Raw genomic sequence first — 57,671 nt, 5'->3', positions numbered from 1 at the left:
AATTACACCTGCACCGAATGCGGCGGGGTCAGCAACAAATGGGCCGGCCAGTGTCCGGCCTGCGGGCAGTGGAACACCCTGGTGGAGACCCTGGTGGAGCCGGCCGGCGGCAACCGCTACTCCTCGACACCGCAGAGCCTGGCGCAGACCGCGCCGGTGCTCAGTCTGGCCGATATCGAGGCCATCGACGTGCCGCGTTTCGGCACTGGCATCGAGGAATTCGACCGCGTGCTGGGCGGCGGCCTGGTGCCAGGCGGGGTGGCCCTGATCGGTGGTGATCCCGGCATCGGCAAGTCGACCCTGCTGCTGCAGGCGCTGGCCAATATCTCCAAGCTGAAGAAGGTGCTCTACGTCAGCGGCGAAGAGTCTGGTTCGCAGATCGCCCTGCGCGCCAAGCGGCTCGCGGTGGATGCCCGTGAACTGCAGCTGCAGGCGGAAATCCAGCTGGAAAAGATTCTCGCCACCCTGGCCGAGCACAAGCCGGAAGTGGCGGTCATCGATTCCATCCAGACCGTCTATTCCGATGCCCTGACCTCAGCCCCGGGCTCGGTGGCGCAGGTGCGCGAATGCGCGGCGCAGCTGACCCGGGTGGCCAAGACGTCCGGCATCACCATCATCATGGTCGGCCATGTGACCAAGGAGGGCGCGCTGGCCGGTCCGCGGGTGCTGGAGCACATCGTCGATACGGTACTGTATTTCGAAGGCGATACCCACTCCAGCTTCCGCCTGGTACGCGCTTTCAAGAACCGCTTCGGCGCGGTCAACGAGCTGGGCGTGTTTGCCATGACCGAGAAGGGCTTGAAGGGGGTATCCAATCCCTCGGCGCTGTTCCTCTCGCAGCACGAAAACCAGGTCCCCGGCTCCTGCGTGATGGTGACCCAGGAGGGTACGCGACCGCTGCTGGTGGAGATCCAGGCGCTGGTGGACAGCTCGCACGTGCCCAATGCCCGCCGGCTCTCGGTGGGGCTGGAGCAGAACCGGTTGGCGATGTTGCTGGCGGTGCTGCATCGTCATGCGGGAGTTGCAGCGTTTGACCAAGATGTGTTCATCAATGCCGTGGGCGGTGTGAAGATTACCGAACCAGCGGCCGACCTGGCGGTGCTGCTGGCCATCAATTCGTCGATGCGCAACAAGCCCCTGCCACGCGGTCTGGTGGTCTTCGGGGAGGTCGGCCTGGCCGGCGAAATCCGCCCGGCACCGCGTGGCCAGGAGCGTCTGCGGGAGGCTGCCAAGCTGGGCTTCTCGATTGCTGTCATTCCCAAGGCCAATGCGCCCAAGCAGGCCATCGAGGGCCTCAAGGTGATTGCGGTGGAGCGCATCGACGACGCCTTGCAGAAGGCGCGCGAGATCGACGATTACGCGGCCTGATCGGCGCGCCGGGACAGAGCTCAACCGGGAATGTCGAAGGTCACGATGACCTGGTTGATCTCGCCCTTGACCGGCGGCTCGCCGCTGCGCAGCGCGCCACGGATGCCGTAGTAGAGCTGGAATGGCCGGCTGGCGTCACGGCCATTGAAGAAGTCGGTGCTGCCGCTGCTGGCTTGGCTGACGTCCCAGCACAGGCCGGCATCCTGCCAGCAGAGGCGGGCTTCGAAGCCGGCCGGCTTGCGCGCTACGGTATAGCGCCAGCTGACCTTGTTGATGGTCGACCCCGGCGGGATCCGGCCCACCACCTTGAACTGCGTGAGATAGTCGACCTTGCCGGCGCGGATGTCTGGCCCCGGCTCGTCGGAGGCATAGGCGCCGCTGGGTCCGCGCTTGGGCGCACCCGGCGTCGCTGGCGTTGGCGGGGCCGGGGTCACCGGCGCCACGATGATGATCGGGCGCCGACTCTCGGCGCCTCCCTGGGGCAGGCTCAGGTTGCGGTCGGCGTAGCTCTGCGCCAGCGCCGGGAGGCACAGGATGCCGGCCAGCAGTATCAGCAGGCGGCCAGGCAGTGGGCCTTCACGCATGGCGGCGATGACCCTTGAGCGGCAGGGTGATCTGCACCAGCAGGCCGCCATAGGTCTCCTCATGTCCCTTCAGTACCAGCTTGCCGTTGTGCTTGAGCACGATGCGGTTGACGATGGCCAGCCCCAGGCCGGAGCCGTTGGCCTGGCCGCGCGCCGTATCGAGGCGGGTAAACGGCCGCAGCAGGCGCTCGCATTCGTTTTCCGGCACGCCCGGGCCATGATCGAACACATCCACCACTACGTGATGCCCTTCGATGCGGCTGCGCAGATGGATCTCCGCACACTCGGTGCCCGGCGTCTTGCCGTAGCGGCGGGCATTTTCCACCAGGTTGCTGAAGACCCGCGCCAGCTCGGTGCCATTGCCGGCGACTTCGGTGGCCGGGGTGATCTGGGTGGTGATCTTCACGTCGGACAGCCGGCCGGAGTTGCTGGCAACGTCCTCCAGCAGGCTGGCCAGGTCGATGGTTTCCAGATTGCTGGTGTCGAAAGGTTTGGCGTAGTCGAGGAACTGCCCGATGATGCTATCCATCTGCGCCAGATCCGAATGCATGCCGTCGCGCGATTCATCGGAGAGGTTGGCCATCTCCACTTCCAGCTGCATGCGTGCCAGCGGGGTGCGCAGGTCGTGCGAAATGCCGGCCAGGATCAGGGCGCGGTCGGACTCGATGCGATTGAGGTCGGCCACCATCTGGTTGAAGCTGCGGTTGGCTTCCTCGATCTCGGTCGGTCCGGACTCGGGTAGCGGTTCCGGTTGCCGCCCCTTGGCGATGGCGCGGGCTGCAGCCGTCAGGCGCGCCAGCGGCTGGTTGATCAGGGTCGAGATGAAGACCGCGCCGATCAGCGACAGGAACAGTGCAATCGAGCCCCAGCCCAGCCATTGCAGGCTGGAGGTGCGATCCAGGCGGCCACGGTCGAGCATCAGCCAGTACTGGTCGTCATCGATGTTGAAGCTGATCCAGAACCCTTCGACGTCGTTCACGCTGGAGGCGAACGTGGTGTTCTCATCCAGCGACTGGCGCACGTAGTACTCCAGTTCGGGGACGATGGGCGAGTCTTCCGGCGGGACGATGCGGTCGGTCTTTTCCAGCGGATAGATGCGGATACCTTCATTGCTGGCCAGGTCGAACAGGAGTTCGCGTCGCATCTCCGGCGCCGAGTGGGTCAGCGCGGCGCGGGTGATGGTGACCACCGAGACGATCTGGGCGGCCAGCTGCTCCGCACGCGGGCCGCGTTCGACCATGCGGAAACTGGCCACCCAGGCCACCATGCTGGCGGTGATCAGGAAGGTCAGGAGGAAGAAGGTACGCCAGAACAGGCCGTTGCTGAACCATCCTGATTGGGGTCGGGCTTTCATCGGCAAACGGCCTGCAGGTCAGGGGTGAAGCGGGCGATCAGCGCGGTTTTCCTTCCGGGATGAAGACATAGCCCAAGCCCCAGACGGTCTGGATGTACAAGGGATTGGCCGGATCCGGCTCGATCAGCTTGCGTAGGCGCGAAATCTGCACGTCCAGGCTGCGGTCGAAGACTTCATATTCACGGCCGCGCGCCATTTCCATCAGCTTTTCACGCGAAAGCGGCTGGCGGGCGTTACGGGCAAAGACCTTCAGTACCGAGAATTCGCCGGTGGTGAGGGAAATCGTTTCACCGTTCTTCTTCAGGGTACGGGTCCCCAGATCGAGGATGAAATCGCCGAATTCGAAGGTTTCCGGGGTTTCCGAAGGCGCACCCGGCAATTCATCCGGGCCCTTGCGGCGCAGCACCGCGTTGATGCGGGCCACCAGCTCACGCGGATTGAACGGCTTGGGCAGGTAGTCATCTGCCCCCATTTCCAGGCCGATGATACGGTCCACGTCCTCGCCCTTGGCGGTGAGCATGATGATCGGGGTCTGGTCGCCGGCGCCGCGCAGGCGGCGGCAGATCGCCAGGCCATCTTCGCCCGGCAGCATCAGGTCCAGCACCAGCAGGTCGTAGCGCTCACGGATCCAGAGCTTGTTCATGGCTTGGGCGTTTTCGGCCGTGACCACGTTGAAACCCTGTTCCGTCAGATAGCGGCGCAGCAGGTCGCGCAGACGGATATCGTCATCCACCACCAATACTTTGAATTGATTGGCGGATGTTGTCGTATTACTATTGTTGCCGGTAGTTGTATTCATGTTGCCTATGGTAGCGTCTTGGCGATTTTGAGCAAGTCGGGTCGGATGATCCATTACAAACTGTTACATACCTTACCTTAATCATCTTATACCATCGCGGCCTGCGGCCTAAACTGGAATCACGCGGGAAAGCCATGTCATCCGGGCTTTTCTCATTTGGTTTCTTGTCCCCGGAAAATACGCCTTATGAAGATTGCAGTCGTCAACAAGCTAGGTCTGGCAGTGATGCTGGCGCTCGGTGTGGGAGCGGCCGCGTTGGCCGCCCCGCCACAGGGTAGCCGGCCGATGCCGGGACAGCCGGGCGACTTCCGTCAGCACACGGGAGATTTCAATCCCCAGGATCACCGCAACCAGATCGCCAGCGATCAGGAGCAGCGCCGCAACGGCAAGCTCAGTGCCGATGAACGGCGGGAACTGCGGCGCCAGATCAACGAGGTCGGTCAGGACATCTACCGCGTCAAACGCTAGAGCTGATTACTGATGCATGGATGTTGTCGGCACGGAAAGGCTCCCGCCCCGAACCACAAATGCGAAAAGCCCGGATGCACAACATCCGGGCTTTTTTCACGCTCGCTGGCCGAGAGGTCTCTGCCTGCGCGCCAGACCTATATCTGGTGCGCCTTGCCCAGTTTCTTTTCCAGCCTGTGTTGCAAAGCCTCGAAGCACAGACTCAACACCCAGTAGATGCCGGCGGCAGCCAGATACAGCGGCAGTGGACGGAAGGTCACGGCGATCACTTCCTTGGTGGCCAGCATCAGTTCTGTGACAGTAATGACGGAAACCAGCGAGGTATCCTTGATCAGGCTGATCAGGGTGTTGCTCATCGAGGGGACGGCGATGCGCACCGCCTGCGGCACGATGATGTAGCGCAAGGTCTGGAAATAGGTCAGCCCGACGCTGTAGGAGGCGTTCCACTGGCCTCGGGTAACGCCCAGTATGGCACCGCGCAGGCTTTCCGACAGGTAGGCCCCGGCGTTCAGGCTCAGGGTCAGGACGCCGGCCGTCAGCGGCGAGAATTCGATGCCGATGCCCGGCAGGCCGTAATACACCACGAAGATCTGCACCAGCAAGGGCGTGCCGCGCATCATGCTGACGTACAGCGCAGCGGGCCAATGGATAGGGCGCCAGGGAACGATGCGCGCCACGGCCAGCACGAAACCCAGCACTAGTCCGCCCACCATCGACGCCAGTGCGAAGAGCAGGGTATAGCCCACGCCCTTGGCCAGGGTAGGGGCGGCTTGCTGTAGCAGTTCCAGGATTTCCATAGGCATTCGATATAAAAAATTATCCCCGCAATGCGGGGATAAGTCGGTCCGCCCGGTCAGCGCCGGGCGGCATGGAGCGCCGGTGAGCGCGCCTTATTGTGCTTTCGGCGGCTGGCTGACGTCAATGCCGAACCACTTCTCGGAAGCGGCCTTGAAGCTGCCATCGGCCTTGATGTCGGCCAAGGCCTTGTTCAGCGCGGCCTTGAATTCCGGGTTGCCCTTGCGGAAGGGGATACCGATCTTGTCGACCGTGCCGATGGGGCTGCCGGCCTTCAGCGGCAGGTTGGTCGATTTCAGGATGTAGCCGACCAGCAGGCTGTCATTCAGGGCGGCGTCGATGCGGCCGGCGGCCAGGTCAGCCAGGTATTCCGGCGAACCCGGATAGGTGCGCACGTCGATGCCCGGCACGGCCTTGGCCTTCTGTTCAAAGTTGGTGCCCTGGCCCAGGCCGAGCTTCTTGCCCTTCAGGTCGTCCAGGCTCTTGAATTCGCGCTTTTCATCCTTGCGCACGATCAACTGGGCGCTGGAGAGGGTGTAGGGATCGGAAAAGTCGAAGGCCTTCTGGCGTTCGTCGGTAATGCCCACCTGGTTGATGATGACGTCATACTTGCCGGCGCCCAGGCCCGCCAGGATGCCGCTCCATTCGGTGGTGGTGAAGACTGGTTTCACGCCCAGCTTGGCCGCCAGCAGCTTGGCAACGTCGACTTCGAAACCGGTCAGCTCGCCCGTCTTGGGGTCCTTGAAGTTGAACGGAGGGTAGTTGCCTTCCAGCGCCACTTTCAGGGTGCCGCTGCTCTTGACCGATTGCAGCAGGTCAGCTGCGGAAACGCTCAGGGAAGAGGCCAGCAGTGCAGCGCCAACGCCGGCCAGCAGCCATTGCTTGATGTTCTTGTTCATTTGTCGATTTCCTTTCGAAAACAATCGCCACGAAAACGCAGCCAGGTCGCCATGATGCCTTCGTTTTGCCGAACTGCAAGGGCTGGCTTAAGACTTTGATGTAGAAAGCTTATGCCGGCCTCGATCCAGGCACCATCAGGCCTGCAGTTGCTCCAGCGCTTCCTGTTGCTCCAGCCACTCGTTCTCCAGCTGTTCCAGCTCCTTGCTGCAATAGGCCTGGTCGGTGATGAGCGTCTTCAGTTCTTCCTTGTTGGCCGCATCGTAGATATCGGCACTTCCCAGCCGCGCATCGATGTCAGCCTTGCGCGCATTGAGCTTGGCGATCTGTTCATCCAGCCGCTTGATGCGCGTCTCGATGGGTTTCTTCAGCGCCGATATCTTCTGGCGCTGCTCGGCTTCCAGTCGCTTCTGCTCCTTGCGGTCCACATTGCTGGCCGACGAAGTGGCATCCACCACCTGGCTGGCCGTGGGCAGGGGCGCTGCGGCGGCGGCATCGTTGCGTGCGGCCAGCTTGGTCTTGAAGAGCCAGTCCTTGTAGTCGTCCAGGTCGCCGTCGAAGTCTTGCAGCTTGCCCTCGGCCACGATCAGGAACTGATCGGTGGTGGCACGCAACAGGTGTCGATCGTGGGACACCAGGACCAGCGTACCCTCGAACTGCGCCAAGGCCATGGTCAGGGCTTCGCGGGTTTCCAGGTCGAGGTGGTTGGTCGGTTCGTCCAGCAGTAAAAGGTTGGGGCGCTGCCAGACGATCAGGGCCAGGGCCAACCTGGCCTTTTCGCCACCCGAGAAGGGCGCGATGGAGGACGAGGCCATGGTGCCGTTGAAGTTGAAGCTACCCAGGAAGTTGCGCAACTCCTGCTCGCGCACATCCGGCGCCAGTCGCGTCAGATGCCACAGCGGTGATTCGTCATGGCGCAGCATCTCCACCTGGTGCTGGGCGAAGTAACCGATCACCAGCCCCTTGCCCAGGCGGGCCGTGCCGGACAAGGGATCGATCTCGCCCGCTACCGTCTTGATCAGCGTGGACTTGCCGGCGCCGTTGACGCCCAGCAGGCCGATGCGCTGGCCGTTCTGCAGCGAAAAGTCGATGCCGTGCACGATGATCTTGTCTTCATCCGGCGCGCCGTTCTTGCCCTCGATGTGATAGCCGGCGTTGACCTTTTCCATCACCAGCAAGGGGTTGGGCGCCGACAGCGGTTCGCGGAACTCGAAGGAGAATTCGGCCGCCGCCCGCAGCGGCGCCAGTTCTTCCATCTTGGAGAGCGCCTTCATGCGGCTCTGCGCCTGGCGCGCCTTGGTGGCCTTGGCCTTGAAGCGGTCGATGAAGGATTGCAGGTGGGCGCGCTGGCGCTGCTGCTTCTCGATCATGCCGGCCATCAGTTCCAGCTGGGCCGCGCGCTGGCGCTCGAAGGCGCTGTAGTTGCCGGAATAACGCTTGAGCTTGCGATCATCGATATGAACGATGACATTGACCACGCCATCCAGGAAATCGCGGTCGTGAGAGATGATGAGCAGTGTGCCTTCATAGCGCTTCAACCAGTCTTCCAGCCAGATGATGGCGTCCAGGTCCAGGTGGTTGGTCGGTTCGTCCAGCAGCAGCAGGTCGGACGGGCACATCAGCGCCTGCGCCAGGTTCAGGCGCATGCGCCAGCCACCCGAGAAGCTGGCCACCGGGCGCGCCATCTGTTCCAGCGAAAAGCCCAGGCCCAGCAGCAACTGCTCGGCACGCGAGCGCACCGTATAGGCGTCGGCATCGGCCAGTGCGGTGTGCAGTTCGGCGATGTGGTTGCCGTCGTGCTTGTCATCGGGCTGCGCTTCGGCGCGGGCCAGATCGGCTTCCAGCTGGCGCAGGTGGGCGTCGCCATCGATGGCGTATTCGATGGCCGGACGGTCCAGCGCCGGCGTTTCCTGCGCCACGTAGGCCATGCGCCAGCGTGCCGGGAAATCGATATTGCCCTGGTCGGCGTGCAGTTCGCCACGCAGCATGGCGAACAGGCTGGACTTGCCGGCGCCATTGGCGCCGATCAGGCCGATCTTGTCGCCCGGGTTGAGCGTCAGGTCGACATTCTCCAGCAGCGGCTTGACGCCGCGCTGGAGGGAGACTTGCTGGAAACGGATCATCGGTGATTCACAATCAGTGGAACGCGGTGGAGCAGGACGGGCCTGGCAGTTCAGCCCAGTTGCAGTTGTTCGGCCGTGACCAGGAACACCATGTCGTCACCGGCGCTGGTGGTCAGCCAGGTCAGTTCCAGTTCCGGGAAGGCGGCTTCGGCAAAGGCACGTTCGTTACCGATCTCGACCACCAGCACGCCTTCGGGCGTGAGACGTTCAGCGGCGCCAGCGACGATCTTGCGCACCAGGTCCATGCCATCTTCGCCGCCGGCCAGCGCCAGTTGCGGCTCGCGCAGGTATTCCTGTGGCAGCTTGGCCATGGAACCGGAATTCACATACGGCGGATTGCTGATGATCAGGTCGTACTTGCGGGCCGGCAGTTGGGTGTAGAGGTCCGACTCGACCAGGTTGATACGCTCCTGCAGCTGGTACTCGTCCACGTTCTTGCGCGCCACCGCCAGGGCATCGGCGGAGATGTCGACGGCATCGATCTGCGCATGGGGGAAGGCGTCGGCCAGCAAGACCGGCAGGCAGCCCGAACCGGTGCACAGGTCCAGCGCATTCACGATGGCTTCCGGGTCCTGGATCCACGGCGAGAAATGCTGCGGAATCAGTTCGGCGATGAAGGAACGCGGCACGATCACGCGCTCATCGACGTAGAAGCGATACGCGCCTAGCCAGGCTTCATTGGTGATGTAGGCGGCCGGTACGCGGTCCTTGCTGCGGCGTTCGATCACGCGCATGACGGAGGCAATTTCCTCGGGCAGCAGGCGTGCATCGAGGAAGGGATCGAGCTGGTCCAGCGGCAGCTTCAGCGTATGCAGGATCAGGTAGGCTGCCTCGTCCAGCGCATTGCTGCTGCCGTGGCCGAAGAACAGTTGCTCGGTGTTGAAACGGGTCACGGCGTAGCGCAGCAGGTCGCGCACGGTGGAGAAATTGTTGGGGGTCATGATGTTCTCTTCAATGCCCGGCACTCAGGCCAGCAGGTTTTCCAGTGTCTTGCGGTAGATGTTCTTCAGGGGATCGATGTAGCGCACTTCGATGTGCTCATCGATTTTGTGGATGCTGTCGTTGGGTGGCCCGAATTCGATCACCTGCGGGCAGATCTGGGCGATGAAGCGGCCATCCGAGGTGCCGCCGGTGGTCGACAGTTCGGTCTCCAGACCGGTCTCGTCCTTGATCGCCTTGGCCAGCGCGTCCGACAGGTCGCCGCGCGGGGTCAGGAAGGGCAGGCCGCCGACCGTCCACTTCAGGTCGTATTCCAGGCCATGCTTGTCCAGGATGGTATGCACGCGCTGCTGCAGGCCTTCCACGGTGCTGGCGGTGGAGAAGCGGAAATTGAAGTCGATCACCACTTCGCCCGGGATCACATTGGAGGCACCGGTGCCGCCATGGATGTTGGAGACCTGCCACGACGTCGGCAGGTAGTATTCATTGCCCGCATCCCACTGCTCGCCGACCAGCTCGGCCAGCGCCGGCGCGGCCTGGTGAATGGGGTTGCGCGCCAGTTGCGGATAGGCGATGTGGCCCTGGATGCCCTTGACCGTCAGCTTGCCCGACATGGTGCCGCGACGGCCGTTCTTGATCATGTCGCCCAGGGTCTTGGCCGAGGTCGGTTCGCCTACGATGCAGTAGTCCAGTTGCTCGCCGCGTGCCTTCAGGGCGTTGCAGACCACCACGGTGCCATCGATGGCCGGGCCTTCTTCATCGCTGGTGATGAGGAAACCGATGGAGCCCTTGTGGTCGGGATGGGCTGCCGTGAACTCCTCGCAGGCCACCACCATGGCGGCGATCGAGGTCTTCATGTCGGAGGCGCCACGGCCATACAGGCGGCCATCGCGCAGGGTCGGCTGGAAGGGATGCGACTGCCACTTCTCCAGCGGGCCGGTGGGCACCACGTCGGTGTGGCCGGCGAAGACCACCAGCGGCTGGGCTGTGCCCTTGCGCGCCCACAGGTTGGTGACGTCGCCGGACTGGATGGTCTCGCAGACGAAGCCCAGGGGCGCGAGCAATTCCGCCAGCCGCGCCTGGCAGCCTTTGTCTTCAGGGGTGACGGAAGAAAGGGACATCAATTCCTGGGTCAGGGCCAGCGTCTTGCTCATGATCATTTCTCGAAAATGTGTTGATACTGATCGGCCTTGAAGCCGACGTGATAGTGCTTGCCATCAAAGAGCACCGGGCGCTTCACCACCGAGGGGTTTTCCACCATGAGCGCAACTGCGGCAGCGTCATCGGTGATGGCGGCCTTGCGTTCGTCCGGCAGGGCGCGCCAGGTGGTCCCCTTGCGGTTGACCAGCACGTCGCGCTCCACGTCCTTCAGCCAGGCTTGCACCTGTGCGGCCTCCAGGCCGGCTTTCTTGAAATCGTGGAAGTGGAAGGCGATCCCTTGCTCGTCCAGCCACACGCGGGCCTTCTTGACGGTGTCGCAGTTGGGGATGCCGAAGAGGGTGATCTTGTCGCTCATGCTCGTTCTCGCGCTTTGCAATGAGGGCCACTAGAACACGACGCCGCGCCGGTGTACAAGACGACCGGCGCGGCGCGTGGTGATGCAGGACTTCAATGAAGCCGCAAGGCGGGATTACTCGCCGCGCAGCAGTTCGTTGATGGAAGTCTTGGAGCGGGTCTGGGCATCGACCTTCTTGACGATGATCGCGGCGTACAGGCTGTACTTGCCATCCTTGGAGGGCAGGTTGCCCGGTACCACCACGGAACCGGCCGGCACACGGCCGTAATGCACTTCACCGGTTTCGCGATCGTAGATCTTGGTGGACTGGCCGATGTACACGCCCATGGACAGCACCGAGTTTTCTTCGATGATGACGCCTTCGACCACTTCCGAACGGGCGCCGATGAAGCAGTTGTCTTCGATGATGACCGGGCCGGCCTGCACCGGCTCCAGCACGCCGCCGATGCCCACGCCACCGGACAGGTGAACGTTCTTGCCGATCTGGGCGGCCGAGCCGACGGTGGCCCAGGTGTCGACCATCGTGCCTTCATCGACGTAGGCGCCGATGTTGACGTAGGAGGGCATCAGCACCACGTTGCGGCCGATGAAGGAACCGTGACGGGCCACCGCCGGCGGCACCACGCGGAAGCCACCCTTGGCGAAATCTTCGGCGGTGTAGTTGGCGAACTTGGTGGGCACCTTGTCGTAGAACTGCGGGTAGCCGGTACCGGCCGACATCGGCACGTTGTCTTCCAGGCGGAACGACAGCAGGATGGCCTTCTTCACCCATTGGTTGACTTCCCACTGGCCGACGCCTTGACGGTTGGCGACGCGCAGGGTGCCATCGTTCAGGCCTGCGATCACTTCGGCGACTGCATTGCGGATGTCGGCCGGGGCGCTCTTGGGGGACAGGCTGGCGCGGTCTTCCCACGCCTGATCGATGATTTGCTGAATGGACTGTGTCATGTTGGTATCTATGAACGGTTGGGTGAAAGGGGTATTGGTCTCGCTTGTCGGCGGGCTTTTAGCCCTGGCCGGCGAGTTTCTTGGTAAAGGCGACGATGCGTTGCGCCGCCTCCAGGCATTCCTCGACTTCGGCCACCAGGGCCATGCGGATGCGGCCGGCGCCAGGGTTGACGCCATGCGCCTCGCGCGCCAAGTAGCTGCCGGGCAGCACTGTGACATTATATTCGGCGTACAGGCGACGGGCGAATTCGGTGTCGCTGATGGCAACCAGCTTGTCGACCTTGGCCCAGAGGTAGAAGGCCGCGTCCGGCAGCGCTACGTCCAGCACTTCCTGCAACAGCGGGGTGACCTGCGAGAACTTGGTGACGTACTTGGCGATGTTGTCCTGGACATGGGTCTCGTCCTTCCAGGCCTCTACCGACGCGGCCTGGATCACCGGGCTCATGGCGCCGCCATGGTAGGTGCGATAGAGCAGGAATTTCTTCAGGATCGCCGCATCGCCGGCCACAAAGCCCGAGCGCATGCCCGGCACGTTGGAGCGCTTGGACAGGCTGGAAAATGCGATCAGGTTGCGGTAGTCGCGGCCCAGCTTGCGGGCGGCTTCCAGGCCACCCAGCGGCGGCTCCTGCTTGAAGTAGATTTCCGAATAGCACTCGTCGGAAGCGATCACGAAGCCATAGCGATCCGACAGGGCGAACAGTTCCTTCCAGTCTTCCAGCGTCAGCACCGCGCCCGTGGGGTTGCCGGGCGAGCAGACGAAGAGCAGCTGCACGCGTTCCCACACCTCCTGCGGCACCTGACTGAAGTCCGGTGCAAAGTTGCGCGCCGGGTCGGAATTGACGAAGTACGGCTGAGCCCCGGCCAGATAGGCCGAGCCTTCGTAGATCTGGTAGAACGGGTTGGGGCACATCACCAGTGCACCGGGCCTGGTGGGGTCGATCACGGTTTGCGTCAGCGAGAACAGCGCCTCGCGCGAACCATTGACCGGCAGGATTTCGGTGGCCGGATCAGGGCGCGGGATGCCATAGCGATTCTGCAGCCAGTCCGCGATCGCTCCGCGCAGGGCGTCGCTGCCCAGCGTGGCCGGGTAGGAAGCCAGGCCGGCCAGGTTGTCGGTCAGCGCGCGCTTGATGAATTCCGGTGTCGGATGCTTGGGCTCGCCGATACCCAGGCTGATCGGACGATAGGCCGGATCGGGCGTGATGCCGGCGAACAGCTTCTTGAGCTTTTCGAAGGGATAGGGCTGCAGTTGGTCGAGTAGGGGATTCACGTCGCTGGACTGGAATAAAACTGCCCGGGCCGGCGCCCGGCTGGAGGATCCGGCAGGCGCGACGGTCGCGGCAAAGGGCTGGGAAAGCTTGCGATTATACCGTCATTGCCGCGCCCATGGTCGGCTGCGACTTGTTCCGACGACATGTCGGAGCGGCAAGCTGCCGGACGGCAAACAGGCAGAGCGGGCGGGTGTTCAGTCCGGGCGCGGTGTTGTTGTGAAATGTGCAATCGGGAAAATCGGGCCCGCTCAGGTGCTGTATTCAAGGGATTGTCAGGATGCTTTCGGCGGTATGGTGGACAGTCGCCAAAACGGGCCGGCTCACGAGGTCGGCCACTGAACCCCGGAGAACAAGAATGAAAAGCCTAAGGGCGCAGCTACTGTCTGCGCTGGTCGTGATGTGGGTAGGTCTGTTGCTGCTGGCCGCCTGGTCGGCCTTCAGCGCCCGTGAAAACATGATGGACGAACGCAAGGACGGCCTGCGTCGCGTGGTCGAGGCCGCCAATGGGGTGGTCAACAGCTATGTGGCCGATGTCGCCGCCGGCAAGATGTCCAAGGAAGAGGCCCAGAAGAGCGCCCTGGAGCGCATCGCCGCCATGCGCTATGACGGCGACAACTACCTGTTCATCTTCGATTCCAGGCCGGTGGTGTTGATGTTGCCCTCCAACAAGGCCATGATCGGCAAGAACGTGGCCGATCGCAAGGATTCCGAGGGCAAGGCCTATTACGTCGAGATGATGAAGGTCGGCCAGGAAAAGCAGCACGGCTTCGTCCAGTACATGGGCCGCCTGCCCGGCACCGACGACAGCAACCGCACCCCCAAGATGAGCTATGTCGTGCATAACAAGACCTGGGACTGGTTCATCGTCACCGGCGTGTTCCTCAGCGACGTACAGGCACAGTTCCGCAGCGACCTGATCCGGCTCCTGGGCATCCTGCTGGTGGTGGGCGTGGTGGTGTCGGTGATGATGCTGGCCATCATCCGCCGCATCACCGGCAGCCTGGGCGGCGAGCCCGCCTATGCGGTGGCCATCGCCACCCGTATTGCCAATGGCGACCTGACCGTGAAAGTCGATACCCGGCCCGGCGACAAGCGCAGTCTGCTCTACGAGATGGCGACCATGCGTGAACGCCTGGCCGGGGTGATCAAGGGCATCCGCCAGGGCACCGATGCCATCGACGTCGGTGCGCACGAGATCGCGGCCGGCAACCTGGACCTGTCTTCGCGTACCGAAGAGCAGGCCGGCTCGCTGGCGACCACCGCCTCCAACATGGATTCGCTGACTGCCACCGTGAAGCAGAACGCCGACAACGCCCGCCAGGCCGGGCAACTGGCCAACAACGCCTCGGAAATCGCCAAGCGCGGGGGCGAGGTGGTGGGGCAGGTGGTGCAGACCATGGAAGGGATTACTGAAAGTTCGCGCAAGATTTCGGACATCATCGGCGTCATCGATGGCATTGCCTTCCAGACCAATATCCTGGCCCTGAACGCCGCCGTCGAGGCGGCGCGGGCCGGCGAGCAGGGCCGCGGCTTTGCGGTGGTGGCTTCCGAGGTGCGCTCGCTGGCCCAGCGCAGCGCCCAGGCCGCCAAGGAAATCAAGGCCCTGATCGAGGATTCGGTGCAGCGCGTGGGCAGTGGCTCCGACCAGGTGGCCCGCGCCGGTGAAACCATGGGCGAGGTGGTCTCGGCGGTGCATCGCCTGACCGATATCGTCAGCGAAATCTCGGCCGCCTCAGAAGAGCAGCGCCGCGGCATCGAACAGGTCAACCTGGCCATTGGCGAGATGGATCAGGTGACCCAGCAGAATGCGGCGCTGGTCGAGGAAGCCGCCGCCGCAGCCGGCTCGCTGGAAGAGCAGGCGCGACGCCTGAAGGCGGCCGTGGCCACGTTCCAGGTCGAAGGCGAGGCCTCCGCCGTGGAGGCGGCTGCGCGCCCGGCCCCGGCAATGGCGGCCAAGCCGGCGTCCGCGCCGGCCTTCAAGCCCGCCCCGAAGCTGACGCCGAAGGCGGCCGCTCCGGCCCCCGTCAAGGCAGCTGCGCTGGCAATGCCCGCAGCCAAGCCGGCCGCCGCCGGGAAGAAGCCGGTGCCCACCGGCGATGACGGCGACTGGGAAACCTTCTGATCCTCGCTGCCACCGTAGATAGCGCTTGACGCTGTGCCGATGCAAGTCGGCGCAGCGTTTTTCATTGGGCGGGGAAGGGGCGGCGACAGCGCCGGCCAGGGCTCGGAGGAGGGCCGTTTTTGGCCGTGGCGGGGGCTGGCGATGTTATGATACCGGCCTTCCCGGAAGTAAAATTCCCGCTTTCCCTCAATTGTTCTAATTTGTCGATAACGTGCGTCTAACTTCCATCAAATTATCTGGATTCAAGTCCTTCGTCGAGCCTACGCATTTCCAGGTTCCGGGGCAGCTGGTAGGCGTGGTCGGACCCAACGGCTGCGGCAAATCCAACATCATCGACGCCGTGCGCTGGGTGCTGGGCGAATCCAAGGCCTCCGAGCTGCGCGGCGAGTCGATGCAGGACGTCATCTTCAACGGCTCCACCCACCGCAAGCCGGCCGGGCGCGCCTCGGTCGAACTGGTGTTCGACAATTCCGCCGGCAAGGCTGCCGGCCAGTGGGGGCAATACGCCGAGATCGCCGTCAAGCGCACCCTGACCCGCGACGGCACCTCGTCCTACTACATCAACAACCAGTCGGTGCGTCGCCGCGACATCCAGGACATCTTCCTGGGCACCGGCCTGGGCCCGCGCGCCTACGCCATCATCGGCCAGGGCATGATCTCGCGCATCATCGAAGCGCGTCCCGAAGAGCTGCGCATCTTCCTGGAAGAAGCCGCCGGCGTCTCCAAGTACAAGGAGCGCCGCCGCGAGACCGAGAACCGCCTGCACGACACCACCGAAAACCTGACCCGCCTGGAAGACATCCTGCGCGAGCTCAACGCCAACCTGGAAAAGCTGGAAGCCCAGGCCGCCGTGGCCAAGAAATTCCACGAGCTGCAGAACGACCAGGAAGAAAAGCAGAAGCTGCTCTGGCTGCTGCGCAAGAACGAAGCCAAGGCCGAGCAGGAAAAGTTCTTCAAGGAAATCGAACGCGCCCAGATCGACCTGGAAGAGCAGACCGCCAAGCTGCGCCACGTCGAGACCGAGCTGGAACACATGCGCCAGGCCCACTATGGCGCCGGCGACCGCCTGCACCAGGCGCAGGGCCACCTGTACCAGACCAATTCCGAGATCGGCAGCCTGGAAGCGCAGATCAAGTTCGTCATCGAATCACGCAACCGCCTGCAGGCCCAGTTGAACTCCCTGGGCGCGCAGCGTGACCAGTGGCAGCGCCAGGGCACGCAGCAGCAGGAAGAACTGGCCGAGGCCGAGATCCAGCTGGAAGAATTCGGCATGCGCGTGGAGCAGGCCCAGCACGCCGTGCAGGACACCAGCGACCGCCTGCCCTCGCTGGAAGCCGCCTGGCGCGAGTCGCAGCTGAAGACCACCGAATCGCGCGGCAAGATCATGCAGGTGCAGCAGCAGATCGAACTGCAATCGACGCACCAGCGCAACGCCTCCAACATCCTCTCAGGGCTGGCGGCCCGCCGCGAGCGGCTGATGCAGGAGAAGAACGGCATGGCCCTGCCCGACGAGACGCACCTGTCCAACCTGCGCATGCAGCTGGAAGAGAAGCAGGCCTCGCTGGAAGAGGCCAGCATGTATCTCGAAGAGGCACAGGAGCAGTTGCCGCGCCTGGAAGAAGAGCGCCGCACCGCCCAGGAACTGGTGAGCAAGGAAACCTCGGCCAACGCCCAGCTGGAAGCACGCCTGAGCGCCCTGAAGCAGTTGCAGGAAAGCGTGCAGGCGCAAGGCAAGGTGCAGCCCTGGCTGGAAAAGCACGGCCTGGCCGAACTGCCGCGCCTGTGGCAGAAGCTGCATATCGAATCCGGCTGGGAAACCGCGCTGGAAGCGGTGCTGCGCGAGCGCATGTCGGCCCTGGAAATGTCCAACCTGGACTGGGCCAAGGCCTTCTTCAGCGATGCGCCGCCGGCCAAGCTGGCGCTGTACGCCCCCAATGCCGGGCTGGCCCAGCCGGAAGCGCAGCCGGTCGCCGGCCTGAAGCCCTTTGTGGGCCTGCTGCAGCTGAACGATCCGGGCCTGCGCGCCCTGATGAACGACTGGCTCAACCAGATCTACATCGCCGACGACACTGCCAGCGCCTTTGCTGAGCGTTCTAAGCTGCCGCTGGGCGGCCTCTTCGTGACGCGCCAGGGCCATGTGGTGAGCAATTCCAGCGTACGTTTCTATGCCTCCGATTCGGAGCAGGACGGCATGCTTGCGCGCCAGCAGGAAATCGAGAACATCACCAAGCAGCAGCGCGCCCAGTCCATGCTGGCCGAGGAAGCCAAGGGCCGCGCCGTGCGCGCCGAGGCGGCCTTGTCGGGCGCCTCGCAGCGCCTGCAGGAACTGCGCCAGCGCGTCAATTCGCTGACCCAGTCGGCGCACAGCCTGCAGATCGAGGTAATGAAGCTGGCCGAGGTGCAGGAGCGCTTCAACCAGCGCAGCACCCAGATCGCCACCGACCTGGAAGAAATCGGCATGCAGGAAGCCGAACAGCAGCAGGTCCAGGCCGAATCCGAGGCGCGCTTCGAGGAACTCGATATCGAACTGGCCGAGCTGCAGGAGCAGCACGAAAACGGCCAGACCGATTACCTGAACAAGGAGCAGCAGCTCAACGACGCGCGGACCCGCCTGCGCGAACTGGAGCGTGCGGCCCAGGAGACCGAGTTCGCCGAAAAGTCGCATCGCAACAAGATCGAGGAATTGAAGCGCGGCATCGCCACCGCCCTGGAACAGGCGGCGCAACTGTTTGCCAGCATGCAGCAGGGCTCGCTGGAGCTGGAAAGCCTGGATGACCAGGCCGCCCAGGCCGGCCTGCAGGAGTTGCTGGACCGTCGCAGCGAGCAGGAACGCGCCCTGGCCGATGCCCGTCACGAACTGGACCAGCTGTCCCAGCAATTGCGCTCGCATGAAGAAAGCCGCATGCAGGCCGAACGCAGCCTGCAGCCGCAGCGCGACCGCATCACCGAACTGCAGCTGAAGGAACAGGCCGCGCGCCTGAACCAGGAACAGTTCTCCGAAGCCCTGGCCCAGACCCAGGCCGACGAGGCCGCGTTGTCCGAGAAACTGACCAGCGACATGCGCCCGTCCTACCTGCAAGGCGAAGTGACCCGCCTGACCAATGCCATCGCGGCACTGGGCGCGGTCAACCTGGCCGCGCTGGATGAACTGGCCACGGCTTCCGAGCGCAAGCACTTCCTGGATGCACAGCATGCCGACCTGAACGAAGCCATTACCACCCTGCAGGATGCGATCCACAAGATCGACATGGAAACCCGCGACCTGCTGCAAGACACCTTCGACAAGGTCAACCACCACTTCTCGGAGCTGTTCCCGGTGCTCTTCGGCGGTGGCCAGGCCAAGCTCATCATGACCGGCGACGAGATCCTGGATTCCGGCGTACAGGTCATGGCGCAGCCGCCGGGCAAGAAGAACGCCACCATCCACCTGCTCTCGGGTGGCGAGAAGGCACTGACGGCGACCGCACTGGTGTTTTCCATGTTCCAGCTGAACCCGGCGCCGTTCTGCTTGCTCGACGAAGTCGACGCGCCGCTGGACGATGCCAACACCGAACGCTTCGCCAACATGGTCAAGCGCATGTCCGACCATACCCAGTTCCTGTTCATCTCCCACAACAAGATCGCCATGGAAATGGCGCAGCAGCTGATCGGGGTGACCATGCAGGAGCAGGGGGTGTCGCGCATCGTGGCGGTGGACATGGAGTCGGCCGCCAACTTCTCCAGCGCCGAGCAGGCCGCCTGATGCCGCTGGCGGCCTGTGCCATGGGCTTTGTCGGCTTGACAAGCAGGGGGCGCGACCGTACCCTGAAAACCTTGCCGACCAGCCCGGCGCGGGCGCTTGCCCCGTTGGAGTCAGGTAGCGGCAGCTTGGATTCTCGGCCCGTACGGGCCATGGAAAAATAACAATATCTTGACCGCGATCTTGCCTTGCCCCATCCGTTCGATGCGCCCGCTGTCCGCTTTGCCGGCTGCGGCGAAGTGGTGCTGCCGTGCGGCGGCGGATGGCCCGGTGCCGGCGAGCGCGGTCGGCCTTCTTGGATTGATAGGATTCGGATTTCTTCGATGAGCAGCTTCTCCCAGCCGACCATGCCTTGCGGCGCCCATGAAGGCGCCCCCCAGCCAGACAGCCTGAAAGGTCGTGCAGCATGATGATGGATCTCCAGACCAGCCTGATCATTCTCGGCGGCGTCTTCGTCGTCGGTGTCATTTCCTACAACAAGTGGCAGGAACACAAGGCGCGCAAGACGGTAGAGCGCGCCTTTTCTTCGTCCCACGACGATGTGCTGATGTCCCCGGAGGAGCCTTCGGCGATGGAACCGGTGTTCGCCCCCGCCCCTAGCGAGCGTGGCGCGCCGACGGCCTCGGCATTGTCGGAGGACCAGCTCGAGCGTGCCGAACCTTCGCTCTACGAGGTGCCCGAGCGCAAGCCAGTCTCCGCGCCGGTGAAGGCCTACCTGGACCAGGCCGAGTTCGAGCCGCGTGAACCCTTCCTGGGCGAGCCGCCGGCCGGCGAGCTGCCGCGCGCCGCCGAGGAGGCCGTGCTGGACGAGGCCCTGGCCCAAGCCCCGCAATCGACCGTGGCCCAGGTCATCGCCGGTGCCGAAGACCAGTTCGAAGCCGCGCCCGCCTTCACGCCGCCGCCCGAAATGCAGGCACGCCTGGCGCCGCGCCGCGAACTGCCGGTCGATGAACTCATCGACTGCAACATCCCCATCGCCCTGGACAACCCCCTGCGCGGCGACAAGCTGCTGCCGCTGCTGCAGAATCTGCGCCATGTCGGCAACAAGCCGGTGCACTTCATCGGCCGCACCGCCGAGGGCGACTGGGAAGCCGTGGCCCATGGCGGCATCTACACCGCCTTGCTGGCTGGTGCGCAGCTGGCCAACCGTAGCAATGCCCTCAACGAAATCGAATATTCGGAACTGGTCATGCGCCTGCGCGACCTGACCGATTCGCTCTCGGGCGAACCGGAACTGCCGGACATGCCCGACGTGATCCGTACCGCCCAGGCGCTGCATCAGTTCATCGCCGACCATGATGTCCAGCTGTCGGTGAACGTGCGCTCGCAAGGTGCGCCGTGGAGCCTGGCGACGCTGCTGGCGGCGCTGACCCGTCAGGGCTTCGACCGTCGCACCGAAGGCTTCCTGGTGATGCAGGACGGCGAGGGCGAGGTGCTCTTCGCACTCTCCACCAATGCCACGCCGACCGACGAGACCACTGATCGCCTGACGCTGCTGCTGGATGTGCCGCGGGTGTCGCCGGCACGTGACGGCTATGGCGCCCTGGTGGCCTGCGCCCGTTCGCTGGCCCAGCGCCTGGGTGGCGTGATCGTCGACGACAGCGACCAGCCCCTTTCCGATGAAGCCCTGGCCGATATCGCCGAACAGGTCGCCGCCTTCTATAGCGCCATGGAATCGGCCGAGATCGCAGCCGGCTCCACCCGTGCCTTGCGCCTGTTCAGCTAAGGCCCCGTTCCTACTCCTCCACGATGCAAGCAGATCTGTTTTCCGCCGGCCGGCCCCCGCAAGGGGCGCCGGACTGGCTGGTGCGCGCCTTCACGCTGCGTGCCGACCTGAACCGCCATAACCACAGTTACTACGTGCTGGACCAGCCGAGCATTCCGGATGCCGAATATGACCGGCTGTTCCAGGAACTGCAGGCGCTGGAAACCGCCCACCCCGAACTGCTCACCCCCGATTCCCCCACCCAGCGTGTGGGGGCTGGTCCCTTGCCGCAATTCGAGCCGGTGCGCCATGAAGTGCCGATGCTGTCGCTGGGCAATGGCTTTTCCGATGAGGATATCGAAGCCTTCGATAAGCGGGTGCGCGACGGGCTGGAAAGCCTGCAGGAAGTGCGCTACGCCACCGAGCTGAAGTTCGACGGCCTGGCCATCAGCCTGCGTTACGAAAACGGCGTGCTGGTCCAGGCCGCCACGCGGGGCGACGGCACGACCGGCGAAAACGTCACCGCCAACATCCGCACCGTGCGCGCCATTCCCCTGCGTTTGCATGGTGAACAGGTGCCGCAGGTGATCGACGTACGCGGCGAAGTGCTGATGTACAAGAGCGATTTCGCCCGCCTGAACCAGCGTCAGCGCGATGCCGGGCAGAAGGAATTTGCCAACCCCCGCAATGCCGCTGCCGGCAGCCTGCGCCAGCTGGATTCGCGCATCACCGCCCAGCGCACGCTGCGCTTCTTCGCCTATGGCATCGGCGTGCTGGAAGGCGCCGAGATGCCGGCTTCGCATTCGGCGCTGCTGGACTGGTATCAGGAACTGGGCCTGCCGGTGTGCAAGGAGCGCGCCGTGGTCACGGGCGCGGCCGGGCTGCTGGATTTCTTCCGCGGCATCGGCGCCAAGCGCGACAGCCTGCCCTACGAGATCGACGGCGTGGTCTACAAGGTGGACCGCCTGGACCAGCAAAAATACCTGGGCTTTGTTTCGCGCGCGCCGCGCTTTGCGCTGGCCCATAAATTCCCGGCGCAGGAAGCGCTGACGGTGGTGCAGGACATCGAGGTGCAGGTCGGCCGCACCGGTGCCATCACGCCCGTGGCGCGCCTCAATCCGGTCTTCGTGGGCGGCGTGACCGTCACCAATGCCACCCTGCACAACGAGGACGAGGTGCGCCGCAAGGACATCCAGATTGGCGACACCGTCATCGTGCGACGGGCCGGCGACGTGATCCCGGAAGTGGTCGCCTATGTGCCCGAGAAGCGTCCGGCCGACGCCCGCGCCTTCGTCATGCCCACGGCCTGTCCGGTGTGCGGCTCGCCCATCGTGCGTGCCGAGGATGAAGCGGTGGCGCGTTGCTCCGGCGGCTGGCTCAAGTGCGCCGCCCAGCGCAAGGGCGGCCTGCAACACTTCGCCTCGCGACGTGCCATGGATATCGAAGGCCTGGGCGAGCAACTGGTGGAACAACTGGTTGATCGCAAGGTGGTCAACACCCCGGCCGACCTCTATCGGCTGGGCCTGTCGGCACTGTCCGAACTGGACCGCATGGCCGAGAAATCGGCACAGAACTTGCTGGACGCACTGCAGAAGTCCAAGACCACCACGCTGGCGCGCTTCATCTATGCGCTGGGCATCCGTCACGTGGGCGAGGCCACGGCCAAGGAGCTGGCGCGCCATTTTGGCAGCATCGACAAGCTGCTGGTGGCCAGCGAAGAGCAGTTGCTGGAAGTGGCCGACATCGGCCCGGTGGTGGCCAGTTCGCTGCGCGCCTTCTTCAGTGATCCGCTTAACGTGGAACTGGTCGAGCAATTGCGTGCAGTCGGCGTACACTGGCCCGAAAGTGCGGGCGTGGAGGCCGGCGCCAAGCATCTGGCCGGCAAGACCTTCGTGTTGACCGGCAGCCTGCCCAACCTCTCGCGTGACCAGGCTTCGCAGTTGATCGAGGCGGCCGGCGGCAAGGTGTCGGGCTCGGTGTCCAAGAAGACCAGCTACGTGGTGGCCGGTGCCGATGCCGGCAGCAAGCTGGCCAAGGCCGAGGAGCTGGGGCTGACCATCCTGGACGAGGATGCACTGAAGGCGCTGTGCGCCGGGCAGGGTGCCGATCCAGCGTAATCCCCTTGTCTTTTTATTCATATACAATGCGCCCCCATCAGCTTCCCGTTCGATGGGGGCAGCTCTGCAAGAGCCCACGATAACGACCTAGCAAGACCCATCTATTCCTCGGAGTCATGATGATCAAGAAGATCAAGAAAGCCGTCTTTCCCGTCGCCGGTCTCGGCAGCCGCTTCCTCCCTGCCACCAAGGCGCAGCCCAAGGAAATGCTGCCCATCGTCGACAAGCCGCTGATCCATTACGCTGTCGAAGAGGCAGTGGCCGCCGGCATCACCGAGATGGTGTTCATCACCGGCCGCAACAAGCGCGCCATCGAAGACCACTTCGACAAGGCCTATGAGCTGGAAAGCGAACTGGAAGCGGCCGGCAAGAAGAAGCTGCTGGAAATCGTCCAGAACGTGGTACCCAAGAACGTCAATTGCATCTTCATCCGCCAGTCCGAACCGCTGGGCCTGGGTCACGCCGTGCTGTGCGCCCGTCCGGTGGTGGGCGAGGAGCCGTTCGCGGTGCTGCTTGCCGATGACTTCATGGACACCGACGACGGCGTCAAGCCGGTGCTGGCGCAGATGACCGACATCTATGCCCGCGAAGGCATGAGCATGCTGGCCGTGCAGGAAGTGCCCAAGAGCGATACCCGCCAATACGGCATCGTCAGCGCCACGCCTTACCAGCCCGATCTGGAACGCATCAACGCCATCGTCGAGAAGCCGGCGCCGGAAGAGGCACCGTCCACGCTGGCGGTGGTGGGTCGCTATGTGCTCAACAGCCGCATCTTCCACTACCTGGAAAACATCCCCCGCGGTGCCGGCGGCGAAATCCAGCTGACCGACGGCATCGCCAAGCTGATGCAGGCCGAGTCGGTTCTGGCCTATCGTTACCAGGGGCAGCGTTATGATTGCGGTTCCAAGCTGGGTTACCTGAAGGCCATGGTGGCCATGGGCCTGAAGCACCCGGAAACCGGCCCGGCCTTTTCCGAGTACCTGCAGGAAGTGGCGAACAAGCAGCGCTGAAGATGAGCTCGCATGGCACGACCATGATGATGCCCTGATGTGCTCACACCCTGACGCCCGGCCCGACCGGGCGTCTTTCATGGAGAAAATGAATGGCGATACGCGAGATTCTCAAGATGGGCGACCCGCGCCTGCTGCGCCAGGCGCAGCCAGTGACCGAGTTCGGCACGCCGGAGCTGGCGCGGCTGGTCGATGACATGTTCGAGACCATGCGCGCCGTCAACGGTGCGGGACTGGCGGCGCCCCAGATCGGTATCGATCTGCAGCTGGTGATCTTCGGCTTTGGCCACAACCAGCGCTATCCGGACGCCCCGGCCGTGCCCGAGACGGTACTGATCAACCCCATCCTGACGCCCCTGTCCGACCAGGAAGAGGAGGGCTGGGAGGGCTGCCTGTCGGTGCCCGGCATGCGCGGCGTGGTACCGCGCTGGAGCCGTCTGCGCTACCAGGGCGTGGATCAGAACGGCAACCCGATCGACCGCACCGTGGAGGGTTTCCACGCCCGCGTGGTGCAGCACGAGTGCGACCATCTGCAGGGCATCCTGTACCCGATGCGCATTCGCGACTTCCGCCAGTTCGGCTTTACCGAAGTGCTGTTCCCCGAGCTTGACCCTAATCAGGACGACTGAGTCCCGGCCTTGCGCTTGAGGCAGTCGTAAAAAAAGCATCCCGGCACGGCGCCGGGATGCTTTTTCGCTTTTGCATCACCCGCCAGGCGGGTGTACGGTCGCGGTCAGTGGCTTTCCTTCACGCGGGCGTCAATGTGCGCCAGCGCCTCTTCCACCTGGTCGATCAGGATCAGGCAAAGGTCGCCCGGCTGCAGCGACGCCAGGGCAGTATCGATGGCGATGAATTCGCCGTTGATTTCCTTGACGTCGCTGGTGCGGCTGGCCTTTTCCAGACCCTGGCGCAGCAGGGCGATCACTTCTCCATCTTCACGGCCGCGCTGGCACTGGTCCTGATACAGCACCACCTCGTCGAAGGCATCGCCCAGCAGTTCGGTCTGGCGGGTGATGTCGACATCGCGCCGGTCACCGGCACCGCTGATGACCACCGAGCGGCGCTTGGCGGGCATGCTGTCGACCGCCTTGATCAGGGCCTGGATGGCATCCGGATTGTGGCCATAGTCGGCGATCAGGGTGGCGCCCTTGTAATCGAACAGGTTGAAGCGGCCCGGTGCGGTGCCACTGTCGCTGATGAAGCTGGCCAGGGCGCCGGTGATCTGCTCCCAGTCCAGGTCCAGGGCCCAGGCCGCGCCGACCGAAGCCATCACGTTCTCGACCTGGAAGCCGATGGCGCCGGCACGGGTCAGGGGGATGCCGGAGAGCTTCAGGCGTTTTTCGAAGCTGCCCTGGGCGGCCACGATGGCGTCGCCATCGCGATAGACGATGCGATGGCCCTGGGCGCGATGGGTGGCCATGATGGGGTGGCTGGGATCGAGCGCGAAGAAGGTCACCGAACCGGGACAGGAAGCGGCCATCTTGGCCACCATCGGATCGGCGGCATTGAGCACGGCCGTGCCGGTCGGTGCGACGTTCTCGACGATGACGCGCTTGACCACGGCCAGGTCTTCCACGGTGCTGATATAGGACAGGCCCAGGTGGTCGCCCATGCCGATGTTGGTGACCACGGCGACGGCGCAGCGATCGAAGCCCAGGCCTTCACGCAGCACGCCGCCACGTGCGGTTTCCAGCACGGCCGCATCGACTTCCGGGTGGAACAGGACGTTGCGGGCGCTGCGCGGGCCGCTGCAGTCGCCGGTGTCGGTGCGCAGGCCGTCGATGTAGACGCCATCGGTATTGGTCATGCCCACGCGCAGGCCGGTCTTGGCCAGCAGATGGGTGATCAGGCGTACGGTGGTGGTCTTGCCGTTGGTACCGGCCACCGCCACCACGGGGATGCGGCCGTCGTCGCCGTCGTCGTACATGGTCGAGACGATGGCTTCGCCGACATCGCGAGCCTTGCCGTAGGAGGGTGAGAGGTGCATGCGCAGGCCCGGCGCGGCATTGACTTCGACGATGCCGCCACCTTGCTCTTCCAGCGACATGTGGACCGAATTGCAGACCACGTCCACGCCGCAGATGTCCAGGCCCACCATCTGGGCCGCCGCAATGGCGCGTGCCGCCACGTCGGGATGGACGTCGTCGGTGACATCGGTGGCAGTGCCGCCGGTGGACAGGTTGGCGTTGTTGCGCAGGACCACGCGTACTCCCTGGGCAGGGATGGATTCGGGGTCCAGGTTCTGGCCGGAGAGCACCAGCAGGGCGATGTCGTCCAGGCGGATCTTGGTCAGCGAGGTGGCGTGGCCATCGCCGCGCAGAGGGTCGGCGTTGACCTGGTCGATCAACTGGCGGATGGTGTGCACGCCATCGCCGATGACTTGCGGCGGGTCGCGGCGGGCGGCCGCCACCAGGGTCTTGCCGATCACCAGCAGGCGGAAGTCGTGGCCGGGCAGATAGCGCTCGACGATCACTTCATCGCTGATCAGGGCGGCGTTGTTGAAGGCACGGGTGATCTGTTCCGGGGTGCTGATGTTGACGGCCACACCCTTGCCCTGGTTGCCGTCCAGCGGTTTGATGACCACGGCCGAACCGATTTCCTCGGCCGCCTTGAGCGCGTCTTCGGCCGTGGTGACCACGCGGCCGTTGGGCACCGGCACGCCAGCGGCGTGCAGCAGCATCTTGGTCAGGTCCTTGTCCTGGGCGATGGATTCGGCGATGGCGCTGGTGTTGCTGGTCTCGGCGGCCTGGATGCGCTTCTGACGGCTACCCCAGCCGAACTGCACCATGCTGCCCTGGGTCAGGCGGCGATAGGGAATGCCACGCTTGATGGCGGCATTGACGATGGAGCCGGTGGAGGGCCCCAGGCGGACATCTTCGTCCAGTTCGCGGATGCGGGTGAGCGCGGCGGTCAGGTCGAAGGGCGCATCAGCCTGGGCCGCCTGCACCAGTTGCAGCGCGAGGTCGAAGGCCAGACGGCCGACTTCCTCTTCGCTGTATTCCACCACCACCTGGTAGATGCCGGTCTCGACGGTGGACACCGTGCGGCTGAAGGTCACCGGACAGCCGGCCTGCGATTGCAGCGCCAGGGCCGCGGCCGCCAGCGCGTGGGCCATCGACACCACCTGCTTGCCGCCATCGGGTTCGAGGAAGCCGATCTGCGGGAAGCGGGCGCGCAGGCGCAGTTCGAAGCCGGGCATGTCGTCGATGACGCGCTCGTGTTCCGGGCAGGAAACGATGGCTTCGATGGCAGTGTGTCTGCTCCAGAGATTGGGGCCGCGCAGGGCGCGAATGCGGGATACGTCCATGGACAAGTTTTCCTAGGTGTCTCTTGATCTTGAATCTGTCTGTCTTGCAGTGCGGGTGCAGTCCAAGCCGATGGCTCAGGCCACCTGGCTCTTGAACTTCAGGCCTTGCTCTTCGGCCCGTTCGGTACCGAACAGCTCGATGCCGGCGCGGATCACCTCGGGGCTGATACCCAGCGCCCAGGCAGCGCCCACGGCAGCCAGCACGTTCTCGACCTGATAGGCGACGGCGCCGTTTTCGGTCAGCGGAATGGCATCCACCGAGCTGACCTTGCATTCGCGTTCACCGTCGGCCTGGATCAGGTCGCCGCCGCGCAGGAACACGGCGCGGCCACCTTCCTTCAGGTGGCCGGTCAGCAGTTCGGAGGCCGGGTCGGTGCCGAAGAAGATCACCTCGCCATCGCACAGCTGGGCCATGTCCGCCACCAGCGGGTCGTCGGCATTGAGCACGGCCGCGCCATCGGGCAACACCAGGTCCACCTGGGTACGCTTGACCTTGGTGGCGATCTGTTCGGCGTTCTCGATGTAGAACTCGGGCAGGCTGTCGTCAGGGTCGATGTTGGCGACCACGCCCACCAGGCAGCGGTCGTAGGCCAGGCCTTCGGCCAGGATGGAGGCGCTACCGTTCTCGAACACGGCGGCTTCCACGGCGCGGTTCAGCAGCACACGGTGTGCTGCGTCCCAGTTGGCACGGTTGCCACGTTCGATCTGGCGTTCACCGAAGTACAGGCCATCGCCGCAGGCCAGGCCCACATGCTTGCCCGAGAGGTGCACGATGCGCGCGATCAGGCGCGAGATGGTGGTCTTGCCGTGGGTGCCGGTGACGCCGACGATGGGAATGCGGCCGTTTTCTTCCGGGCCGAACAGGTTGTCGATGATGGCTTCGCCGACCGGACGCGGCTTGCCGTCGGAGGGCTTCAAGTGCATCAGCAGACCGGGGCCGGCGTTGACCTCGACGATGGCGCCGCCCTGGTCTTGCAGGGGGCGCGAGATGTCTTCGGCCACGATGTCCACACCGGCGATGTCCAGGCCGACGATGCGCGCGGCCAGCGAGGCGGCGGCGGCCACGCTGGGGTGGACCAGATCGGTGATGTCGGAAGAGACGTTGCCGTTGCGCAGCAGCAGGATGCGGCGGCCGGCGGCGGGGACCGATTCGGTGGTCAGGCCCTGGCGTTGCAGTTCCAGGGCGGCGGCCGGTTCGCGTTCCAGCAGCACCGGGTCCAGCAGGTGTTCTTCCAGCAGGCCACGACGCGGGTCGCGGTTCAGTTCGTCCAGCAGGTCCTGAACGGTGGACTTGCCGTCGCCGACGATGAAGATGGGTTCGCCACGGGCGGCGGCGGCCAGCTTGCCGCCGACGATCAGCAGGCGGTGTTCCAGACCCGGCACGAAGCGTTCGACCAGCACGCCGCTGCCTTCTTCCAGCGCGACCTTGTAGGCGGTTTCGATTTCTTCGCGGGTATTGAGGTCAATGAAGACGCCGCGTCCATGGTTGGCGTCGCAGGGCTTGACCACCACCGGCAGGCCGATGTCCTGGGCGGCCTCCCAGGCGTCTTCCGGGCTTTCCACCAGACGACCTTCAGGGACCGGCACGCCGCAGGTTTCCAGCAGTGACTTGGTCAGGTCCTTGTCGCGCGAAATGCCTTCGGCAATGGCGCTGGTCTGGTCGGATTCGGCGGTCCAGATGCGACGCGACTTGCAGCCGTGGCCCAGTTGCACCAGATTGCCTTCGGACAGGCGGATGGTGGGGATGCGGCGCTCGTCGGCGGCATCCACGATGCAGGCGGTGCTGGGACCCAGGCACAGGCGGTCGACCATGCGGCGCAGCTTGGAGAGGGTGCCGTCGAGGTCGTAAGGACGGTCTTCGATGGCGGCCATCACCAGATCGCGGGCGGCGAACAGGGCGGCGCGCGTGACGGTCTCATGGCGGGCGCGCACCACCACCTTGTAGACGCCGCGCACATTGGTTTCGCGGGCCTTGCCGAAGCCGCCGGGCAGGCCGGCCAGGTTCTGCAGTTCCAGGGTGACGTGTTCCAGGATGTGACCGGGCCAGGTGCCCTCGTGCAGGCGACGCACGAAGCCGCCGCGCTCTTCATAGCTGCAGCGGTGTTCGATCAGGGTCGGCAGCCAGGTGGTCAGGCGGTCGGGGAAGCCGGGAATGGTGTTGGAGGGGCAATCCTCCAGTTCGCCGATATCGATCCACACTTCGAGAGCGGAACGGTAAGTCCAGATGTTCGGACCCTTGAGGTTCAGGAAACGGAGGAATTCGATATTTTTCATGTGTGGTTGGTGTACCGCTGTGTTGGCCTAGGCCGGAGTTGCCGGCGCGCCGGCGTGCTTGCCCTCATGTCGCCGCCTTCTGTGCCGCCCGGCGCAGGCCGGTCAGCACTCTGTCAGAATAGCGCATGGTTCACTAACGCGCAGGACGGCGTTTGGTTTACTGGATCAGACAGAAGGACACTGGATTTTTCTTGCCCGCCAGGAAGTCAGCTGCCCGGCCTCTGTCCGGATGGCGGATCGAGGGGGCGCGGGAACAGGGCGAAGGTCATCTGTATGTTGTTGCAGAGGGATGGAAGTGAACGATATTGTCGCAGACTGTTCCCGCGCGTGGGGCCTCGCGCGCAAAAAACGCCGAGGTGGCGGCGGCGTTGTATTCGCATGGTGCGGGAAAATGGGGTGCGGCGGTCTCTCCGGGTGCACCGTTTTGCCGCCTCTCGCGTTATCGGGTGAAGCTTGCCGCCTCACTGGGCGAGCCATGCCGGAGAGGGCCGCGGGGCGCTATAATCGCGCGCTGCGCGTCACCGGCGCAGTACCAGCGGTCCGGAGAGACCTGCTCATCCCTAAAACAATAGCCACACTGCTCACTTCGGGCCTCAACGCTGCCGTTACATGACTACTGACTCAATTCCTTCCGCGACCGCCAGCCTGCCCGAGCGCTGGCAAGCGGAAACCGCCGCCCGCCTGGCTGCCGGCGAATCCGTGCTGGCCTGGCTGGAGCTGGACCTGGACGCCCAGCTGCAATTCTCCCGCTCGCTGGTGCTGGCGACCGAACGCCGCCTGCTCTCGGGCTCTGCCGACGGTCGCGTCTGGCAGGAATGGACCTACGGGCCCGATCTGCAAATGAAGCACCACGACCACGCCGGCGTGGGGACGCTGGAATTGTGCGACGGCGCCGGCCGCCTGGCGGCCTGGCGCTACACGCTGGCGCAGAATCCGCAGGCGCTGCGCCTGATCAAGTTGTTCGAGCAGCAACGCGACCTGCTGGCCTCGGGCGTACAGGTCGAGGAAGAGGGCGACGTCTGCCCGACCTGCAAGGCGGTCCTGCCGGAAGGCCAGGAAACCTGTGCCATCTGCCCCGAGACCAAGGAGGCGCCGCCGTCCACCTGGGCGCTGTTCCGCCTGTCGCGCTTTGCCAAGCCCTACAAGGGGTCGCTGCTGCTGGGCTTCCTGCTGACGCTGGCCTCGACGGCCGCCACGCTGGTGCCGCCCTACATGACCATGCCGCTGATGGACAATGTGCTGATCCCGTTCCAGAATGGCACGCCCATCGATACCCATCTGGCCACACTCTATCTGTCGGGCCTGCTGGGTGCGGCGCTGCTGGCCTGGGGCCTGGGCTGGGCGCGGACCTATATCCTGGCGCTGGTGTCCGAGCGCATCGGGGCCGACCTGCGCACCACCACCTATGCGCACCTGCTGCGACTGTCGCAGGAATATTTCGGCGGCAAGCGGACCGGCGACCTGATGGCCCGCATCGGTTCGGAAACCGACCGTATCTGCGTCTTCCTTTCGCTGCACCTGCTGGACTTCGCCATCGATGTGCTGATGATCATCATGACGGCGGCCATCCTGATCTCCATCAACCCCTGGCTGGCACTGGTGACCCTGTTGCCGCTACCCTTCATCGCCTGGATGATCCATGTGGTGCGCGACCGTCTGCGCCACGGCTTCGAGAAGATCGACCGCATCTGGTCGGAGGTGACCAACGTGCTGGCCGATACCATCCCCGGCATCCGCGTGGTCAAGGCCTTCGCCCAGGAAAAGCGCGAAGTGGCCCGTTTTCGCGAGGCCAACCGCCACAACCTGATGGTCAATGACCGGGTCAACAAGATCTGGTCGCTGTTTACGCCGACCGTCACCTTCCTGACCGAAGTGGGTCTGCTGGTGGTGTGGGTGTTCGGTATCTGGCAGGTTTCCAGCAACCAGATCACGGTGGGTGTGCTGACGGCCTTCCTGGCCTACATCAGCCGCTTCTACACGCGCCTGGATTCGATGAGCCGCATTGTCTCGGTGACGCAGAAGGCCGCCGCCGGCGCCAAGCGCATCTTCGACATCCTGGATCATGTCTCCAGCGTGCCCGAGCCGGCCAACCCGGTCCACCTGGAGAAGGTGCAGGGTGCCATCGAAGTCCGCAATATCGGCTTCCGCTACGGCAACCGTGCGGTGATCCGCAACATGAGCCTGTCGATTGCCCCGGGTGAGATGATCGGGCTGGTCGGTCACAGCGGTTCGGGCAAGTCCACCATGGTGAACCTGATCTGCCGCTTCTATGATGTCTCCGAAGGGGCGATCCGCATCGATGGCGTGGATATCCGTTCGCTGCCGATTTCCGAATACCGTCGCAACATCGGGCTGGTGCTGCAGGAGCCTTTCCTGTTCTTCGGCACGATTGCCGAGAACATCGCCTACGGCAAGCCCGAGGCCACCCGCGAGGAAATCATCGCCGCCGCCCGTGCCGCCCATGCCCACGAATTCATCCTGCGCCTGCCGCAGGGTTACGACTCGCTGGTCGGCGAACGCGGCCAGGCGCTATCGGGCGGCGAGCGCCAGCGTATCTCGATTGCACGGGCGCTGCTGATCGATCCGCGCATCCTGATCCTGGACGAGGCCACTTCCTCGGTCGATACCACCACCGAAAAGGAAATCCAGAAGGCCCTGGACAATCTGGTGCAAGGCCGTACCACGATCGCCATTGCCCACCGCCTGTCCACGCTGCGCAAGGCCGACCGTCTGGTTGTGCTGGATCGCGGCCAGGTGGTCGAGGTCGGCAACCATGAAGAACTGATGGCCCGTGAAGGGCATTACTACAAGCTCTACCAGGCACAGGCGCGCAACCCGGACGGGGATGCCGAGGTATCGGTGAGCGACGATGAGAAGGGCGATTGAAGCCATGACGACCACCACTATTGCCCAGCCGTCCTGGCAACTGCAACGCAACAGCTTCGGCCGCCTGGTGCTCACCGATGTCGATGGTGTGGCCCATGAGAATGTGATTCCGGTGCGTGCCTTTCCCGTCTCCGCGCCGGATCACGGCCTGTCGCTGGTCAGCAGCGATGGCCATGAACTGGCCTGGATCGATACCCTCGATGAGCTCGCCGGAAACGCGCGCAAGCTGATCGAGGAAGAACTGGCCAGCCGCGAATTCATGCCCGAGATCGAGCGCATCATCAGCGTCTCGACCTTTGCCACGCCCAGCGACTGGACCGTGCAGACCACCCGTGGCACTACGACCTTCACCCTCAAGGGGGAGGAGGATATCCGTCGTCTCGCTGCACCGGCGCTCCTGATCGCCGACAGCCATGGCATCCAGTTCCTGATCCGCGACCAGAAGGCGCTGGACAAGCATAGTCGCAAGATCCTCGATCGTTTCCTTTGATCATCTCCCCACCGTTCGTCCTGAGTAGAGCCGCAAGGCCCGTATCGAAGGCGCCAAGCAGGTCGAGCGGATCGAAATCCGAATAAAGAACGGCCCCGATTGATCATCATCGGGGCCGTTCTTGTTACAGCGGCGGAGCTCAGAACTTCTCGTCCGGTCGCAGGTAGCGCCATTGCCCCACCGGCAGGTCGCCCAGCTTGACGCCACCGATGCGCACACGTTTCAGGCCGATCACCTTCAGTCCAACCATGTCGCACATGCGGCGGATCTGGCGCTTCTTGCCTTCGCGCAGGGTGAAGCGCAACTGGTCTTCATTCTGCCAGGCCACCTTGGCCGGACGCAGCGGCTTGCCGTCCATGATCAGACCGTGGTTCAGGCGCTTGAGATCGGAGTCGGGCAGCTTGCCGGGGCGGGTGTATTGCACCCGCACCAGATATTCCTTGTCGACCGCCGAATCTTCGCCGATCAGTTGCTTGGCGATGCGCCCATCCTGGGTCAATACCAGCAGGCCGACCGAGTCGATGTCCAGTCGCCCGGCCGGTACCAGGCTCTTCAGCTGGCGCGGATGGTAGCGCATGTCGGTCTGGTCTTCGACCCAGCGGGATTGCTCGTTGACCAGCACCACGGCGGGCTTGTAGCCGTCTTCGGCCTGGCCGCTGACGTAGCCCATGGGCTTGTTGAGCAGGATAGTCACGCGCTGCGCCTGTTCGGCGCTGGCCTGGCGTTCCACGGTCACCTTCTGGTGCGGCAACACCTTGCTGCCCAGCACCGATACCACCACGCCATCGACCCGCACCCAGCCCTTCTCGATCCATTCGTCGGCCTCGCGGCGCGAGCACAGGCCGAGTTCGGACATGCGTTTGGAAAGTCGTACGGGTTCAGTCATGGGAATTGCCTTGCGAAAAACGGGGAGCCGGCCAGCGGCGAGGGTGAGATTGTAAGGCCGGCAGGGCCGGCGCGCCAGACTGGCGGCGGCCCTGCCGGTACGGGCAGGGTCAGATGCGCAGGGTCTGCAGGAGTTCGGTTTCCAGCAGGATCTGGTTGCGCGGCTGGGACAGCCCGGGGCCGTCGATCAGGAACACATCTTCCACCCGCTCGCCCAGGGTCATCACCTTGGCGGTGTGCAGGTTGATCCGGTACTTGGCCAGTACGTTGGAGATCGAATACAGCAGACCGGCGCGGTCATTGGCCGAGACCGACAGCAGGTAGTACTGGCCGCGTTCGTCCGGGCGCAGATCCACCGAGGGATTGACCGGGAAGGTGCGCGACAGCCGCGACAGGCGGGCCTTGGATGGCGGCGGCAACGGCTGCTCCGACTGCAGCAGGGCGCCCAGTTCGTGTTCGATCAGGTTGATGATGTCGCGGTAGTTCTTGGCGAACACCGGGGCATTGATCAGGAAGGCATCCAGTGCGTAGTTGTTGCGGGTGGTGTGGATCTTGGCGTCGAAGATGCTGAAGTTCTTCTCGTCGAAGTAACTGCAGATGCGCGCGAACAGGTCGGCGCGATCCGGGGTGTAGACCGCAACCTGCACGCCTTCGCCGATGGGCGCCAGGCGGCAGCGCACCAGCGGCACCCCGGTATCGACCTTGTCATAGAAACAGCGCGTCTGCCAGGCGATGTCGGAGGCGTCGTGGCGCAGGAAGTAGGCCACATCCAGCTGCTTCCAGAGCTGTTCGTGGGCGTCGGCCGGCAGACCATAAAGGCGCAGTGTCTTGATGGCTTCCTGCTGGGTGTTCTTGAGCTCGCGGTCGGCCGAGGGCGCTTCGCCGCCCAGCACGCGAAGGGTCATGCGGTAGAGGTCTTCCAGTAGCTTGCCCTTCCAGGCGTTCCATACCTTCGGGCTGGTGCCGCGGATGTCGGCCACGGTCAGCAGGTAGAGTGCGGTCAGGTGGCGTTCGTCCTTGACCAACTGGGCGAAGGCGGTGATGACGTCGGGGTCGGACATGTCCTGCTTCTGCGCCACATGCGACATGGCCAGATGCTGTTCGACCAGGAACACGATGAGCTCGGTATTCTCTTCGGAGATGCCATGCTGCAGGCAGAAGGCCCGTGCATCGGCCATGCCCAGCTTGGAGTGATCACCGCCGCGCCCCTTGGCGATGTCGTGGAACAGGGCGGCGACGTACAGCACCCAGGGCTGGCCGAAGTTGGCCATCAGCTGGCTGCAGAAGGGGTATTCGTGGGCATGCTCGCTCATGGTGAAGCGGCGTACGTTGCGCACCACCATCAGGATGTGCTGATCCACCGTGTAGACGTGGAACAGGTCATGCTGCATCTGTCCGACGATCTGGCGGAAATTGGGCAAGTAGCGACCCAGCACGCTGGTTGCGTTCATCCCGCGCAGGGCATGGGTGATGCCGCGCTTGCTCTGGATGATCTGCATGAACAGACGATGGTTGTGCGGATCATTGCGGAAGGCATTGTCGATCCTGAAGCGCGCATGCCACAGCGCACGCATGGTGCGGGCCGACATGTCCTTGAGCTCGGGATGCTCGGAAAGCACCAGGAACACCTCCAGCATGGCCGAGGGAGTGTCTTCGAAGACCTTGTCGTGGGCGATGTCGAGGAAGCCGTTGACCTCGTTGAAGCGCTCGTTGATCTGGCGTGGCACCGCCTGCTGCGGGAACAGGTGCGCTTCGATGTTCTGCAGCAGGATGGTGTTCAATTGGGTCACCGCCTTGGCGGCCCAGTAGTAGCGCTGCATCAGGTATTCGCTGGCGCGGCGGGTATCGGTGGTCTTGAAGCCGAAGGTTTCGGCCAGTTGGGTCTGGATGTCGAACACCAGTCGGTCTTCGCGGCGGTCGGTGAGGATGTGCAGGCGGATGCGGATGTCCTTGAAGGCGCGTTCCTTCTGGCGCAACTGACGCGCCTCGGTGGAGGTCAGCATGCCGTGCTCGGCCAGTTCGCCCCAGGAATTGCCTAGGCCGGCTGCCTTGGCCACCCACAGGATCACCTGCAGGTCGCGCAGCCCGCCGGGGCTTTCCTTGCAATTGGGTTCCAGGCTATAGGGGGTGTCTTCATATTTCACGTGGCGCTGGCGCATTTCCAGGGTCTTGGCCTGGAAGAAGGCCAGCGGGTCGAGCGCCGCGTGGTAGCGCTCCTGCAGGCGCTTGAAGAGGGCCAGGTTGCCGGTGACCAGGCGGGCTTCCAGCAGGCTGGTCTGGACTGTGATGTCGGCCGCCGATTCGTCCAGGCATTCGTCGATGGTGCGGATGCTGTGGCCGATTTCCAGGCCGATGTCCCAGAACAGTTGCACCAGCGATTCCAGCTTTTCCTTCTTGGCGGCGTCCGGTGCCTGGTCCAGCAGGATCAGTACATCAACGTCCGAATGCGGGAACAGTTCACCACGGCCATAGCCGCCCACGGCCACCAGCGCGGCATTGCCGGACATGCCCAGTTCTTCCCAGGCTTGCGTCAGCGCTTCATCGACATTGCGGCGCAATTGCGCCAGCAGTTGCTCGGTCTTGTGATTGGACTGGAACACATCGATGGCTTGCTGGCGCGCGGCCTTGAGCTGTTTCTTGAGCGTGATGGCGAGAGTGGGCATCGGTGGATTCGATCAAAGGAGGCGGGGCGCCGGGGTAGCGCCAACAACGGTCGGGGCCGCATCCCCATGCGGCCCCGAGCCCTTAGCAGGTTTCATGCCGGAAACTGCGGGCGGGGCAGCTGGCGTCACCGTTGCATGCCCCGCCATCATTCGTTCAGGCCGCGGCAGCGACCTGGTTCTGGATGAAGGCCGGCGGCGCCGGCATGCCAGGCGACACGGTCAGCACTTCGAAACCGGTCTCGGTGACCAGGACGGTGTGTTCCCACTGCGCCGACAGGCTGCGGTCCTTGGTCTTGATGGTCCAGCCGTCACCCATCTCGCGGATTTCGCGGCGGCCGGCGTTGATCATGGGTTCGACGGTGAAGATCATGCCGGCTTCCAGCTTTTCCAAAGTGCCGGGGCGGCCATAGTGCAGCACCTGCGGCTCTTCGTGGAAGACCTTGCCGATGCCGTGGCCGCAGAACTCGCGCACCACGCTATAGCCAGCCTTTTCGGCGTGCTGCTGGATGACGTGGCCGATGTCGCCCAGATGGGCGCCCGGCTTGATCTTGGAGATGCCCAGCCACATGCATTCGTAGGTGATCTCGGTGAGGCGGCGCGCCAGGATGGAAGGCTCGCCCAGGAAGAACATGCGGCTGGTGTCGCCGTGGTAGCCGTCCTTGATGATGGTGACGTCGATGTTGAGCACGTCGCCGTTCTTCATGACCTTGTCGCCGGGGATGCCGTGGCAGATCACGTCATTGAGCGAGGTGCAGATGGCCTTGGGGTAGGGGGTGTAGCCGGGAGGGCAGTAGTTCAGCGGGGCCGGGATGCTGCCTTGTACATTGGTCATGTATTCGTGGCAGAGGCGGTCGATCTCGCCGGTGGTGACGCCGGGCTTCACGAAGGGGGTGATGTAGTCCAGCACCTCGGCGGCCAGGCGGCCGGCCACGCGCATGCCTTCGATGTCTTCGGCGGTCTTGATGGTGATATTGCCCATGATGAATCGCAATTCGCTAGAAAATCGTCAAGTCGGGATTATAGACGACGAGGGTGATTTCTGTTTTGCCGGCCATGGCGGCGGGCGGGATGGCAGTCCGGGGTGATTTACGGCAAATCGACGTGCTACTTGAACAAAAGGGCGGGGTCGAGTAGAATGCCGGGCTGATCTGAAACCTCAGGTCGGTTGCTGGAATCGGTGTGCGGAATGAATCTTCATATCTTTTTGGCAATATGTGTTGTAAATCTTTTTGAAACGCGAATCCGTTCGCTAAAAGGGTGTCTGGCTGCATGAGCCGGATGACCGAGCGGATTCCAGACCTAACCCTGGAGAAATTCATGTCCGTTACCATGCGCGAAATGCTGGAAGCCGGTGTCCACTTCGGCCACCAAACCCGCTTCTGGAACCCCAAGATGGCCCCCTTCATCTTCGGTCACCGCAACAAGATTCACATCGTCAACCTGGAAAAGACCCTGGGCATGTACCAGGAGGCGCAGAAGTACGTGCGTCAACTGTCGTCCAACCGCGGCACCATCCTGTTCGTCGGTACCAAGCGCCAAGCGCGTGAAATCCTGGCCGCTGAAGCACAACGTGCTGGCGTGCCTTACGTCGATCAGCGCTGGCTGGGCGGCATGCTGACCAACTTCAAGACCATCAAGACCTCGATCAAGCGTCTGAAGGACATGGAAGCAGCAGTCGAAGACGGTTCCGTCGAGAAGCTGTCCAAGAAGGAAGCCCTGCTGTTCAGCCGTGAACAGGAAAAGCTGCAGAAGGCCATCGGCGGCATCAAGGACATGGGTGGCATTCCTGACGCCATCTTCGTCATCGACGTCGGCTACCACAAGGGCGCCATCACCGAAGCCGCCAAGCTGGGCATTCCGGTCATCGGCGTGGTCGATACCAACCACTCGCCCGAAGGCGTCACCTACGTGATCCCGGGTAACGACGACTCCGCCAAGGCAATCGCACTGTACGCCCGCGGCATGGCTGACGCCGTGCTGGAAGGCCGTGCCAACGCCGTCAACGACGTGGTCGAAGCAGTCAAGGGCGATGAATTCGTCGAGGTCGAGCAGGCTTGATTCTGCTCTTCCGGTAGTACGGTAGTACAAAAAGGGGTGACAGCGGGTAGTGACGCAGTGGCCCCTTTTTTTTGATTCAATTTTCGAGTTTCAGGCATGCCGCAGGACGCGGGATGCCTCCAAGTCAGGAGAATAGTATGGCGGCAATTACCGCAGCAATGGTGGGCGATCTGCGCGCGAAGACCGACGCGCCGATGATGGAATGCAAGAAGGCGCTGACCGAAGCCGGTGGCGACATGGCCAAGGCGGAAGAGATTCTGCGCGTCAAGCTGGGCAGCAAGGCTTCCAAGGCCTCTTCCCGCATCACCGCAGAAGGCGTGATCTCGACCTACATCGCCGGCAACGTCGGCGCGCTGGTCGAAGTGAACTGCGAAACCGACTTCGTGACCAAGAACGACGAGTTCATCGGTCTGGTCGAAGCCGCTGCCAAGCTGGTGGTCGAGCAGAACCCGGCTGACGTGGCTGCCCTGGGCGCCTGCAAGCTGGCCGACGGCAAGACCCTGGAAGAACTGCGCACCGAACTGATCGGCCGCATCGGCGAGAACATGTCGTTCCGTCGCTTCCAGCGTTTCGAAACCAGCGGCAAGCTGGCTTCCTACCTGCACGGCACCCGTATCGGCGTGATCGTCGAGTTCGACGGTGCCGACGAGCAAGTGGGCAAGGACGTGGCCATGCACATCGCCGCCATGAAGCCGGTCGCCCTGTCGGCCGAGCAAGTGCCGGCCGACCTGATCGAGAAGGAACGCTCGGTCGCCGCCCTGAAGGCTGCCGAATCCGGCAAGCCGGCCGAGATCGTCGCCAAGATGGTGGACGGTTCGGTGCAGAAGTACCTGAAGGAAGTTTCCCTCTTCAACCAGGCTTTCGTGAAGAACGACAAGCAAAGCGTCGAACAGATGCTCAAGGCCGCCAACACGACCGTCAAGTCGTTCGCCATGTACGTGGTGGGTGAGGGCATCGAGAAGAAGCAAGACGACTTCGCCGCCGAAGTGGCTGCGCAAGTGGCTGCAGCGAAACAAGCTCAGTAAGCGTTGCAAGAAAAACGGGCCGAGAGGCCCGTTTTTTTAAGCTGTTCCCCGGGAGCTTTCGGGGGCGGCTGCATCTACCCTCTGGGTCGGCTGCCGGCTGAGCCGTAAGGGTAGCGTAATACGGCGAGTCGTACTGCGCCAGCAGCAGCGGTAACGTTAGTGCAGCAACATGGAAACACAGCAGTAGAGTAGGGCGCAGCAGTAACCCCCTCATGCGTTCGGGCTACATCCAGATGACGAAATCGCGCCGTTTCGTCGGGTGACAGCGAGTGCCGACGCGTCAACAAGCAATTCAACATCGGAAAGAACACGGAGCCCTGCAATGACAACACCTGCTTATAAGCGCGTACTCCTCAAACTCTCCGGCGAAGCACTGATGGGCGACGACGCCTACGGTATCAATCGCGCGACCATCGAACGCATGGTCGCGGATGTAGCAGAAATCAGCAAACTGGGCGTGGAACTGGCCATCGTGATCGGTGGCGGCAACATCTTCCGCGGCGTGGCGCCGGGCGCCCAGGGCATGGATCGTGCGACCGCCGACTACATGGGCATGCTGGCCACCGTCATGAACTCGCTGGCCCTGGCCGACGCGATGCGTCAGGCTGGCCTGACAGCCCGCGTGATGTCGGCCATCGGCATCGAACAGGTGGTCGAGCCCTATGTACGCCCGAAGGCACTGCAATACCTGGAAGAGGGCAAGATCGTGGTCTTCGCTGCCGGTACCGGCAACCCCTTCTTCACCACCGATACCGCCGCCGCCCTGCGTGGCTCGGAAATCGGCGCCCAGATCGTGCTCAAGGCCACCAAGGTGGACGGTGTCTACACCGCTGACCCCAAGAAGGACCCGGCCGCGACCCGCTACCAGTCGATTTCCTTCGACGAAGCCATCGCCAAGCACCTGCAGGTGATGGACGCCACCGCCTTCGCGCTGTGCCGCGACCAGAAGCTGCCGATCAAGGTGTTTTCCATCGTCAAGCCGGGCGCGCTCAAGAGCGTGGTCATGGGTGACGACGAGGGTACCCTGGTCCACGTCTGAGCCGTATTGCGGAACAGAAACCGGCCGCAGGCCGGTCATTCCCGTTTACAATGCCCCTCTTTCAGGCATTTGCCATCAAGAAAAGCCAAGTTATTGCACCAAGTTAGGAGAGCAGCATGAGTGTCGCTGACGTCAAGAAAAATACTGAACAGAAGATGGGTAAGTCCATCGAGACCCTGAAGGCCAACCTGGCCAAGGTCCGTACCGGCCGCGCCCATACCGGCCTGCTGGACCAGGTGATGGTCGATTACTACGGTTCGCCTACCGGCCTGTCGCAGGTCGCCAACCTGACCCTGATCGACGCCCGCACCATCGGTGTGCAGCCGTACGAGAAGAAGATGGTCGCTGCTGTCGAGAAGGCCATCCGCGAAGCCGACCTGGGCCTGAACCCGGCCACCCACGGCGAACTGATCCGCGTGCCGATGCCGCCGCTTACCGAAGAGCGTCGCAAGGAAATGGTCAAGCTGGTCAAGAGCGAAGCCGAAGATGCCAAGATCGCGGTACGCAACATCCGTCGCGAAGGCAACGAAGGTCTGAAGAAGCTGGTCAAGGACAAGGTCGCCTCGGAAGATGACGAGCGTCGTGGCCAGGATGAAATCCAGAAGCTGACCGACAAGTTCGTCGCCGAAATCGACAAGCTGGTGGGCGACAAGGAAAAGGAAGTGATGACGGTGTAGGTCGTCCGGCGCTTCCCCTGCACGGCTGCGCACGCGGCCGTGCTGCACGACAAGTCAACGACAGCGAATGTGCGGCCGGGGAGCGGCGGCGCAGATCGGTGGGGGCAGGGTGGCGGCGACTGGTTTGTCAAAGCGCCCCGGGGCCGTTACCATGAGGCGCTGCGGCCTCCTCCAAGCACGGAAATGCACTAAATTATTTTCATGAAGCATCAAAGCTCAACTCTTGCGGTTCCGGAGTCTTCCGCGGTTCCGCGCCATGTTGCCATCATCATGGACGGCAACGGTCGTTGGGCGACCAAGCGTTTCCTGCCGCGCGTGGCGGGCCATGCCAAGGGGGTGGATGCGGTACGCTCCATCGTCGAGGCCTGCGCCGAACGCGGCATCGAATTCCTGACCCTGTTCGCCTTCAGTTCGGAGAACTGGCGCCGGCCGGCCGACGAGGTGTCGGTGCTGATGCGCCTGTTCATGACGGTGCTGGAGCGCGAAGTGGGCAAGATGGCCAACAACGGCATCTGCCTCAGGATCGTCGGCGACATGAGCCGTTTCGATCCCAAACTGCAGGAGATGGCGGCCAAGGCCGAGGCCCAGACTGCCGGCAACAGCCGCCTGACCCTCACCGTCTGCGCCAACTATGGTGGCCGCTGGGACGTCATGCAGGCGGTCTCGCGCATGGTCAAGGACAAGCCGGGTGTATCCGATTACACCGAGGAAGAACTGGCGCCCTACCTGGCCATGGCCTATGCCCCGGAGCCGGACCTGTTCATCCGCACCGGTGGCGAACAACGCATCTCCAACTTCCTGCTGTGGCAACTGGCCTATAGCGAGCTGTACTTCACCGAGACCTTCTGGCCCGACTTCGACGCCAAGGCGCTGGATGTGGCGATTGCCTCCTATCAACAACGCGAGCGCCGCTTCGGGCGCACCAGCGCCCAGGTGCTGGATCAGAAAAAGGCTTCCTGATGCTCAAGACGCGTGTCATCACGGCGTTGATCCTGCTGGCAATCCTGTTGCCGATCCTGTATTTCGATTACTTCCCGGCCTTCGCCATGGCGGCGCTGGTGTTCTTCGCCGCCGGTGCCTGGGAATGTTTCCGTCTCTTCAAGAGCCCGCGTCCCACCCTCTGGGCCACGCTGTGGACCCTGGCCTTCTGCGTGATCCTGTTCTTCAGCGGTCTGCCCAGCGTACGGCCGCTATACGTACTGTGCGTGCTGCTCTGGGCGCTGCGCTTTGTGCCTGCACTGGGTCTGGGTCTGCCCAAGGTGGAGGCCTTCGGCAACCGCTTGCTCAATGCCACCTACATGCTGTCCATCCTGGGCTGCTTCGTCGCCATCGTCGATCTGTTCCAGCGTTCCCCCCTGTACCTGCTGTCGGTGATGGCGGTAGTCTGGGTGGCCGACATCGGCGCCTATTTTTCCGGCAAGGGTTTCGGTCGCCACAAGCTGGCACCCAGCATTTCGCCCGGCAAGTCCTGGGAAGGCGCTATCGGCGGCTGGCTGGCGGTACTGGTGATTTCAGCGGCGGTGGTCATGTCCGTGACCGGGGGCGAAACCTTTCAGTACCATCTCTTCAATCGCTGGGGCTGGGCCGGCTTCGTCGGCATCCTGAGCCTGATGGTGGTGGCCAGTGTGGTGGGTGATCTGTTCGAGTCGCAGCTCAAGCGCCGCGCCGGCATGAAGGACAGCAGCAATCTGCTGCCCGGCCATGGCGGCGTGCTTGATCGTATCGACGCACTCATCCCGGTGCTGCCGCTGGCAGCTCTGGTCGACCTCTGGCTGGCGGCTGCCTGAGCCGCCGCTTTCCTTCTGGAAATTCCATGCAGTCCATCAGCATTCTCGGTTCCACCGGCTCCATCGGCGTGTCCACGCTGGATGTGGTCGCCCGTCATCCGGACCGTTACCGCGTCCATGCCCTGAGCGCACATGCGCGCGTGGCCGAACTGGCGGAGCAATGCCGACGTTTCCGTCCGCAGGTGGCGGTGGTCGGCTCGCCTGAAGCGGCGGCCGAGCTGCAGCAGCGCCTGGACGCAGCCGATCTGCACACGGAAGTGGCCTACGGACCGCAGGCCCTGTGCGATATCGCTGCCGCAGAGGGCTGCGACATGGTCATGGCTGCCATCGTCGGCGCCGCCGGCCTGGCCTCGACCCTGGCTGCCGCCCGCGCCGGCAAGAAGATCCTGCTGGCCAATAAGGAAGCCCTGGTCATTTCCGGCCAGCTGCTGATGGATGCGGTGGCTGCCCATGGCGCCAGCCTGCTGCCCATCGACAGCGAACACAACGCCATCTTCCAGTGCCTGCCGGCCGGCTACACCCGCTCGATGCCGGAGCACGGTGTCGAAAAGATCATGCTGACCGCTTCCGGCGGCCCTTTCCTGACGCGCGATGTCGCCACCCTCGACCAGGTCACGGTGGAGGAAGCGGTTGCCCATCCCAAATGGGTGATGGGACGCAAGATCTCGGTGGATTCCGCCACCATGATGAACAAGGGCCTGGAAGTAATCGAGGCGCATTGGCTCTTCGGTGCGCCGGCCGACAAGATCGAGGTGGTGATCCACCCGCAGAGTGTGATCCATTCCATGGTGTCCTATGCTGACGGCTCGGTGCTGGCGCAACTGGGAAACCCGGATATGCGCACCCCCATCGCCAATGCATTGGCCTATCCGGAGCGTATCGCCTCCGGCGTGGCGCCGCTGGATCTGGCGCAGATCGCGCAGCTGTCTTTCTCGGCGCCCGATTATCGGCGCTTTCCCTGCCTGAAACTGGCGTATGATGCCCTGCGAGCCGGCGGCACGCTGGCGGCCATCCTCAATGCCGCCAACGAGGTCGCCGTGCAGGCCTTCCTGGAGCGCCGCATCGGCTTCGGGAAGATCGCTCCCCTGATCCAAGAGGTCATGTCCGCCATCCCCAACTGCCAGGCCGACGACATCGAGGCCTTGCTGGAACAGGATCGGCGCGCACGCGCCCATGCCGAGGCCCTGATTTCACGATGACGCTGCTGCATACCCTGATCGCTTTCTTCGTTGCCCTGGGCACCCTGGTGGTGGTGCACGAGCTGGGCCATTACCTGGTCGCCCGCTGGTGCGGAGTCAAGGTGCTGCGCTTCTCGGTGGGCATGGGCCGGGTGATCTGGTCGCGCCGTTTCGGGCGTGATCAGACCGAGTGGGCGCTGTCGGTCCTGCCGCTGGGCGGCTACGTCAAGATGCTCGATGCCCGCGAGCAGCCGCTGGAAGACATCCCCGAAGCCGATCTCAAACGCGAATTTACCCGGCAGTCGGTATGGCGCCGCATCGCCATCGTGGCGGCGGGGCCGATTGCCAATTTCCTGCTGGCTATCCTGTTGTTTGCCGGTCTGTACATGCACGGCGTGCCCGAGCCGGTGCCGGTGCTGCGCGCCGCCTCGCCGCAAAGCGCCGCCTATCAGGCCGGCCTGCGCGCCGGTGACCGTATCACCGCCATCAATGGGGCCCCGGTGCAGGTCTGGTCGGAAGTGCGCTGGAAGCTGATGCAGCTGGTGCTGGAGAAGGCCGATGCACGGGTCGACGTCGAGCGGGCCAACCCCGCTGGCGGTGGCAAGCTGCTCGATACCGTGACGCTGCGCTTGGGCAGCATCGACAGCAACGAGCTGGAAGGTGATTTCCTGGGCAAGCTGGGCCTGGCACTGGCCCGGCCGCCGGCGGTGCTGGGCAAGATCATGGACGGACCGGCCAAGGCAGCCGGGTTGCAGAGCGGTGACCGCATCATCGCCATCGATGCGGTGCCGGTCCAGGATGGCCTGGCCTTCGTCGAAAAGATTCGCGAATCGGCCGGCAAGCCTCTGCTGCTGGAAGGTCAGCGTGGCGACAGGCGGTTCGACGTCCGCGTGACCCCCGATACGGTGGAAGAGGGCGACAGCGGCAAGCGCATCGGACGCATCAAGGTCGAAGTACCCCTGGCACCGGAGATGGCCACCGTCAGCGACGACCCGTTGACCGCCGTGGCCAAGGGCGCGCAGCGCACCTGGGATACCAGCGTGATGACCATCAAGATGATCGGCAAGATGATCGTCGGCCAGGTTTCGCTGAAGAACATCACCGGGCCCATCACCATCGCCGACTATGCGGGACAGACCGCGCGCGTCGGTCTGGTCAGCTATCTGAGCTTCCTGGCCTTCATCAGTATCAGCCTCGGCGTGATGAATCTCTTGCCAATCCCGGTTCTAGATGGCGGTCATTTGCTGTATTATGCGCTGGAGATTTTGACAGGACGGCCCGTTTCCGAACGGTTTGGGGAAATCGCGCAGCGGGCCGGCCTGGGTTTACTGATGGCGCTGATGCTCGTTGCTGCATTCAACGATATCGTGCGACTGATGTTCCAAGGATGAATCCGGCCTGATGCCAGCCCCGTCGATACCCGCGGCGGGGCGGCGCGAAAGACCGGATTTTTTACATTTGCCGGGCTGGCCCCGCTGGCAGTTGTTAAGCAATTGGCAATGGATCTGGGATCCGTTCTCAATTTCTTACCAGCATCTTGTCAGGCAGTGCTGCGGCGAAAAACTGTTGATGAACGATAGATGAAATTACACCCTGCGCAACATCCCATCCCGACCTTCTCCCGTCGCCTGATCGCCGCAGCCGCCTTTGCCCTGTGCTCCAGCCAGGCCATGGCGGTCACGCCCTTCGTGGTCAAGGATATCCGCGTCGAAGGCATCCAGCGTACCGAGGCCGGCACGGTCTTCAGCTATCTGCCGGTGCGCGTGGGCGACACGTTCAACGATGAAAAGGCTACCGCCGCCATCAAGGCGCTGTATGCCACCGGCTTCTTCCGCGATGTGCGCATCGAGGCCGAAGGCGACGTGCTGGTGGTGCAGGTGGTCGAGCGTCCTGCCATCGCCAGTGTCGATTTCTCCGGCATCAAGGAGTTCGACAAGGAACAGCTGACCAAGGCGCTCAAGGAAATCGGCGTGGCCGAGTCGCGTATCTTCGACCGCTCCCAGGTCGATCGTGCCGAGCAGGAATTGAAGCGGCAGTACCTTTCGCGCGGCCTGTACGGCGCCAAGGTGTCCACCACCGTCACCCCGGTCGAGCGTAATCGCGTGGCGATTACCTTCTCGGTGGACGAAGGTGAAGTTTCCCGTATCAAGCAGATCAATTTCGTCGGCAACAAGGTGTTCTCCGACAGCACCCTGCGCGACCAGATCAAGCTGACCACCCCGGGCTGGTTCACCTGGTACACCAAGGCCGACCAGTATTCCAAGGAAAAGCTGCAGGGCGACATCGAGACCCTGCGCTCGTACTACCTGGATCGCGGCTACCTGGAAATGCAGGTCGAATCGACCCAGGTGTCGATCACGCCCGACAAGAAAGACATCTACATCACCGTCAACATCAAGGAAGGCGAGAAGTACACCGTCTCCGGGGTCAAGCTTGAAGGCGAGATGTTCGGCATGGAGCCGGAACTGGCCAAGCTGGTGCAACTGAAGCCGGGTGACGTCTATTCTGGCGCCAAGCTCACCGACAGCACCAAGAAGATCGGCGAGCGCCTGGGCAACTTCGGCTATGCCTTCGCCAACGTCAACGCCAACCCCAATGTCGACCGCGAAAAGAAGGAAGTCGCCTTCACCATCATGGTCGACCCGGGCAAGCGTGTGTACGTGCGTCACGTCAACATCGCCGGCAACACCAAGACCCGCGACGAAGTGATCCGCCGCGAATTCCGCCAGTTCGAGGATTCCTGGTACGACGGCGAGAAGATCAAGCTCTCGCGCGACCGCGTGGACCGTCTGGGCTACTTCAAGGAAGTCACCGTGGATACGCCGGAAGTGCCGGGTACCAGCGACCAGGTGGACGTCAACATGAAGGTCGAGGAAAAGCCGACCGGCAACATCATGGTCGGCGCCGGCTTCTCGCAGTCCGACAAGCTCAGTCTGACCGGCTCGATCTCGCAGGAAAACGCCTTCGGCAGCGGTAATACCGTGGGCATCGACATCAACACCAGCTCGCGCTATCGCACGATCTCGCTGTCGACCACCAATCCGTATTTCACCGATGACGGCATCAGCCGCACCTACGAAATCTACCTGCGCACGATCCGTCCCTCGGTCTATACGACCGGTGACTATCGCGTCAAGACGCTGGGTGGCAGCATCAAGTTCGGTGTCCCGTTCTCGGAACTGGATCGCGTGTTCTTCGGTATCGGTCTGGAAAACACCAACGTCAGTACCGACAGCACCAGCCCCTCGCTGTATCGCCAGTACGTGCGTGACTTCGGCGGTGCCGGGGCCTCCGGTTGCGATGTGACCGATGTTTCCTCCAGCGCGACCTGCGGTATCGGCAGTGCCCGTACCACCAGCATTCCGCTGACGGTGGCCTGGCAGCGTGACGGCCGTGACTCGGCTCTGGTGCCGACTTCGGGCCGCTACCAGCGCGCCAACCTGGAAGTCTCGTACCTTGGTACCCTGAAGTACTACCGTGCCAGCTATCAGCACCAGTACTTCCAGCCCTTCTTCAGCAAGGCTGTGACCCTGGCCCTGAACGGTGAAGTGGATTACGGCCGCGGCCTGGGCAACAAGCCCTATCCGGTGTTCAAGAACTACTATGCCGGTGGTATCGGCACCGTCCGCGGCTATGAGGCTTCGTCGCTGGGTAACCTCAAGGACCAGTACGGCGACTCCATGGGTGGCGCCTCTCGTCTGTACGGCAACGTGGAGTTACAATTCCCGTTCCCGGGCTCCGGTCAGGATCGTACGCTGCGCTGGTTCACCTTCTTTGACGGCGGTAACGTCTTCGCCGATGGCGAAAACATCAAGATCAACGACCTGCGCTATTCGGCCGGTGTCGGTATTAGCTGGGTGTCGCCGATCGGCCCTCTGAAGCTCAGCTTCGGCAAGCCATTGAACCTGAAGACGGGTGACAAGTCTCAAACCTTCCAGTTCCAACTGGGTACCGGCTTCTAAAGCGGTCATCATTGATTCGTAATACGGAGAGTAATCTTGAAGTTCATGACCAAATCGTTCCTGTCCCTGCAGACCATTGTGATGGCGGCCTGCCTGTTGAGCTTCGCTCCTGCCCATGCGCAGGAAAGCTCGAAAATCGCCTTCGTGAGCACCGAACGCATCTTCCGCGAAGCGGCGCCGGCCAAGGCGGCCCAGGCCAAGCTGGAAGCCGAATTCGCCAAGCGTGACCGTGACCTGCAAGACATGGCCGCCCGCCTGAAGGCCCAGTCCGACAAGCTGGACAAGGACGCGGCCGTGCTGTCCGATTCCGACCGCGCCAAGCGCCAGCGTGACCTGTCCGACCTGGACAAGGAATTCCAGCGTAAGCAACGCGAGTTCCGCGAAGATCTGAACCAGCGCCGCAATGAAGAACTGGCCGTGGTCCTGGAGCGCACCAATAAGGTGATCCGCCAGATCGCCGATGCCGAGAAGTACGACATCGTGTTCCAGGAAGCCGTCTACGCTTCCAAGCGCATCGATATCACCGACAAGGTTCTGAAGGAACTGGCCAAGTAATTGGCGCAATGCCGTGCGGGCGCGGGGCGGCAACGCCCTGGCGCCCGCATGTCGCTTCAGGGGCCGCCATGCAGGCGGCTTTCGTTCTATCGTCATTCCAGGTAACGCCTATCATTCGGAAAGCCAAGATGAGTATTCGACTGGCGCAATTGGTCGAGCGCTTGGGCGGGCAGTTGAAGGGTGATGCGAACATCGCCGTCCAGGCCATCGCGCCGCTGGATGCCGCAGGTGTCAGCCACATCACCTTCCTCTCCAATCCCAAATTCCGCGCACAAGCCGACCAGACCCAGGCTGCGGCGCTGATCCTGTCCGAGGCCGACGACGCCCAGGTGCAGGGCTACGCCGGAGCCCGTATCGTCACCCGCAATCCCTACGCCTATTTCGCCCGTGCCGCGCAGATGTTCCAGGCCCTGGCCGAGGTGGTGCCGCCGGCCGGCGTCCATCCCAGTGCCGTCGTGGACCCGTCTGCCAGCGTGGCGGCCGATGCCGTCATCGGTCCGCTGGTCGTGATCGAAGCCGGCGCAACCGTCGGTGCGCGTGCCCGCATCGATGCCGGCAGCTTCATCGGTCACCATGCCAGGGTCGGCGAGGATACCCATTTCCACGCGCGCGCCACCTTGCATCATGACTGCGAGATCGGTGCCCGTGGCATCGTCCATTCCGGCGCCGTGATCGGTGCGGATGGCTTTGGCTTCGCCAATGAGGCGGGCCAGTGGATCAAGATTCCCCAGGTCGGCCGCGTGATGATCGGCGACGACGTCGAAATCGGCGCCAATACCACCATCGACCGCGGCGCGCTGGCCGATACCGTGATCGAAGAGGGTGTCAAGCTCGATAACCAGATCCAGATCGCCCACAACTGCCACATCGGCGCCCATACCGCCATTGCCGCCTGCGCCGGCATCGCCGGCAGCGCCAGGATCGGCAAGTACTGCTCGATCGGTGGGGCGGCCATGATCCATGGCCACATCACCATCGTTGACAAGGTCCATGTCTCGGCTGGCACTTTGGCCCTGCGATCCATCCTGGAGCCGGGCCAGTACACCGGTTTCTATCCCATCACGGAACACCGCGACTGGGAAAAATCGGCGGCGTTAGTGCGCAATCTGGGCACGATGCGTGAGAAAATCCGGGCGTTGGAAAAATCGCTCAAAACGTTGACACAAGAACAAGTGGGCCAAGCCCCGTTTTCAGAGAATCAAAAAGAGAATGAATAGCCTCGACATCAATCAAATCAAACAGTACCTGCCGCACCGCTACCCGCTGCTGCTGGTCGACCGCGTGCTGAACTGGGAGAGCGGCAAGACCATCACCGCGATCAAGAACGTGACCGTGAATGAAGAATTCTTCAATGGCCACTTCCCGCACAAGCCGGTGATGCCGGGCGTGCTGATGATCGAGGCCCTGGCCCAGACGGCTGCGTTGCTGTCCTTCCTGACCGAAGGCCGCAAGCCGGACGAAAACACCGTGGTCTATTTCGTGGGTATCGACAATGCCCGTTTCAAGCGTCCGGTGGAGCCGGGCGACCAGTTGAAGATGGAAGTCGAGATCACCCGTCGTGCGCGCGGAATCTGGAAGTACCGTGCCGTGGCTACCGTGGATGGCCAGGTGGCGGTCGAGGGCGATCTGATGTGCACCATGCGTAGCGCCGCCGACGCCAGCCAGAGCGCCTGATTCCCGGCCGGCCTGAGGGCAGGCTGCAAGGCAGGCCCGGCGGCGATCGGCAAGGTCGCGCCGGGCCTGAATCATTGTGCATATTGCTGTTTTGCAATGTGCGCATTCAGCGAAACCAAGCGAAGTACAGGTTATGTCCAAGATCCATCCAAGCGCAGTGATTGCTCCCGGAGCACAGATCGACGAGTCGGTCGAGATCGGTGCCTATGCCGTCATCGGTCCTGACGTGCGCATCGGCGCCGGTACCCGTATCGGTCCGCACGTCGTCATCGAAGGCCACACCAGCATCGGTCGGGACAACGAGATTTTCCAGTTCGCCTCCATCGGCGCGGCGCCGCAGGACAAGAAGTATGCCGGCGAGCCCACCACCGTCGAGATCGGTGACCGTAACACCATTCGCGAATTCGTCACCTTCAACCGTGGCACCGTCCAGGATGCCGGTGCCACCCGCATCGGCAACGACAACTGGATCATGGCCTACGTCCACCTGGCCCATGATTGCCAACTGGGCAACAACATCATCCTGGCCAACAATGCCACGCTGGCCGGGCACGTTCACCTGGGTGATTACGTCTTCCTGGGCGGTTTCACCACCGTGCACCAGTTCTGCCATATCGGCGCGCATGCCATGACGGCCTTTACCGCCGCCGTCAGCCAGGACGTCCCGCCCTTCGTGACGGCTGCCGGCAATCGCGCGGTTCCCGCCGGCATCAATAGCGAAGGCCTCAAGCGCCGTGGCTTCAGCAGCGAGCAGATCATGGAGATCAAGCGCGCCTACAAGTTGATCTATCGTGCCAACCTGCCGCTGGAGCAGGCCAAGCAGGAACTGGCGCAGATGGAAGCCAAGTCCGCCGATGCTGCCCAGTACATCCGCATGTTGCGCGAGTTCATCGAGGCTTCGGCCCGTGGCATCATCCGCTGACATCACGCGGCGCCAGTCGATTGCGCTGGTGGCCGGCGAGAGTTCAGGCGACCTGCTCGGCAGCCGCCTGCTGGCTGGCGTGCGTGAACGGCTGCCGGAGGCGCGTCTGCACGGCATCGGCGGCGAGCATATGGCCGCGCAAGGCTTCACCAGCCACTGGCCGATGGACAAGCTGACCGTGCGCGGTCTGTTCGAGGTGATTCCGCGCTATCGCGAGATCAGGGGCATCCAGGAAGCGCTGCGCGACAAGCTGCTGGCCGACCGGCCGGACGCCTTCGTCGGCGTCGATTACCCGGGATTCAACCTGGGCCTGGAAGAACAGCTCAGGAAGGCCGGTATCCCGACCATCCATTTCATCGGGCCGCAGATCTGGGCCTGGCGGGGTTGGCGCATCAAGAAGATCCAGCGTGCGGTATCGCACATGCTGGTCATATTCCCCTTCGAGGAAAGCATCTACCGCCAGGCGGGCGTGCCGGTGACCTATGTCGGCCATCCGCTGGCCGAGGTGATTCCGCTGCAACCGGATACGGCCGGCGCCCGCCAGCGCCTGGGTCTGACCGGTCCCGGCCGGGTGGTGGCCATCCTGCCGGGCAGCCGCATGAGCGAACTCAAGCAGAATGGTGAGGGCTTCCTGGCGGCGGCGCGCCTGCTCAGGCAGCGTGACCCACAATTGCAGTTCGTCACGCCCATGGCCGGTGATCACCAGATGGCATTCTTCCAGGAACAGATTCGCCAGAGTGGCTACGAAGATCTGGACATCCAGGTCATCCGCGGCCAGTCGCACTGCGCCATGGAAGCCTCGGATGCGGTACTGGTGGCCTCCGGGACCGCTTCGCTGGAAGTGGCGCTGTACAAGAAGCCGATGGTGATTTCCTACAAGGTCAACTGGGCCTCGTATCAGATCATGCGTCACATGGCCTACCAGCCCTGGGTCGGCCTGCCCAATATCCTGGCCCGGGACTTCCTGGTGCCGGAACTGCTGCAGCATCAGGCGACCCCGACCGCGCTGGCCGACGCGATGTGGCATCAGCTGGAAGACCACGCCCACCAGCAGCGCCTGCTGCGGCGCTTTGCCGACATGCACCATGCGCTGCTGCGCGATACCAGTCGCGAGAGTGCCAACGCCGTGTGCGAGGTCATCGGCGCCCGTCGCCGCTGACCTCGGCAGTGACGGTCCGTTATCAAGTTTGAAGAAGGAAATTCCCATGCCCAAGCTGGCGCCGCAGACAATGGCCTTGTTCGACGACCACACCGGAGAGATCATCTGCGGCGTTGACGAGGCGGGCCGCGGGCCGCTGGCTGGTCCGGTGTTCGCGGCCGCCGTGATCCTCGACCCGGCGCGCCCGGTCAAGGGCCTGCGCGACTCCAAGAAACTCAGCGAAGCCGCCCGCGATGGGTTGGCGCTGGAGATCAAGGAATGCGCGCTGGCCTGGTCCATCGCCTCCTGCACCGAGCAGGAAATCGACGAGCTCAACATCCTGCAGGCCAGCATGCTGGCCATGCGACGCGCGGTGGAAGCACTCTCCACCTTGCCCACGCTGGCGCTGATCGACGGCAATCGCTGCCCGGTGATGAGCATCCGCTCCGAAGCCATCATCAAGGGCGACGACAAGGTGCCCTCGATCTCGGCCGCCTCCATCCTGGCCAAGACCGCGCGCGATGCGGCACTGATGGTCTTGCACGATGCCTATCCGCATTACGGCTTTGACCGCCACAAGGGTTATCCAACCCCCTTGCATCTGGAGATGCTGCGCTTGCATGGCGTGTCGCCGGTGCACCGCCGCTCCTACGCTCCGGTCAAGGCCCTGCTGTCAGGCCAGGTAGTATCAAGCCCGGCCGTCATGGTGGCGTAGGGAGGGCGCATGAAACTGATTACTTCGAAAGACAATCCGCTCTTCAAGGATCTGAAGCAGCTGGCCTCCAGCAGCCAGGCGCGCCGCCGCGCCGGCCAGAGCCTGCTGGACGGCGTGCACCTGGCCCAGGCCTGGCTGCAGTATCGCGGTGCGCCACAGCTCTGCGTGGTGGCAGAGGGCGCCCAGTACCATCCCGAGGTCGCCCCCATCCTGGCCCGTAGTGAAGCGCTGGGTGCCCAGTGTCTGGTGCTGGCCGACAAGCTGTATGACGCCATCAGCACCGTCGAAAACGGTGTCGGGCTGCTCTTGCTGGTGATGACCCCACAGGCGGTCGCGCCCCAATCGCTGCGGGATTCGGCAGTATTGCTGGATGGTCTGCAAGACCCGGGCAATCTCGGTTCCATCCTGCGCAGCGCAGCCGCTGCGGGAGTGAAGCAGGTGTTCTGTTCGCCCGGCACGGTGGCCGCCTGGTCGCCCAAGGTCTTGCGCGCCGGCATGGGCGCGCATTTCGTGCTGGATATCTTCGAGAACGTGGATCTGGTGGCGCTGTGTGCCGCCAGCCGCATCCCGTTGCTGGCCACCAGCTCGCACGCCGCGCAGACCATCTACGATTGCGACCTCTCCGGTCCTGTGGCCTGGCTGCTGGGGCATGAAGGGCAGGGCGTCTCGCCGGCCTTACAGGAGGCCGCAACGCAAGAAGTGGTGATCCCGCATCTGGGGCAGATGGAGTCGCTCAACGTGGCCGCTGCGGCGGCCGTTTGCCTGTTCGAACAACTGCGCCAGCGCACGCTGGGGCACTGAGAGAGCATCATGGTGACGAGGGCGGTCACGACGGCGTTTCCTCCCCCTGACCTGGCTGCCCTGGCTGCCTACTTCCTTGGGCAATGGCAGTTCGATCGCACCATCTGGGAAGGCAGCGAGATGCCGCAGGCTACGGCTGTCGGCATCTTCGATTTCATTTCGGGCGAAGTGCCGGGCCAGTTGCTCTACCGCGAACGTGGCCAGCTGCGCATGCTGGCAGGGGCACTGGGGCGCCCCATCCTGTTTTCCCGTCTCTTCGATTACCGTTTTGGCGCCGACCGGGTCGCGGTGCTGTTCGCCGACGGTGAGCGCGTCGGCCAGCCTTATCAGTCTTATTTGCTGTGTGGCAAGATGTTGGTTCCGGCCGCCGACCACCTCTGCGGCCCGGATTGCTACAACGCCGCCTACACCCTCGATACTGAAGATTCCTTCACCATGGAAACCTTCATCAACGGTCCTAAAAAGCGCACCCGCGTGCTGACCGTGGCCCGTCGCTGCGGGCCTGAGGTCGAGCCCGAGGTCAGCGCGTCTCCAGCTTGATTTCCTGCAGGATGGTGGCAGCGATTTCCTCGATGGACTTGGTGGTGGAGGACATCCAGCGGATGCCTTCACGCCGCATCATCTTCTCGGCTTCATTGATTTCATAACGGCAATTTTCCAGCGCGGCATACTTGCTGCCCGGACGACGTTCATTGCGCACTTCAGAGAGGCGTTCGGGAGCGATGGTCAGGCCAAAGATCTTCTTCTTGTGCATCACCAGGCCGCTGGGCAGCTTTTCGCGCTCGAAGTCTTCCGGGATCAGGGGGTAGTTGGCGCACTTGATGCCGAACTGCATGGCCAGATACAGGCTGGTCGGGGTCTTGCCGGAGCGCGAGACGCCCACCAGGATCACGTCCGCTTCCGAGAGGTTCTTGTTGGACTGGCCGTCATCATGGGCCAGGGAGAAATTGATGGCCTCGATGCGATTGCGGTATTCCTCGGAATCGGTGGTGTTGTGGCTGCGGCCGATGGTGTGGGTGGACTTCATTTCCAGTTCCTGCTCCAGCGGCTCCACAAAGGTCTGGAACAGGTCCATGTGCATCGCCTTGGCACGCCGGATCACCGAGGACAGCTCCGACTTGACCAGGGTCGAGAAGACGATGGGCAGCTTGCCATCCACGGCATAGGCTTCGTTGATCTTGCGGGTGGCGTCGTGGGCCTTTTCCAGGGTGTCGATGAAGGGCAGGCGGATCTGCTTGAAACGCAACTCGAACTGGCTCAGCACGGAATGCCCGAAGGTTTCGGCGGTGATCCCGGTGCCGTCGGAGACGAAGAAAACGGTACGGTTGGCGGCCAGAACGGGCGAAGGATGCGGGATCGGCATGGGGTCGAGCATGATGGGAGGATCTTGTCTTTTGGAAAAATTGAAAAAAAGTTTGGTGCAATGAACAAAATGGATTTCACGCGGTACAATGCCTAGCAACTTTTCGAGAAGCCCATCCTGATGACCGTCATTCGTCTGCGCAATATGAACGAGTTCCTGACGATGTTTGCACTGGCAAACGTCCTCGGTGCCGGCGCACGTCTGCTGATGTCTCTGGGCCATTCCTCGATGCCGCACCTGCTGCCGCAACCGTCGCAGAATAACAAAAATAAACCGACCCATGCCGCGCCCGCGAAGATTTCTTATCATCAAGCTAGGGGTAGTCATGTCCAACGCAGTAAACACCCAGGGGGCGGTATACGTAGCCTCCTTTGAAACTCTTCGCATGACGGACGTCGAGTCCGTCGGTGGCAAAAACGCATCGCTGGGAGAAATGATTTCCCAGCTGGCCGGTGCCGGTGTACGCGTGCCGGGCGGTTTCGCCACGACTGCGCAAGCTTTCCGCGATTTCCTGGAACACAGTGCCGATGGTGGCCCGACGCTGGCCGCCCGTATCGCCAAGCGCCTCGAAGGTCTGGATATCGATGATGTGCGTTCGCTGGCGCAAGCCGGCGCCGAGATCCGTCAATGGATCATCGACACGCCATTCCAGCCGCGCCTGGACCAGGAGATCCGTGCCTTCTACGACAAGCTGGTGGCTGATTCGACCGCCGAGATGTCCTTCGCCGTGCGTTCTTCCGCCACCGCAGAAGACCTGCCTGACGCCTCCTTTGCCGGTCAGCAGGAGACCTTCCTGAACGTGGTCGGTATCGACAACGTTCTGGAAGCGATGAAGCACGTCTTCGCCTCGCTCTACAACGACCGCGCCATCTCGTACCGCGTCCACAAGGGCTTCACCCACGCGGAAGTGGCATTGTCGGCCGGCGTGCAACGCATGGTGCGCTCCGACGTGGGCGCGGCTGGCGTGATGTTCACCATCGACACCGAATCGGGCTTCAAGGATGTGGTCTTCATCACCTCCAGCTATGGCCTGGGCGAAACCGTGGTGCAGGGCGCCGTCAACCCGGACGAGTATTACGTCCACAAGCCCATGCTTGAACTGGGCAAGCAGCCCGTGATCCGTCGCAACCTGGGTTCCAAGCTGATCAAGATGGAGTTCACCGGCGAAGCCAAGGCTGGCCGCTCGGTCAAGACCGTGGACGTGCCGGTGGAACTGCGCAACCGCTATTCCCTGACCGACGCCGAAGTGGTGGAACTGGCCAAGTACGCCACCATCATCGAAAAGCACTACCAGCGTCCGATGGACATCGAGTGGGGCAAGGACGGCCGTGACGGCAAGCTCTACATCCTGCAGGCTCGCCCGGAAACCGTGAAGTCGCAGCAAAAGGCCACCGACGCCCAGCAGCGCTTCAAGCTCAAGAGCTCCGGTACCGTGCTGGCCACTGGCCGTGCCATCGGCCAGAAGATCGGCGCCGGTCCGGTGCGCGTGATCACCGACCCGGCCGAAATGGAACGCGTGCAGCCCGGCGACGTGCTGGTGGCCGACATGACCGACCCCAACTGGGAACCGGTGATGAAGCGTGCCTCGGCCATCGTCACCAACCGTGGCGGTCGTACCTGCCACGCTGCCATCATCGCCCGTGAACTGGGCGTGCCGGCGGTGGTCGGTTGCGGTGACGCTACCGACGTGTTGAAGGATGGCACCCTGGTGACCGTGTCCTGCGCTGAAGGCGACGAAGGCAAGATCTACGACGGCCTGCTGGAAACCGAAGTGACCGAAGTGGCCCGTGGCGAACTGCCGCCGATCCCGCTGAAGGTGATGATGAACGTGGGCAACCCGCAGCTGGCCTTCGACTTCCAGTCTATCCCCAACGGCGGTGTCGGCCTGGCGCGTCTGGAATTCATCATCAACAACAACATCGGCGTACACCCCAAGGCTATCCTGGAATACCCGAACATCGACGCCGACCTGAAGAAGGCCGTGGAGTCGGTGGCCCGTGGTCATGCCTCGCCCAAGGCTTTCTACGTGGACAAGCTGGCCGAAGGCATCGCCACCATCGCTGCGGCCTTCTGGCCCAAGCCGGTGATCGTGCGCCTGTCGGACTTCAAGTCCAACGAGTACAAGAAGCTGATCGGCGGCTCGCGCTACGAGCCGGACGAAGAAAACCCGATGCTGGGCTTCCGTGGTGCAGCCCGTTATCTGGCGCATGACTTCGCCGAAGCCTTCCAGATGGAATGCCAGGCCATGAAGCGCGTACGCGAAGACATGGGCCTGACCAACGTCGAGGTGATGGTGCCGTTCGTGCGTACGCTGGGCCAGGCTGAAAAGGTCATCGGCCTGCTGGGCAAGTATGGTCTGAAGCGCGGCGAGAACGGCCTGCGCGTCATCATGATGTGCGAAGTGCCGTCCAACGCCATCCTGGCCGAGCAGTTCCTGGAACACTTCGACGGCTTCTCCATCGGTTCCAACGACCTGACCCAGCTGACCCTGGGCCTGGACCGCGATTCCGGCATGGA

At 63.4% G+C, this 57,671-nt stretch carries 46 protein-coding genes (1 of these 46 running past the window's edge); 29 read left to right on the top strand and 17 right to left on the bottom strand.

Annotation, left to right across the window (positions count from 1 at the left end; all coding sequences use genetic code 11):
- Positions 1–1,368, top strand: the 3' portion of a protein-coding gene (gene radA / locus VE092_RS16370; protein ID WP_324878534.1) for a DNA repair protein RadA. 18 nt of this gene lie to the left of the window's left edge; only the last 1,368 of its 1,386 coding nucleotides appear in the window; its start codon lies off the left edge, out of view; it ends in the stop codon at positions 1,366–1,368.
- Positions 1,369–1,388: 20 nt separating this feature from the next.
- Here radA and VE092_RS16365 read toward each other — a convergent pair whose 3' ends face one another.
- The 3 genes from VE092_RS16365 to ompR are packed head-to-tail and all read right to left on the bottom strand — an operon-like array spanning position 1,389 to position 4,105.
- The gene (locus VE092_RS16365) at positions 1,389–1,952 is read right to left on the bottom strand and encodes a flagellar protein FlhE (RefSeq protein WP_324878532.1); all 564 of its coding nucleotides are present in this window, start codon (positions 1,950–1,952) and stop codon (positions 1,389–1,391) included.
- Complete coding sequence (locus VE092_RS16360) at positions 1,945–3,306, bottom strand: sensor histidine kinase (protein ID WP_324878530.1); 1,362 nt, start codon at positions 3,304–3,306, stop codon at positions 1,945–1,947. Before VE092_RS16360 ends, VE092_RS16365 begins: the two co-directional genes overlap by 8 nt.
- Positions 3,307–3,343: 37 nt before the next feature.
- Positions 3,344–4,105, bottom strand: a complete 762-nt coding sequence (gene ompR / locus VE092_RS16355; RefSeq protein ID WP_039874787.1) for a two-component system response regulator OmpR — start codon at positions 4,103–4,105, stop codon at positions 3,344–3,346.
- Positions 4,106–4,291: 186 nt separating this feature from the next.
- Here ompR and VE092_RS16350 point away from each other — a divergent pair, with 186 nt between their 5' ends.
- Entirely contained in the window at positions 4,292–4,573 is a 282-nt protein-coding gene (locus tag VE092_RS16350; protein ID WP_324878527.1) for a hypothetical protein, read from the top strand.
- A 137-nt stretch (positions 4,574–4,710) separates the two neighbouring features.
- On the opposite strand, the gene VE092_RS16345 is transcribed toward VE092_RS16350, so the two are convergent.
- From VE092_RS16345 to dapC, 8 genes are all read right to left on the bottom strand, one after another.
- The gene (locus VE092_RS16345; protein WP_324878526.1) at positions 4,711–5,370 is read right to left on the bottom strand and encodes an amino acid ABC transporter permease; all 660 of its coding nucleotides are present in this window, start codon (positions 5,368–5,370) and stop codon (positions 4,711–4,713) included.
- A gap of 93 nt (positions 5,371–5,463) precedes the next feature.
- Positions 5,464–6,267 carry a cystine ABC transporter substrate-binding protein gene (locus tag VE092_RS16340; RefSeq protein WP_324878524.1) on the bottom strand — a complete coding sequence of 268 codons (804 nt, stop codon included), beginning with the start codon at positions 6,265–6,267 and terminating at the stop codon, positions 5,464–5,466.
- Positions 6,268–6,402: 135 nt separating this feature from the next.
- Entirely contained in the window at positions 6,403–8,388 is a 1,986-nt protein-coding gene (locus VE092_RS16335; protein WP_324878522.1) for an ATP-binding cassette domain-containing protein, read from the bottom strand.
- 50 nt (positions 8,389–8,438) lie between these two features.
- Complete coding sequence (gene prmB, locus VE092_RS16330; protein ID WP_102662904.1) at positions 8,439–9,329, bottom strand: 50S ribosomal protein L3 N(5)-glutamine methyltransferase; 891 nt, start codon at positions 9,327–9,329, stop codon at positions 8,439–8,441.
- Positions 9,330–9,353: 24 nt separating this feature from the next.
- Positions 9,354–10,481 (bottom strand): succinyl-diaminopimelate desuccinylase, encoded by a 1,128-nt coding sequence (dapE, locus tag VE092_RS16325; protein ID WP_324878518.1) that lies wholly within the window; start codon positions 10,479–10,481, stop codon positions 9,354–9,356.
- A gap of 2 nt (positions 10,482–10,483) precedes the next feature.
- On the bottom strand, positions 10,484–10,843 hold the full coding sequence (locus VE092_RS16320; RefSeq protein WP_234296524.1) for an ArsC family reductase: 360 nt from the start codon (positions 10,841–10,843) through the stop codon (positions 10,484–10,486).
- Positions 10,844–10,957: 114 nt separating this feature from the next.
- Positions 10,958–11,791, bottom strand: coding sequence for a 2,3,4,5-tetrahydropyridine-2,6-dicarboxylate N-succinyltransferase (dapD, locus tag VE092_RS16315; protein ID WP_006462557.1), 834 nt, complete (start codon positions 11,789–11,791; stop codon positions 10,958–10,960).
- A 58-nt stretch (positions 11,792–11,849) separates the two neighbouring features.
- Positions 11,850–13,061 carry a succinyldiaminopimelate transaminase gene (gene dapC / locus VE092_RS16310; RefSeq protein ID WP_324878514.1) on the bottom strand — a complete coding sequence of 404 codons (1,212 nt, stop codon included), beginning with the start codon at positions 13,059–13,061 and terminating at the stop codon, positions 11,850–11,852.
- A gap of 356 nt (positions 13,062–13,417) precedes the next feature.
- On the opposite strand from dapC, the gene VE092_RS16305 reads away from it, so the two are divergent.
- The 6 genes from VE092_RS16305 (at position 13,418) to def (ending at position 24,384) form a co-directional block, all read left to right on the top strand.
- A complete protein-coding gene (locus VE092_RS16305; protein ID WP_324878512.1) occupies positions 13,418–15,184 on the top strand; it encodes a methyl-accepting chemotaxis protein in 1,767 nt (588 codons plus the stop codon).
- A 211-nt stretch (positions 15,185–15,395) separates the two neighbouring features.
- Positions 15,396–18,926: a chromosome segregation protein SMC gene (smc, locus tag VE092_RS16300; RefSeq protein WP_324878509.1), complete on the top strand. Its 3,531-nt coding sequence runs from the start codon at positions 15,396–15,398 to the stop codon at positions 18,924–18,926.
- A gap of 403 nt (positions 18,927–19,329) precedes the next feature.
- Positions 19,330–20,649, top strand: coding sequence for a cell division protein ZipA C-terminal FtsZ-binding domain-containing protein (locus tag VE092_RS16295; RefSeq protein WP_324878507.1), 1,320 nt, complete (start codon positions 19,330–19,332; stop codon positions 20,647–20,649).
- A gap of 23 nt (positions 20,650–20,672) precedes the next feature.
- Positions 20,673–22,745, top strand: coding sequence for an NAD-dependent DNA ligase LigA (gene ligA / locus VE092_RS16290; protein ID WP_324878505.1), 2,073 nt, complete (start codon positions 20,673–20,675; stop codon positions 22,743–22,745).
- A 119-nt stretch (positions 22,746–22,864) separates the two neighbouring features.
- Positions 22,865–23,755, top strand: a complete 891-nt coding sequence (galU, locus tag VE092_RS16285) for a UTP--glucose-1-phosphate uridylyltransferase GalU (RefSeq protein WP_324878503.1) — start codon at positions 22,865–22,867, stop codon at positions 23,753–23,755.
- Between the two features lie 92 nt (positions 23,756–23,847).
- The gene (gene def / locus VE092_RS16280) at positions 23,848–24,384 is read left to right on the top strand and encodes a peptide deformylase (protein ID WP_324878501.1); all 537 of its coding nucleotides are present in this window, start codon (positions 23,848–23,850) and stop codon (positions 24,382–24,384) included.
- 104 nt (positions 24,385–24,488) lie between these two features.
- Here def and cphA (VE092_RS16275) read toward each other — a convergent pair whose 3' ends face one another.
- The gene (cphA, locus tag VE092_RS16275) at positions 24,489–27,062 is read right to left on the bottom strand and encodes a cyanophycin synthetase (protein ID WP_324878499.1); all 2,574 of its coding nucleotides are present in this window, start codon (positions 27,060–27,062) and stop codon (positions 24,489–24,491) included.
- Between the two features lie 75 nt (positions 27,063–27,137).
- The gene (gene cphA / locus VE092_RS16270; RefSeq protein WP_324878497.1) at positions 27,138–29,336 is read right to left on the bottom strand and encodes a cyanophycin synthetase; all 2,199 of its coding nucleotides are present in this window, start codon (positions 29,334–29,336) and stop codon (positions 27,138–27,140) included.
- Positions 29,337–29,945: 609 nt separating this feature from the next.
- Between cphA (VE092_RS16270) and VE092_RS16265 the strand changes: the two genes are divergently transcribed.
- Both VE092_RS16265 and VE092_RS16260 read left to right on the top strand, forming a co-directional pair.
- Complete coding sequence (locus VE092_RS16265) at positions 29,946–32,222, top strand: ABC transporter ATP-binding protein (RefSeq protein WP_324878495.1); 2,277 nt, start codon at positions 29,946–29,948, stop codon at positions 32,220–32,222.
- Between the two features lie 4 nt (positions 32,223–32,226).
- Positions 32,227–32,712: a DUF1854 domain-containing protein gene (locus VE092_RS16260; RefSeq protein ID WP_324878493.1), complete on the top strand. Its 486-nt coding sequence runs from the start codon at positions 32,227–32,229 to the stop codon at positions 32,710–32,712.
- A gap of 139 nt (positions 32,713–32,851) precedes the next feature.
- Here VE092_RS16260 and VE092_RS16255 read toward each other — a convergent pair whose 3' ends face one another.
- The 3 genes from VE092_RS16255 to map all read right to left on the bottom strand — a co-directional run bounded on the left by VE092_RS16255 (position 32,852) and on the right by map (position 37,239).
- Positions 32,852–33,598, bottom strand: coding sequence for a pseudouridine synthase (locus tag VE092_RS16255; RefSeq protein ID WP_324878491.1), 747 nt, complete (start codon positions 33,596–33,598; stop codon positions 32,852–32,854).
- Between the two features lie 109 nt (positions 33,599–33,707).
- A complete protein-coding gene (locus tag VE092_RS16250; RefSeq protein WP_324878489.1) occupies positions 33,708–36,260 on the bottom strand; it encodes a [protein-PII] uridylyltransferase in 2,553 nt (850 codons plus the stop codon).
- A gap of 154 nt (positions 36,261–36,414) precedes the next feature.
- Positions 36,415–37,239: a type I methionyl aminopeptidase gene (gene map / locus VE092_RS16245; RefSeq protein WP_006462543.1), complete on the bottom strand. Its 825-nt coding sequence runs from the start codon at positions 37,237–37,239 to the stop codon at positions 36,415–36,417.
- A 338-nt stretch (positions 37,240–37,577) separates the two neighbouring features.
- On the opposite strand from map, the gene rpsB reads away from it, so the two are divergent.
- The 17 genes from rpsB (at position 37,578) to VE092_RS16160 (ending at position 54,331) form a co-directional block, all read left to right on the top strand.
- A complete protein-coding gene (rpsB, locus tag VE092_RS16240; protein WP_006462542.1) occupies positions 37,578–38,318 on the top strand; it encodes a 30S ribosomal protein S2 in 741 nt (246 codons plus the stop codon).
- A gap of 137 nt (positions 38,319–38,455) precedes the next feature.
- Positions 38,456–39,343, top strand: a complete 888-nt coding sequence (gene tsf / locus VE092_RS16235) for a translation elongation factor Ts (RefSeq protein WP_006462541.1) — start codon at positions 38,456–38,458, stop codon at positions 39,341–39,343.
- 322 nt (positions 39,344–39,665) lie between these two features.
- Complete coding sequence (gene pyrH, locus VE092_RS16230; RefSeq protein ID WP_006462540.1) at positions 39,666–40,382, top strand: UMP kinase; 717 nt, start codon at positions 39,666–39,668, stop codon at positions 40,380–40,382.
- A 116-nt stretch (positions 40,383–40,498) separates the two neighbouring features.
- Entirely contained in the window at positions 40,499–41,059 is a 561-nt protein-coding gene (frr, locus tag VE092_RS16225) for a ribosome recycling factor (protein WP_006462539.1), read from the top strand.
- A gap of 201 nt (positions 41,060–41,260) precedes the next feature.
- On the top strand, positions 41,261–42,019 hold the full coding sequence (uppS, locus tag VE092_RS16220) for a polyprenyl diphosphate synthase (protein WP_324878486.1): 759 nt from the start codon (positions 41,261–41,263) through the stop codon (positions 42,017–42,019).
- On the top strand, positions 42,019–42,846 hold the full coding sequence (locus VE092_RS16215; protein WP_324878484.1) for a phosphatidate cytidylyltransferase: 828 nt from the start codon (positions 42,019–42,021) through the stop codon (positions 42,844–42,846). Before uppS ends, VE092_RS16215 begins: the two co-directional genes overlap by 1 nt.
- A gap of 26 nt (positions 42,847–42,872) precedes the next feature.
- Positions 42,873–44,045, top strand: a complete 1,173-nt coding sequence (gene ispC, locus VE092_RS16210) for a 1-deoxy-D-xylulose-5-phosphate reductoisomerase (protein WP_324878481.1) — start codon at positions 42,873–42,875, stop codon at positions 44,043–44,045.
- A complete protein-coding gene (gene rseP, locus VE092_RS16205; protein ID WP_324878479.1) occupies positions 44,042–45,415 on the top strand; it encodes an RIP metalloprotease RseP in 1,374 nt (457 codons plus the stop codon). The genes ispC and rseP overlap by 4 nt, the downstream gene beginning before the upstream one ends.
- A 189-nt stretch (positions 45,416–45,604) precedes the next feature.
- Positions 45,605–47,986 carry an outer membrane protein assembly factor BamA gene (bamA, locus tag VE092_RS16200; protein ID WP_324878476.1) on the top strand — a complete coding sequence of 794 codons (2,382 nt, stop codon included), beginning with the start codon at positions 45,605–45,607 and terminating at the stop codon, positions 47,984–47,986.
- A gap of 45 nt (positions 47,987–48,031) precedes the next feature.
- The gene (locus VE092_RS16195) at positions 48,032–48,541 is read left to right on the top strand and encodes an OmpH family outer membrane protein (RefSeq protein ID WP_324878474.1); all 510 of its coding nucleotides are present in this window, start codon (positions 48,032–48,034) and stop codon (positions 48,539–48,541) included.
- 128 nt (positions 48,542–48,669) lie between these two features.
- Positions 48,670–49,758: a UDP-3-O-(3-hydroxymyristoyl)glucosamine N-acyltransferase gene (lpxD, locus tag VE092_RS16190; protein ID WP_324878472.1), complete on the top strand. Its 1,089-nt coding sequence runs from the start codon at positions 48,670–48,672 to the stop codon at positions 49,756–49,758.
- Positions 49,751–50,215 (top strand): 3-hydroxyacyl-ACP dehydratase FabZ, encoded by a 465-nt coding sequence (gene fabZ, locus VE092_RS16185; protein WP_006462531.1) that lies wholly within the window; start codon positions 49,751–49,753, stop codon positions 50,213–50,215. The genes lpxD and fabZ overlap by 8 nt, the downstream gene beginning before the upstream one ends.
- Before the next feature lie 133 nt (positions 50,216–50,348).
- Positions 50,349–51,137 (top strand): acyl-ACP--UDP-N-acetylglucosamine O-acyltransferase, encoded by a 789-nt coding sequence (lpxA, locus tag VE092_RS16180; RefSeq protein WP_006462530.1) that lies wholly within the window; start codon positions 50,349–50,351, stop codon positions 51,135–51,137.
- Positions 51,121–52,296: a lipid-A-disaccharide synthase gene (gene lpxB, locus VE092_RS16175; RefSeq protein WP_324878468.1), complete on the top strand. Its 1,176-nt coding sequence runs from the start codon at positions 51,121–51,123 to the stop codon at positions 52,294–52,296. The genes lpxA and lpxB overlap by 17 nt, the downstream gene beginning before the upstream one ends.
- A 46-nt stretch (positions 52,297–52,342) precedes the next feature.
- On the top strand, positions 52,343–52,990 hold the full coding sequence (gene rnhB, locus VE092_RS16170) for a ribonuclease HII (protein ID WP_324878466.1): 648 nt from the start codon (positions 52,343–52,345) through the stop codon (positions 52,988–52,990).
- Positions 52,991–52,999: 9 nt separating this feature from the next.
- Positions 53,000–53,791 (top strand): RNA methyltransferase, encoded by a 792-nt coding sequence (locus VE092_RS16165; protein WP_324878464.1) that lies wholly within the window; start codon positions 53,000–53,002, stop codon positions 53,789–53,791.
- A 9-nt stretch (positions 53,792–53,800) separates the two neighbouring features.
- Entirely contained in the window at positions 53,801–54,331 is a 531-nt protein-coding gene (locus VE092_RS16160; protein WP_324878462.1) for a DUF6314 family protein, read from the top strand.
- Here the strand turns inward: VE092_RS16160 and ppsR are convergent.
- Positions 54,312–55,166 carry a posphoenolpyruvate synthetase regulatory kinase/phosphorylase PpsR gene (gene ppsR / locus VE092_RS16155; RefSeq protein WP_324878460.1) on the bottom strand — a complete coding sequence of 285 codons (855 nt, stop codon included), beginning with the start codon at positions 55,164–55,166 and terminating at the stop codon, positions 54,312–54,314. The genes VE092_RS16160 and ppsR overlap by 20 nt on opposite strands.
- A 108-nt stretch (positions 55,167–55,274) precedes the next feature.
- Here ppsR and VE092_RS16150 point away from each other — a divergent pair, with 108 nt between their 5' ends.
- Positions 55,275–55,529: a hypothetical protein gene (locus tag VE092_RS16150; RefSeq protein WP_324878458.1), complete on the top strand. Its 255-nt coding sequence runs from the start codon at positions 55,275–55,277 to the stop codon at positions 55,527–55,529.
- A 10-nt stretch (positions 55,530–55,539) separates the two neighbouring features.
- On the top strand, positions 55,540–57,671 hold a 2,132-nt coding region (gene ppsA, locus VE092_RS16145; RefSeq protein ID WP_324878455.1), incomplete at its 3' end, for a phosphoenolpyruvate synthase.

It is taken from the genome of Herbaspirillum sp. (genome assembly GCF_035644555.1).
Taxonomy (GTDB): Bacteria; Pseudomonadota; Gammaproteobacteria; order Burkholderiales; family Burkholderiaceae_D; genus Herbaspirillum.
The sequence above is the reverse complement of the archived record's forward strand: the minus strand, read 5'-3'. Positions and strand labels throughout refer to the sequence as shown.

Excerpts from the sequence above, each read along its gene's own strand:
- VE092_RS16365 (WP_324878532.1), bottom strand. The coding sequence starts at position 1,952 with ATGCGTGAAGGCCCACTGCCTGGCCGCCTGCTGATACTGCTGGCCGGC.
- VE092_RS16360 (WP_324878530.1), bottom strand. The coding sequence starts at position 3,306 with ATGAAAGCCCGACCCCAATCAGGATGGTTCAGCAACGGCCTGTTCTGG.
- ompR (WP_039874787.1), bottom strand. The coding sequence starts at position 4,105 with ATGAATACAACTACCGGCAACAATAGTAATACGACAACATCCGCCAAT.
- VE092_RS16350 (WP_324878527.1), top strand. The coding sequence starts at position 4,292 with ATGAAGATTGCAGTCGTCAACAAGCTAGGTCTGGCAGTGATGCTGGCG.
- VE092_RS16345 (WP_324878526.1), bottom strand. The coding sequence starts at position 5,370 with ATGGAAATCCTGGAACTGCTACAGCAAGCCGCCCCTACCCTGGCCAAG.
- VE092_RS16340 (WP_324878524.1), bottom strand. The coding sequence starts at position 6,267 with ATGAACAAGAACATCAAGCAATGGCTGCTGGCCGGCGTTGGCGCTGCA.
- VE092_RS16335 (WP_324878522.1), bottom strand. The coding sequence starts at position 8,388 with ATGATCCGTTTCCAGCAAGTCTCCCTCCAGCGCGGCGTCAAGCCGCTG.
- prmB (WP_102662904.1), bottom strand. The coding sequence starts at position 9,329 with ATGACCCCCAACAATTTCTCCACCGTGCGCGACCTGCTGCGCTACGCC.
- dapE (WP_324878518.1), bottom strand. The coding sequence starts at position 10,481 with ATGAGCAAGACGCTGGCCCTGACCCAGGAATTGATGTCCCTTTCTTCC.
- VE092_RS16320 (WP_234296524.1), bottom strand. The coding sequence starts at position 10,843 with ATGAGCGACAAGATCACCCTCTTCGGCATCCCCAACTGCGACACCGTC.
- dapD (WP_006462557.1), bottom strand. The coding sequence starts at position 11,791 with ATGACACAGTCCATTCAGCAAATCATCGATCAGGCGTGGGAAGACCGC.
- VE092_RS16305 (WP_324878512.1), top strand. The coding sequence starts at position 13,418 with ATGAAAAGCCTAAGGGCGCAGCTACTGTCTGCGCTGGTCGTGATGTGG.
- VE092_RS16295 (WP_324878507.1), top strand. The coding sequence starts at position 19,330 with ATGATGATGGATCTCCAGACCAGCCTGATCATTCTCGGCGGCGTCTTC.
- ligA (WP_324878505.1), top strand. The coding sequence starts at position 20,673 with ATGCAAGCAGATCTGTTTTCCGCCGGCCGGCCCCCGCAAGGGGCGCCG.
- galU (WP_324878503.1), top strand. The coding sequence starts at position 22,865 with ATGATCAAGAAGATCAAGAAAGCCGTCTTTCCCGTCGCCGGTCTCGGC.
- def (WP_324878501.1), top strand. The coding sequence starts at position 23,848 with ATGGCGATACGCGAGATTCTCAAGATGGGCGACCCGCGCCTGCTGCGC.
- cphA (WP_324878499.1), bottom strand. The coding sequence starts at position 27,062 with ATGGACGTATCCCGCATTCGCGCCCTGCGCGGCCCCAATCTCTGGAGC.
- cphA (WP_324878497.1), bottom strand. The coding sequence starts at position 29,336 with ATGAAAAATATCGAATTCCTCCGTTTCCTGAACCTCAAGGGTCCGAAC.
- VE092_RS16265 (WP_324878495.1), top strand. The coding sequence starts at position 29,946 with ATGACTACTGACTCAATTCCTTCCGCGACCGCCAGCCTGCCCGAGCGC.
- VE092_RS16260 (WP_324878493.1), top strand. The coding sequence starts at position 32,227 with ATGACGACCACCACTATTGCCCAGCCGTCCTGGCAACTGCAACGCAAC.
- VE092_RS16255 (WP_324878491.1), bottom strand. The coding sequence starts at position 33,598 with ATGACTGAACCCGTACGACTTTCCAAACGCATGTCCGAACTCGGCCTG.
- VE092_RS16250 (WP_324878489.1), bottom strand. The coding sequence starts at position 36,260 with ATGCCCACTCTCGCCATCACGCTCAAGAAACAGCTCAAGGCCGCGCGC.
- map (WP_006462543.1), bottom strand. The coding sequence starts at position 37,239 with ATGGGCAATATCACCATCAAGACCGCCGAAGACATCGAAGGCATGCGC.
- rpsB (WP_006462542.1), top strand. The coding sequence starts at position 37,578 with ATGTCCGTTACCATGCGCGAAATGCTGGAAGCCGGTGTCCACTTCGGC.
- tsf (WP_006462541.1), top strand. The coding sequence starts at position 38,456 with ATGGCGGCAATTACCGCAGCAATGGTGGGCGATCTGCGCGCGAAGACC.
- pyrH (WP_006462540.1), top strand. The coding sequence starts at position 39,666 with ATGACAACACCTGCTTATAAGCGCGTACTCCTCAAACTCTCCGGCGAA.
- frr (WP_006462539.1), top strand. The coding sequence starts at position 40,499 with ATGAGTGTCGCTGACGTCAAGAAAAATACTGAACAGAAGATGGGTAAG.
- uppS (WP_324878486.1), top strand. The coding sequence starts at position 41,261 with ATGAAGCATCAAAGCTCAACTCTTGCGGTTCCGGAGTCTTCCGCGGTT.
- VE092_RS16215 (WP_324878484.1), top strand. The coding sequence starts at position 42,019 with ATGCTCAAGACGCGTGTCATCACGGCGTTGATCCTGCTGGCAATCCTG.
- ispC (WP_324878481.1), top strand. The coding sequence starts at position 42,873 with ATGCAGTCCATCAGCATTCTCGGTTCCACCGGCTCCATCGGCGTGTCC.
- rseP (WP_324878479.1), top strand. The coding sequence starts at position 44,042 with ATGACGCTGCTGCATACCCTGATCGCTTTCTTCGTTGCCCTGGGCACC.
- bamA (WP_324878476.1), top strand. The coding sequence starts at position 45,605 with ATGAAATTACACCCTGCGCAACATCCCATCCCGACCTTCTCCCGTCGC.
- VE092_RS16195 (WP_324878474.1), top strand. The coding sequence starts at position 48,032 with ATGACCAAATCGTTCCTGTCCCTGCAGACCATTGTGATGGCGGCCTGC.
- lpxD (WP_324878472.1), top strand. The coding sequence starts at position 48,670 with ATGAGTATTCGACTGGCGCAATTGGTCGAGCGCTTGGGCGGGCAGTTG.
- fabZ (WP_006462531.1), top strand. The coding sequence starts at position 49,751 with ATGAATAGCCTCGACATCAATCAAATCAAACAGTACCTGCCGCACCGC.
- lpxA (WP_006462530.1), top strand. The coding sequence starts at position 50,349 with ATGTCCAAGATCCATCCAAGCGCAGTGATTGCTCCCGGAGCACAGATC.
- rnhB (WP_324878466.1), top strand. The coding sequence starts at position 52,343 with ATGCCCAAGCTGGCGCCGCAGACAATGGCCTTGTTCGACGACCACACC.
- VE092_RS16165 (WP_324878464.1), top strand. The coding sequence starts at position 53,000 with ATGAAACTGATTACTTCGAAAGACAATCCGCTCTTCAAGGATCTGAAG.
- VE092_RS16160 (WP_324878462.1), top strand. The coding sequence starts at position 53,801 with ATGGTGACGAGGGCGGTCACGACGGCGTTTCCTCCCCCTGACCTGGCT.
- ppsR (WP_324878460.1), bottom strand. The coding sequence starts at position 55,166 with ATGCTCGACCCCATGCCGATCCCGCATCCTTCGCCCGTTCTGGCCGCC.
- VE092_RS16150 (WP_324878458.1), top strand. The coding sequence starts at position 55,275 with ATGACCGTCATTCGTCTGCGCAATATGAACGAGTTCCTGACGATGTTT.